Below are 57,446 nucleotides of genomic sequence, written 5' to 3' on the forward strand. Positions count from 1 at the left end.
GGGGCCACTCGCTCCTCGTTTCTCCGGACGAGTACGCGGCGGTCCACTACCTGCCCAACTACCATCCCGAGATCGAGGATCTCACCATGCCCGCGCGCTGGACGTTCGGGACGGACCTCGACGAGGCCTGGGAGGCGGCGCGAGAGCTGGGGCAGGGACCGTGGTTGCTCAAGGACCACGTGAAGTCGGTGAAGGAGCGGTGGCACACCTGCTGCTTCGTGCCACAGGGTGCGTCCCGGGAGCGGTTCTTCGAGACCTGCGAGAACCTCATCGAGGCTCGTGGCGAGCGCTTCGAGCGGGGGCTCGTCATTCGCCCCTACGTGCCCCTTCGGCGCGTCGCTCAGTCCGAAGAGCGCCCGCTCCACTACGAGTTCCGCCTGTTCTTCGCCAGCGGGCGTCTCATCGCCTCCGAGGTCTACGATGATGTGGAGGTGCTGAAGCCAGACCTCTCGCGCTTCGCCTCCCTGGCCCGGCGAGTGGACTCACCGTTCTTCACCGCTGATGTCGCGATGCTCGAGTCCGGCGAATGGGTCGTCGTGGAGCTTGGGGACGGCGGTGTCTCCACGCTGCCTCCACTCATGGACCCACGTGACTTCTATCGCGCTCTCCAACGCTCGGAGCTGTGGGACGAGGGGTGAGCATTCGCTGGAGCAGTCAGAGCCTGGCTGGATCGGGAGTTTCCGAAGCATTGGACTTGGTAAGAGGTCGTGCACCCGCTGGTTCCACCCAGCGTTTCTCTCTGGCCGGGGACCCAGCTTGATCCTATCGAGGGCACGTGTCGATGCTCACGGGAGCGATGATCAGAACGGGCTCAGAATAGATGCCATTCCGAGGAGAGCGGCCGCAACCGCAGCCGCGATGGCCTCCGCGACCCAGGCCACCAGTGTCACGGCGAGCGCTGCGTAGATGACGACAATCAAGGCCTTCCAACTCAGCTGATCGCAGGCATTCCTGCAGAAGCCGTTCGCGCTTTCGTAGATGGCGAAGCACGGGCGCCACTGCTCCCACCAAAACGCGACATGAAGATCGAAAAGCAAGGTATTGCTCACCAGATCGCGAAGAAGCACACCCGCGTGCCACGAGTCGCGTTTGACGCATCCCCCAACGTAGTGCTTTTCAAAGCTGAGACGGATGAAGTAGCCGGGGATTTTGAATTTTGCATCCGAAGCCAACTCGAGTCGCCGCTCCTGTGGCGCTGAGCGCAGTCCGAGACGTGGATGAGTGTGGGGCGTGACAATCAGATCCAAAGCGTAGGGATCATCCAGGGATTGAGCGTGATGCAGGGGATGGCGGGCGATGGGCTGTAATGGGGGAGGAACGTCAGAGAGGAGGGATGCTGGATTGAAAGACTGACTGTCAGAGTCGGATTTGAACTCGCCGAGGCCTTGCCCTTGGCGTGTCGCCACGTGGATCAAGCCCGAGGAATCCACGGAAAGAATGAACGCAGCAGGAACTGGCGCATCTGATTCGTCGCGGCCGTGCATGAATCGAGCAGGTGCTATGCCCGGGGTCTTGGCAGGATAACACCCCGTGCCCAGCAGGTTCGTGGTGCTCAGCCCGGCCCACGCCAAGAGTTCCCGACGTGAGATCATGGCGTCAATGCTCCAGCCCCAAGCCTCCAGGAAATGAGGCGTCCATCCCATCCACCAGTGATGAGCATTCCCTCAGGTAGCGAGACAAAGACGCTCAAGTTGCCGCGCCTGTTCTCATTGAATACCAGGGTCCGCTTGTAGGCTCCTTCGGACTTGCGCCATAGGCTGAGTGCGGATGCTCCATCGTCTTCCAAGAGCAAAGCGCCATCGATGCACCCGCGGAGACGGCCGTTTTGCCGCTGAAGAAGGACTGACTTGTCCGTCGCCATGATCCACACGAGCACCTCTGGATGGCGTCGCCATCCAAGCACTGACCGATCTCCCCGATCAGCCGACAGTAGCTCCTCGGGGCCACCATTCATGACCTCGACGATCTGACTGTGATGCTCGTTGAGAACCTGAACAAGCTCCCACTTCTCTGCGAAGGGATGCGCTCTCCAGACCTTGAGCTGTGGTTCATGTCCGCCTGCTGAGAGCAGGTCTCCGTTCTGGAGGTTGGCGAGAGCATAGAGCGGGCCCTCATGCGCCTGCAGGGTTCCTGTCTTTTCCCAGCCTTCGGAAGACGTGTCTGGGCGCCAGCTGCAAATCTGACCCGTGGAGTCGCCCGACAGGAGCGAGCCGTCCGGCAGCTCCAAGAAAGTGGATGCACGCTCGATGGGCAGTTGCTGGAGGAAGAAGAAGCCTCGCTCCGTTTCGGACCATCGGGAGAGAGCAGGGCGTCCCGCCGTTCCGCTCGCCCATGCAAGGAGGTACCCCGAATGGGTCTCGAGCATGCGATCATTGTAGTGGTTGCGATCATCGGGGAGCTCGAGCTGCTGACGCTGCTCCAGCTTGCCGGAGACTGGCTCTATCTCCCAGACAGCGATTCCTCCCTCGTGGCCTGCGGAGAGCAGGACGCCACGGGGGCTTGGACGGACCAGCAATACCTCTGAGTGCGGAGTGGTGACCTCGGCGAGCAAGAGGAACCTGCCGGTACGTGCCTCAACCTTCCACGATTTGAGCATCCCATCACCGCCCGCGGTCACAAGAAGGCCCGAGGGAAATGCGCAGATGGACCAGATAGCGCCCTTGTGCGCCTGAATGGACTGAAGCGGAGGGAGCACTTGCATGACGGGGGCAGCCCAGCGAGAGGCGCAAAGCGTACCGCATGGGGAGCCGGCATTGTTGGGATACGCGTCACTCGCGAAGGCTCATGAGCAGGTGGCTCGAGGCGACCAGGAGAGCGGCTGAGGGTGCGTCGGGTCTTTTCGCTGGGTATGCTCCGCCACCATGCCGGCTTGGTGGGACAAGGTGAAGCGCAGGTTCAGTCGCGAGAAAGCCGTGCCGCAGAGCGGAATGCCCGAACCCGCGAAGTGGCTCGCCGCGGACGATCCCGGCAACCCCTTCGGTGTGCCGTTGCTCAACCTCATGCTGACGCAGGAGTATGTGGCGACGACGCAAGACCCGGCGAACGCCCAGCGTGCGGTGTCGTGGATGCAGTCGGTGGGCGACGAACTCGATGTCCGCAAGGCGATGGCAGCGCCAGCGATCGACTGCGCGCTGACCTTCCCGGCCGCTGCGATTCTGCCCGATGGCATCGTGTATGCGCCGCCGTCGATGGACCAGAAGTGGGTGCTTGCGTGGAGGCACGGCCAGCTCATCGCCGCGCGGAGCTGGACAGGCGAAGTCGAGGCGGTCGCGGAGGCCAGACACGAGGGAGCGTCGCTGCGAGTCGAGCGGCTGCACCTGGTCGAGTCCTCGATGTTGCGGCTGGGGGAGCCGTCGCAGACATTCGAGTGGCTCATTCGCTGCCACGCGCTCGGTGAGAAGTTGCCGTTCCCAGTCGACGAGCAGGGTGCTTCGGTCCTCCAGGACATGCCCTTGCAGGCGTTCAGCGGGTTCGGGAAGGTCATCTTCTGCGCCGCGCGCACGTGGGCTCCGCCCGCAGCGACACGCCCGCTTCGGTCGGACGGCCGGCTCATCCGCGCGGCGCAGCGAGGCGACCTCGCGGCGCTATCGAGCGCGGTGGAGGCGGGTGAATCGGTAGATGCTCAGGGCACTCACGACGGGTACACCGCACTGCATTGGGCGGTGGCGCGGGGAGATCGCGCGATGCTCGAACGCCTGCTCTCGCTCGGGGCGAAGGCGACATCCATCGACGATCGAGGCGGCACCTCGCTCATGATCGCGGTGGTCTACCGGGCGCCGCTCGAGGTGCTCGAGGTGGTGCGAGCAGCAGCCCCGGCGCTTGCTGCCGCAGCGAACTCCGATGGATTCACCGCGCTACATGCCGCCGCCGAAGTGAACAACGCGCAGGCCGTGCCGTGGCTGCTGAGCAGCGGCTTGCCGCTCGAGGTGAGGACGAAGCACGGGCACACGGCGCTGCACATCGCCTGTGCACTCGGGCACGTCGAGGCAGCCCGCGCGCTCCTGGATGCCGGCGCCGACCGCAACGCGAGCTCACCGGGAGGAACCCCGCGTGAGGTTGCGCTCGCCGAGGGGAAGCCGCAGACCGCTGCCCTCTTCGAGTAGGCACTCGTTGCCAGCGTAGGGGAAGACTCCCAGGCTCGCTTCCCTGAGAGTCAGGCCCTGAGCGGTGCCGGCCCGCTGGCTCACAGCGAGCAGGTGCCGAGGGGCAGGTAGATGGCGACGGACTCGCTGTCGCTCGAGAACTGCACCATCCCGAAGCCATCCGTGGTGTTCGAGTACCCGCTCAGGGTGAACGTGTGCGAGCAACTCGTGCAGCTCAGCGTGTAGTTCACGGAGGTGGGGTTCACGCCCGCCCAGGTGGTCGACGAGTCGTGGACGTTGAGGTACTGGTCCGAGGTGATCAGCGCCGACTTGCCGTGGCCCCAGCGATCGACGAGCGCGTAGTTGAAGAGCCGGCCTTGGGGATCGAACGCGACGAAGGTGAAGCCCAGGTTCGCCGAGCCGCTGGTGACCAGGCCGCACTCATCCAGGGGCAGGCCATCGTGGGTGATCTGGTTGATCTCCATCGTCGGGCCGGTGTTGTCGATGAGCAGGCTCACCTGTCTCTGGGTCGCCAGGAGCGCGTACGCCGAGGTGTACGTCTTCACGGTGACCGTGTGCTTCGCGTTCGAGAGCAGCGGCTGGGTGTTCAAGATGAAGCCCAGGTCCGGGACCGCCCAGATCTCGGAAGCGGTCGGCACGGCGAAGTAGCCATTGGCGTCCGGGGCCACCTGGGTGAGGACGAAGGTGGAGCCGTTCCACTTGTAGTTGTTCCAGATTGCTTTCGAGGGCGTGGCGCTGCCGTCGACGAAGACGCGGTAGTAGGCCCCGCCCACGCCGCGGATGCCGGGGAAGTTCAGCATGATGTGCGGCGAGCCGCCGAACGAGGCGTTCTTCACGTAGAAGTAGTACGCCGGATCCGTTGTCGCCAGGCCCGTCGCCGCGTCGATCGTCGTCGAGGGAATGTGGCCCACCCGGGTGATGACAGGGCCGAGCGGCAGCCCTCCCGAGAGGCGGATCTGGTTCACCGAGCCGTCACTCACCTCGTACAGGATGTCGGGATCGAGAGCGCGGACCACGGACGAGGCAGGGGACGGGACGTCGGCCACCAGCGTGTTCCCCGCGGGCGTGGTGGCCAGATCGATGCGGCGGACACGGCTGGTCGTCGAGTCGCCCTCGACCACGTAGAGCGCGGTCTTCGCGTCATTGGCCCAGGCGAGGCCCGCCGGACTCCTGAGGCGCGAGACGAGCGTGGTGAGTGTCTGGGTCTTGAGGTCGAACTTCAGCAGGCGGCTCGAGTCGGTGAGGTAGGCGGTCTGGAAGTCCGCGCTCATGGCGAGCCCTATCAAGCTGGTGAGGCCGGTGGGGATGAGCGTCTTCTGGCCGCCGTAGAGGTTCACCTTCCAGATCCCCGTGGTGCCGCTATCGGAGATGTATGCCACGGCGTTGGCGGAATCGATGACCATCTGTCGAGGTGTGGAGAGCCCGTTGGTCACCTCGGTATGGGTCGATGAGTGGGGAGCACACTTGAAAACCCGGCCGTCCCGGGTGGCGACGTAGGGGTAGTAGGTGCCGGAGACATAGAGGATGTCCACGGCCAGCGGCTCTCCGAGGCCGGTGTGGATCGTCGTGACGGTGCCAGTCGCCACATCGAAGCGGGACAGCTTGTCCGACAGGTACTCGGTGAAGAACAGCTCCTGGGTGGCGGGGTTGAACGCGCTGCCGTGGCCTCCGACGAGGCCGGTGGCTACGGTGGTGACGGTGGCACCGCTCGCCGCCGTGGCAACGAGCAGGGCCAGCGCGGATGCCCAAGTCAGGACCTTCATGTCTTCTCCTTGGAGGGGAACTCGAAGGAGGTACGGCGGACCGGAAGGATATTCCCCGGCATTTACGAGGCCGGCATAGACGCTGGCTATCGATCCATCGCCGGGCGCGGCTACAACGAACGCAGCGAGATCTCTATATCTCTGGACCATCACGGTGCCGCGAGCCATCGCCCCGTGATGACACCCCGCTGTCTGGAGATCCCACCATGAGCCTCTTCCTGAATCGGCGAAGCCTTGTCCTGCTGTCCTCGGTCACCCTGCTTGCCAGCTCGGGGTGTGCCTCCACGTCGAGCGGCTCGGGAAAGCCTTCCAGTGAGGCCGCGGAGAATGTGCGCGTGGGGCTCCTGGTCCGGCTCGAGGCGAAGCCAGGCAAGGAGGCCGATGTGCAGAAGTTCCTCGAAGGGGGCCTGCCCATCGTCCAGGGCGAACCGGCCACCACCCAGTGGTTCGCACTGCGCTTCGGTCCGTCCTCCTTCGGCATCTTCGACACCTTTCCGGATGATGCGGGCCGTCAGGCGCACCTGAAGGGCCAGGTGGCCGCGGCATTGATGGCGCAGGCTCCCGAGCTCTTCTCCACGCCCCCCGACATCGAGCCCGTGGATTTGCTCGCCACCAAGGCTCCCGGCACGACGGACACGCAGGTGCACAAGGCGCTCGCCGTCATCCTGGAGGCCAGGCCTGGCAAGGAGGGTGAGGTGCAGCAGTTCCTCGAGGGAGGCCTGCCCATCGTTCGGGGAGAGCCGGCGACCACGCACTGGTACGCGCTGCGCCTGTCTCCCACGCGATTCGGGATCTTCGACACCTTCTCAGGGGAGGAGGGGCGTCAGGCGCACCTCGGTGGCCAGGTGGCCGCTGCGCTGATGGCGAAGAGTCCGGACTTGCTCGCCAGCCCGCCCAGGATCGAGCAGGTGGACGTGCTCGCGTCCAAGCCTTGAGGCGGGCAGCACCGGCTCGCGGCAAAGCGGTGGGGGCTCAGGCTCTCGCCGCACGAGGCCGGCCCGCTCGCGCGAGCAGGGTCTGCCAGAAGAGTCGTGCCGCCGGGGGCGCCGTCCTGTCTCCCGAGCGGACCAGTGAGACGGTGCGCTGGAGTTCGGGCTCGACGAGTGGGCGCGCGGAGTGGATGCCCAGCAAGAGCGAGTCCTCGGGAAGGAAGGCAAATCCCACCCCGGCCGCGACGAGGCTCTGCACCCAGTCCTCGCGCTCCGTGCGATAGCTCGCGTAGAGGGAGACTTCGCGCACCGCGCAGAGCGCCGAGACCTGTTCCCTCATCTCGCACGAGAGCCGATCGACGTAGGGCTGGCTGGAGAGGTCCGCCAGCCGGACGGTGTCCTTCGCCTCGAGGCGGTGCCCCGGGGGAAGGAGGACGACGTAGCGCTCCTCATAGAGGGGGGAGACGACACACCAGTCTGGGACGGAAGGCGCGGCGTTCGTGATGGCGAGATCGATCTCTGCCTCCTCGAGCCGCTGGAGCACGGCGTCCCGAGAGCCGGCATGGAGTTCAATCTCCACGCCAGGCGCCTCGGCGCGAAATGCGGCCAGGTGTCCCGAGAGCCGAGCCGGGCCAATGGTGTTCAGCACGCCCACGCGCAGCGGGACCTGCTTGAGCCGGCGGTGGTTCTCCGCCGCCAGGGAGATGCACCGGCTCTCCTCCTCGATGCGCTGCAGGCGCGGCAGGATCATCCGCCCGAGGGGCGTGAGCTTCGAGCCTCCCCGCTCGCGCAACAGGAGCGGCCCCCCGAGCTCGTTCTCCAGCTTCTTGATGGCGGCGGTCAGCGTGGGTTGGGACACCCGGCAGCGCTCGGCGGCGCGGGTGAAGCTGTGCGTCTCCGCCACGGCGAGGAAGTATCGAACCTGGTGCATCTCCATGGGAGCAGCTTTGCCCCCGGGTCATCCGCGGCACAACGGCTCAGCCGGAACCCCACGGCGCAACGACGCCGCAGCGCGTCGGGGATGAGGTCGTTTGATCCGCAGCCCCGCCCAGGTGGTGACAGCGATCCGGGCCCTGGTGATTGCGGCCACCAGTCCCCAGCCACCAGTCTTCCCCCCTCCACACGTAACCCCCTGGAATCAGGTGGGCGTATGCGGGCAAGGGTGGGATCTGAGGTGTGGCATGTCGGATGCTAAGGGACAAGGCATCACCCTCCGCTCCACCCACGGATGCGGTACCCCGAAGGAGATACTGTCATGGCCCGCATCGGTTTCCGTTCGCTCCGCCCGTCTTCCTTTGCTTCCGCTCCCAAGGCCGCCCCTGGATTGACCTCCCGCAACCCGTCGCTGACGCGGGGCATCCACAACCCGTCTCGCCCCGCGGTGACGTCCGAGGGCACGGCTCGCGGTCTGACCAGCAACCCCCGCAATGGCTTCCAGAAGGCTCCCGCGGCTCCCGAGGGGCACGGCCTGCAGCGCCGCAATGAGGGCCTGACGCCGGCCAAGCCGCACCTGAGCACCCCGCCGCAGGTGATGGCCTCCAACAACTTCCCGGATGTGAAGCCGGGCGGCGAGCTGTTTGGCGGCCCGGGCAACGGGGCGCGCGTGGACGCGACCCACGGGCTGGGTGGCACCGGCCACGTGACTTCGCTGAACGGCTCGGACGTGTCGGCTCCCGCCAGCTACCGCCCCAACATGGGCGACCGCCGCGGCAAGGCGCCGGATCAGTACATCGGCGCCCCCGACACCAAGGCCGAGGTTTCCAAGGAGCACAAGTCCTACCACCGGCCCTTCGTGGGCAACTCGGGCGACCCGGGCCACAACGGCGTGACGCTCAACGAGGCCAAGGCCGGCCGCTCGTGGGTGAAGGAGAACGAGAACGGGCGCCACACGCTCGCGGGCTCCGGCGAGCTGTCCTACTCGACGGGCAATGTGAAGGTGGAGAACACCGTCGACAGCCGCTTCGGCCGTACCGATTACAAGGCCTCCGCCGAGGGCCCCGGGGCCAAGCTGTCCGGCGAGTACGAGGCGCGCCTCAACACGAACCCCGGCGAGCAGGCGCTGGCCGCTCACGGCAAGCTCGAGGGCAAGGCGCAGCTCTATAACGTCAACGGCACGGTGGACCACAAGTTCAACAACCAGTTCGGCGTGGGCGCCCACGGCTTCTCCGAGGCCAGCGCCTTCTCCTCCAACGAGGCCTCGCTGGTGGCCGACCGCAAGAACCACACCTATATGGGCAAGCTGTCCAGCGCCAACATCGCTGGCGTGCAGGCCGGTGGCGGTGTCTCGGGCAAGTTCGGTCCCTTCCGCGGTGACGTGACGGCGGCCAAGCTGGTGGGTGCCGGCTACGTGTTCAACACGGGCGCGGGCGTCAACAACGGCGTCGCCAGCGGCGTGGTGGACCTGGGCGGTGCGATGGGCGCGGGCGGCCGTCTGCGAGTGGGCGCCAGCTTCGACGGAGTGGAGGCGAAGGACTCGCTGCGCAACGCGCACAACAAGATGACCAACCCGAACTACAGCCAGGACGTGCGCAACTACACCAAGGGTGCCACCCCCGAGGAGCGCATGCAGTTCCAGAAGCAGGTGGCCGAGCAGAACGAGCTGTTCCGCCAGCTGTCGACACAGTCGCAGACCACTCGCGAGAACGCGCTGTCCGCGCAGCTGAACAACTACCCGGCCGGCAAGAGCACCCGCGAGGATCGCATCCTCGGCGTGGACATCCCCTCCGGCCAGCTGGACCCGAAGATGTTCGACAGCATCTTCCCGGCGTCCTGAGCCTGAGAGCCGTAGGTTGATTCACGGGCACGCGGGCCACCCCCGCGTGCCCGTTCGCATTTCGGCCCTACTGCACGGCGCGGGCGAACTGGCCCGGAGTGAGCCCGACGATGCGCTTGAAATGGCGGTTGAGCTGGCTCTGGTCGTAGAGCCCCACCCGGAGCGCGACCTCCGAGGGTGTCAGCCCCTGGGACAGCAGCCGCCGGGCCCGGGAGATGCGCAGGTGGGTGAGGTACGCGTAGGGCGGCATCCCCACCTCTTCCCGGAAGACGCGGCACAGGTGGAACTTGTCCATGCCCGCGTGCCGGGCCAGGGCCTCCAGCGTGATGCCCTGCTCCAGGGCGTCGTGCAGTGCCTCGAGCGCCAGGCGAACGGGCCTGTGCGAGCCCTGCTTCGGCTCGTCCGAGTCACCGAAGCACATGGCCAGCGCGGAGAGCGCCTCGGTCAACGCTGTCTGGAGTTCCAGTGGATGGGAAGGCTCCACCCTGTCCTCGTCGAGCAGCGCATGGAGGCGGACGAAGGGCGCCGCCGCCGCCTGCTCCCGATCGAGCTGGAGCCTCCGGAGGTGGGAGGAGGCTGGGGAGCCCAATGCCTCACGGGCCTCGGTGATGAACGCTTCCTCGAAGGTGATCACCTGGAATCGCGAGGGGCCATCACGGCGCAGATCGCGGTGGACTTCTCCCTTCTGCTTGAGGTCGATCGTCCGGGGAGTGGTGGACCGGACCTTGCCACGGCCCCACCACTCCGCGCGGCCTGAGTACGTCATCACCACCGCGAAGTATTCCTTCACGGAGTGCCACAGCCGGGTGTCGGTCCTGTAGCGCACCACCTGCACGCCCGGCAGCTCAGGGAGCAGGAAGGTCCGGATGGAGAGTGGGCCGTCAGAGACGGCGCGAAGGGGAGGGCTCACTCCTGGATTCTAACGCGCGCCTCCGCCGTGGCTTGGGCGATCTTGCGGTGCACGTGCCGCCAAGAGTGCCCAAGCCCGCTGTCCGGCCGCTGGCTATGCCTTGGCTCCACTGGCCCCGTCATGGAGGGGCGCGGAAAGGAAGACGGCATGTCAGGCATTCAGGGCAAGGTGGTTGCCATCACAGGCGCGAGCAGCGGTATCGGCGAGGCAACGGCGCTCCTTCTCGCCGAGCGCGGTGCGAAGGTCGTCCTCGGTGCGCGTGGAGTGGAGCGTCTCGAGGCGCTGGCGGCCCGCATCGCGCGCACCGGAGGAGAAGCCGTCTCCGCGCGGACGGACGTGAGGCGTCGCGACGACGTCTCCGGCCTCATCCGCCTGGCCTGTGAGCGGTACGGCAGGATTGACGTCCTCATCAACAATGCGGGCTCCATGGCCGTCTCTCCCCTGGACGAGCTGCGCGTCGACGACTGGGAGGAGATGGTCGACACCAACCTCAAAGGCGTTCTGTTCGGCATCGCGGCGGCGCTGCCTGTCTTTCGCAAGCAAGGCTCCGGGCACTTCGTCAACATCGCCTCGACCTCGGCCCATCGCATCGTCCCGACCCAGTCGGTCTACGCCGGAACGAAGTTCGCCGTGCGCGCCCTCTCCGAGGGCTTGCGCCAGGAAGCAGGTGACAAGCTGCGTGTGACGATCATCTCTCCTGGAATGATCCGGACGAACTTCCCGGATCATTTCAAGAATCCCGAGATGAGAGCCCAGGCCGAAGAGGCCCGGGAGAAGCTCGCGATCTCACCGGATGCGATTGCTCGCGCGATCGCATTCGCCATCGAACAGCCGGACGAAGTGGATGTGAGCGAGGTGATTGTCCGCCCTACCGCTCAGGGATGACCGCGAGTCAGAGCGCGTCGGCGGCGCAGGCAGGCGATGGCGAGGACAACAGCCACCCAGCTCGCGGCGGAAGTGGGGGCTGCGGTGCAGCCTCCTGCCTTGGCCGGAAGCGGCGGGTCCGGGGGCTGGGTGAGCGTGATCGTGAAGGCAGTCGGGACGGAGGCCGAGCCCTGGTTGCCCACGGCATCCACCGCGCTGACTGTCAGCGTGTGGCTTCCCGACGCAAGGGCTTCCTCGACTTGGAAGCTCCAGGTTCCATCGGTGTTCGCAACGATGCTTCCGACGACCTTGCCATCGAGGGAGAGGATGACCGTGCTGCCGGCTTCGGCGGTCCCAGAGAGGATGGGCGTCGCCGTATTCACCGTGGCGCCATTGGTGGGCGTCAGCACTACCGGGGCCTCGGGCGCCACCGTGTCCACGGTGAAGGAGCGGGCGGTGGAAGCGGAGCTGGTATTACTGGCCGCATCCGTCGCCCGCGCCGTGACGGAGTGAGCTCCCTGCTCAAGCGCGGTGTTCGGAGTGAAGCTCCAGTTTCCCGCGCCATCGGCCACCACCAACCCCGCCTCCATTCCGTCCAAGGAAACCGTGACGGTGCTGCCGGCTTCGGCGGTTCCGGAGATGACGGGCGTCTCGGTAGTCACCACAGCACCACTGGCTGGTGTCACCACCACCGGGGCCTCAGGCGCCACTGTGTCCACGGTGAAGGAGAGAGGACTGGAGGCGGGGCTGGTATTGCCGACGGCATCCGTCGCTTGCGCCGTGATGGAATGAGCTCCCTGCGCCAGCGCGGTGCTTGGGGTGAAGCTCCAGTTCCTGGAGCCATCGGTGACCACTGGCCCCAGCGTTGTCCCATCGAGGGAGATGGACACGCGACTGCCAGCCTCGGCTGTCCCAGAGATGACAGGCGTCGCGGTCTTCACCACAGCGCCATTGGCTGGTGTCAGCACCTCGGGGATGGCAGGTGCCAGCGAATCCACTCTGAAGGAGAGGGAGGAATAGGGGCTCACATTGCCGGCCGCATCCGTTGCCCACGCCGAGAGGGCGTGAGTCCCCTGCGCAAGTGGAGTGCTCGGGGTGAGGTTCCAGTTCCCTGAACCATCGGCGATGGCCGTCCTCGCCGCTGACCCATCCAAGGTCACGGACACCGTACTGCCAGCCTCGGCCTTTCCGGAGATGAGGGGCGTCGCGGTATTCACCACGGCGTCGCGAGCTGGTGTCACCACCGACGGGGCCGCGGGCGCCACCGAGTCCACGGTGAAGGAGCGGGGGTTGGATACAGGGCCGGTGTTGCCAGCCGCATCCGTCGCCCGCGCTGTGACCGAGTGGAGCCCTTGTGCGAGCGAAAAGGTTGGAGTGAGGCTCCAGCTCCCCGACCCATTGGCCGTCGCTATCCCCGCGACTGTCACATCCACAAAGACGGTCACCGTGCTGCCAGCTTCGGCCGTCCCGGAGATGGCGGGGCTCCGGGTGTTCACCACGGCGTCGCTGGCTGGCGTCACCACCACGGGGGGCAGCATGGGCGTCCCTTGCAGGACCACCAGCTTCCCGCCCGGGATGGCATTCGTGGTGACCGTGAGGAGATAGGAGCCTTCCGGAACGGACGGCACTGTGGTCGTCACCACCGTGTCCGAGAAGGTTCCTCCAGGCATTCTCGTCAGCGCTCCTCCTTCCACGGCGCTCAGGCTGAGCAAGGGGACCTGGGTGGCGGAGTTCCGGGTGCCGCCGCTGCTTGCCTCCGAGACTCCGCGGAAGCCGCTCCCGGTCACGTTGGCGGTCGCGCCCGGCCTCAAGATCGAGGTCTGGACCTTGGGGCGCCACGCATCGCTGGCTCCCGTGTCCTCGTACACCTCCGCGCTGGCCAGGGCACTGCCGTTGTTCGAACCCCCGGCGAAGAGCACCTTGCCCTGGGGTAGCAACGTCGCCGTATGGCCTCCGCGAGAGGCTTTCATGGAGCCCGTGGAAACCCAGGTGCCCGTCCCAGACTCATACACCTCCACGCTGGCCAGGGTTCCGGTGCCATCAGTGCCCCCAGCGACGATCACCTTGCCAGTGGGCAGCAGGGTTGCTGTATGCGAGAGGCGGCCTGCGGCCATGGAGCCCGTGGAAGTCCACGTGCCCGTCGTGGAGTCATACACCGCCGCGCTGGACAGGGCGCTGCCGTTCTGGCCACCGGTGACGAGGATCTTGCCATTGGGCAGCAGCGTCGCTGCGTGGCTGCTTCGAGCCGAGGCCATGGAGCCGGTCGCGGCCCAGGTGCCTGTTGCCGGGTCATACACTTCCGCGCTGGCCAGGGAGCCGCTGCCGTTGGCGCCACCGGTGACGAGGACCTTGCCAGTGGGCAGCAGCGTCGCCGTGTGGTTGCTTCGAGCCGAGACCATGGAGCCGGTTGCAGCCCAGGTGCCCGCCGCGGGGTCATACACCTCCGCGCTGGTCAGGGCATTGCCATTGGAGCCACCGGTCACGAGGACCTTGCCATTGGAGAGCAGCGTTGCCGAGTGGCTGCTTCGAGCCGAGGCCAGGGAGCCCGTGGAAGTCCACGTGCCTGTCGAGGAGTCATACACTTCCGCGCTGGCCAGAGCGCTGCTGTTCTGGCCACCGGTGACGAGGACCTTGCCATTGGGCAGCAGCGTCGCCTTGTGATTGCCGCGGGCCGAGACGAGGGAGCCGGTCGCAGCCCAGCTACTCGTTGCCGGGTCATACACTTCCGCGCTGGCCAGGGTGCCGTTGCCGTCGGAGCCGCCGGCGGCGAGGACCTTGCCATTGGGCAGCAACGTCGATGTGTGGCTGTTTCGGGCCGAAGCCAGAGTGCCGGTCGAGGTGCAGGTGCCTGCTCCGGGATCATACAGCTCGGCAGTGGCCAGATAGTTGGGGAAGCCGCTCCCAGCCACCAGGACCTTGCCATTGGGCAGCAGCGTCGCCGAGTGGCCGTCTCGTTCCGAGGTCAGGGTGCCGGCGGCAGCCCAGCTACCTGTTCCCGGGTCATACACCTCCGTGTTGGGGGTGTACGTTCCTCCGATCATGAGCACCTTGCCATCGGGCAGTAGCGTCGCCGAGTGGCCGTCTCGACTCACGGACATGGAGCCCGCGGAGGTCCAGGTGCCCGTTGCAGGGTTGTACACCTCTGCGTTCGACAGGAGGTTGTTGCCGTCGAATCCCCCGGCCACCAGGACCTTGCCATTGGGCAGCAGTGTCGCCGTGTGGCCCTCTCGGGGCGTGGTCATGGAGCCCGTGGAAGTCCAGGTGCCCGTTGCCGGGTTGTACACCTCCGCGGTGGTCAGCGTGTCCAACAGCGGGCCTCCCCGGCCTCCAACAATGAGCACCCTGCCATTGGGGAGCAGTGTCGCCGTGTGGATTTCGCGAAAGATGGCGGGTGCGTTGGTGGGAGCCCAGGTGCCTGTCGCGGGATCGTATAGCTCCGCGGTGGCCTCCCAGTTGGGATTCACGCCGCCCACCACGAGGACCTTGCCATTGGGCAGCAGCGTCGCCGTGTGGCTGTCGCGCGCAACGGTCAGTCGGCCCGTGGAAGCCCAGGTGCCCGTCGCGGGGTCATACAGCTCCGCGCTGGATAGAGAGAAGACGCCGTCGGAGCCCCCGGCGACGAGGACCTTGCCATTGGGCAACAGCGTCGCCGTGTTGCCCCCTCGAGCCGATGCCATGGAGCCGGTGGAAGCCCAGGTGCCCGTCGCGGGGTCATACAACTCCGCGCTGGTCAGGAGGGTGTTGTTGGCATTGCGGCCCCCGGAGGCAAGCACCTTGCCCGAGGGGAGCAGTGTCGCCTTGGGTCCACTCCGGACCGTGGACATGGAGCCGGTGGAGCTCCAGCCTGGATCCACGACGATGGGGCCCTCCAGGTCCTCCAACTCCACCGTCATCTCGACCTGCAGGGTGCGGCCCTTCAGCGCCAGCGGGGCGCGTCCTTCTTGTCCGAGGCTCGGCTCGGCTGCGAGGCCCTGCATCCGCATCTGGCCCTGGCGGCTGAGTCCCGTGGTGTCTCGCGCCACAGCGCGGTGCATCCGCAGCACGGGCACCTCCTGGCCGTCCAGGAACTCCAGGTAGTCCCCCGCGTCCCTCACCGATGCCACGCTCTCGGGCACGGTGATCTCGTAGTTCGCTCGGAAGGGCTGTCCTCCCCCCTCCATCACTACGTACTCCTCTACCCGCTGTGTCACCCACAGCCCTGGCTCCTCCACGGTTCCTGCCCCCACGGGGGTCCAGAAATGCCGGGCTCCATAGAAGGTGGCGCTCGTCCCATCCCGCGAAGAGGGAGTGCTGCCTGCTTCCTGTCGCACTTGGAAGACAACACCGCGGGTGCTGATCTCCAGAGCTCCGTCCTCGGTGGCTGGCAGCTTCACACGCAGGGCCGCCGTGGGGTTGACGGGCAGCTGCGGCGCTTCCTCCTTCATCCGCTCAGCGAATTCCGGGAAGTAGGCGCGTGCCAGCTCCAGCGCGGTGTCGTTTCCAGGCGCCCGACGCCAGGCTTCGGCGGCTCGCGCTCGCTCCTCGTTGGCAGGAACAGAAGGGGTGCAGTGGAGCCACAGGATGCCCATCAACAGCGGGAAGAGCCTGAGCAAGAAGGATGAAGCAGACCGGAGGTATCTCGCGTGAAACATGTGGAGCGCGCTTAGGAGCACCCCTCATGCCAATGGCACGCTGTGCTCGGCCCGCTCTCGTAGCCTCATCGGGGAGCCGCTGCTCCCGGCAAGAAGTTGCTGGGAGGTGTTTGCCCGCTGGCAAGAACTTGCCGCAGCCCCTCCGTCCCTGCTGTCGCTCGGTTCGAGCCGAACTGAATCAGCGCGAGGCGATGTCGGAGCTCTCCAGGTACGGCGACGCTTCGACAATGGCCTCCGCGGTCCAGCCCCAGTTGTCGCCGCCGCCCTTCTCGTCGCAATTGCCGTCGGTGTGGACGCCCAGCAGGTATCCCTGGCGATTGAGCACGCCCGCGCCGGAGCTCCCGACCAGGGTGTCCAGGTCCGTGTAGTAGACAAGCTGATCACACGAATCCAGGTACTCGCCTTCGGCGATGACCTTGGGATGACCTCGGGGATGCTGGATGATGGCCAGCCGCTCGCTGGCCTGGGATGTCAGGAGGACAGGTGTCACCGTGGGAAGCGTGTCGAGCTGGATGAGCGCATAGTCGGGCTCGTCCGCCTGCTCGATGACCGTGCCCTCGGTGATCAGCGTGTCGCCGTCGGCATCGTCCTCGAAGTTGAAGACCACCACATCCCGGTCGCCCAGCGCGACACAGTGCCCCGCGGTCAACACCACCGGCCCCTCGCTCGCTTGGATCAGCGTCCCGGTGCACCGCCCGTCAATCATGACGACGGCGTCTTCCGGGCCCTGCACGACGTCAGCGAACTCACCCTGGTAGCTGTTGATGGGGGTGAAATCCTGCGTCGGACCACACTGCACGAGGCTATGAACCTCCGGCCTCTTCGCGTTCCCACACACCTGGGGAACAGCGGGCACCGACGATCCACAGGCGGTAATGCCCAGGACGACGGTGCCCGCGAAAATCCAACCCCACAGAGTCATGAATGGCCCAGGGGGCTATTGTGCCATTTCTCAGTAGAGGGCGTTCAGCGCGGTCTTGTCCGAGCTGGTCCACTCACCGGTCTCGGTGGACCGGAAGCAGGAGTTCATCACGGAGCCGCCCACCGTGGCGGTGCTCGGCGTGCCGGAGATGAGGATGGCGCCCACCGTCGAGGCACCCTCGTTGGTGGCCGTACCACCGCAGCTGATGGCGCGGTTGTAGTAGTCCGAGTGACGGAAGCCGATCGTGTGGCCGATCTCGTGGGTGATGACGTGCTCGTTCACGTCCACGCTGTAGCTCTGCAGCGGGGTGCCGATGTTGATCGTGCCGTAGGGCTTGCCGCCGGAGGGGAAGCCGGAGGAGCCGCCCGTGGCCGTCGACGTCTGGGCGACGATGGTGGCGCTGCAGCCGCTGGTGGAGTTGCGCACCAGGGTGAAGCTCAGGCCCAGCTGGTTGTAGTTCTCGATGGCCAGATCGAGGCCCTGGCTCAGGCGGCTGTAGCTGTTGAAGGTAGAGGTGGGGTTGATGCAGATCTTCGTCACGGAGCTGCTGACCAGGTTGGTCGTCCGGTACTGCTCCTGGGTCTTGCCGTCCGTCTGGAGCATCTCGCGGGACGCCTCGAGGGTCACGTGAGCGTCGCGGCCCACGTACACGGCGCCATCGATGACCTGGATGTCGTCGGCCGGGAAGCCAGCGTCCTTCAGGTTGGAGACGATCTCCTCGTTCTCGCTCTGGGCATCGGTGCCGCCGCAGCCGGTCAGCAACGCACCACAGCTCACCACGAGGACAGCCGCTTTCTTGAACATTCTTGTTTTCCTCTGAGTCGGGGGATGCGCTGCCGCCTGGCTACCCACCAGCCGCGGACAGCGTGCCCCTTCCCTGAGCAAGTGCCGGGCCACTCATGTTCTCAGAGGGGAATAGCCCGCCTTTTGAGAATTACATGGAGTACCCATACTCCAGGTTCTCTGGGGTCAGTTGTAAAGGGGCGTGACAACCGGGGGCGTAAAGAGCTGTCCTGACAGCGCTTTCGCTTGCCGTGACTGAATGTTCACGTTCTGGACAGAGCTGTCCTTGAATCGGTCACCTGGCAAAGGCCCCAACGGCGCTCGGGTGAATACACTCTCACTGTACCCCGTCCCTCCCGCTATATGCGCCACTCACCCCTTCGCATCACCGCGCTGCTGGGCGCGGCCCTGTCCATCCTCCCGGGCTGCGCGAGCAGCAACGCGAACCTCTCCTCCTCTTCCGACACGCAGGCCCAGGCGCCTGCGCTCACGCAGGCCGCGGATGCCTGGAAGCGCGCTCGCGTGGGTGATCGGGTCACCTACTCCTTCTCCGCGACCCAAGGACCTGATCCCCGCGGCAGTGGCTACGCGCGCACCCTCGGCGGCCAGCTGACGCTGGAGGTGGTGGCCGTGCAGCAGCCCTGGGTCTGGGTGCGCGTTGCCTTTACCGACGAGGCCGGCAAGCCCCCGGCCCAGGCGCGGCTGGCGCAGGACCTCCTCCTCCCCGTTCGCGCGGACACGACGCGCCCGCTCAGTGTGCCTCCCGTGGGTGAGGCCACCGCCGAGCGCCTCTCCAGCGCGGGCCAGGACTGGCAGGCCGTGCGCTACGTCAGCGACCAGCGCCCCGTGGATGGTCCCCTGCGCACGCGCATCTACGCTACCGAGCCGGGCCCGCTCTACCTCACCCGTGGCCTGCTCGAGGCGAGCTCCGAGGCAGCGGGCTTCCACCTCCCGGGCGGCTTCACTCTGAAGCTGCGCGAGTTCCGCGAGGGCTCGGACGGAGCCACCGCTCCCGTGCCCGCGCTGGAGCGGCCCCTGGGCCCGGGCGCGTACTACGAGCGGTACGTGGACGTGGGCGGCCCGCCGAGTGTGCAGCGCGTGTGCTTCGCCGCCGAGCGCGGCTACCTTCTGCGCACCGAGGGGCCCGTCGATCCCAAGGCCGCACCCTGCTCGGACTTCTCCCAGGCCGAGCCCGAGCCCCTCGAGGACCTGGTGATGAACCTGCCCTGGGGTGCTCTGGCCGCGGGGGATTGGCCTCCTGCCGCTGCTGCCTCTGGCACCCGTGGCACCTTGACGGTGGAGGACCGCAGCGTGCCCGTCCTCACCGAGCAGAGCACCGAGACCGTCGAGGGCACTCCGCGCGTCTTCTCGCAGACCTACGCGGCCGAGCCGTGGGCCCCGGTGCTCGCGGGCCTGCCCTATGAGGCACGCTTCGACCCGTTCGCCAGCGGCACCGAGCGCGTGGTGGCCGGTGGCAAGCGTGAGTCCGAGGGCGGCACGCGGCTCGTGCGCTGGGGCTCGTGGCTCACGACTCGGAGTGAATAGAACCGCTACCCGTCCGTCTCGGCCAATGGTGGGTCCATGAGGCGGGCGGGGGCGGGCGTCGTCGAGACGCGGGGAGGACCGACAGCTCTTCACCCTGAAGGCAGGCCTCTCATGCGGATGCAACGGTGGTTGGCACTCGCGCTCGCGGGCACTCTCGCGGGCTGCTACGTGGGTCCCCCCTCGGATTGGGATGACGACTTCCCGGATGGCCCTACGGTGCCGGACGGATCCAACAGCGTCGAGGGGGTGGACTTCTTCATCGACTCGCTGACGGGCCCTTCGGTCCTGGGCGGTGACTCCCTGAAGGAAGTTCATGCGAAGCTCTGCAACCGAGGGAACATCTTCGGTGTCACCGACGTGTCCTTCTTCCTCTCGAAGGACAACACCCTCGATACGCGAGACACGTGGGTGGCCACCAGCTCGCGGATCAGCGTGCCTGCGGGAAGCTGCCGGGATGCGAGCGCGCAGGTGGGGTTCGTGGACCTGCCCGAGACGAGCTACTACCTGCTGGCCGCGGCGGATTTCGACGACTTCACGTTCGAGGCGGATGAGCGCAACAACGAAGGCACGGGAGGGCACATCTCCGTGGACTTCAACCCGCCCCCCAGGCCGTTCCTTTCGTGGGTGAGCTCCACGGACTCCTCGCCATTCCCGCTCCTGCAGGCGCAGGCGGAGGCGAACGACGTCATCCGCGTCTACCGGGGTGACAGTTGTTCCGGCACTCCCGTGGCCGAGGCGAACACCTGCGCGAGGGGCTACGCCCAGGTGCGCATCAACCTCTCCGAGTACTCCGAGACCTACTACTCGGCCCGGGCGTATGAGTCCGCGGGGAACGTCTCGGGGTGCAGCAGCATCCCGGCGCCCGGGGGATATGAGAACCCGGGCGAGGACGACACCACGCCTCCTCCGCCTCCGGTGATCACCGAGGCCACCTGGCAGTATGGGACGAATCAGCAGGCGCTGCGTGTGAGGGGCACCACGGAGGCCGGAGCGGAGGTGGGGATCTTCATCGACGCGCAGTGCACGGGCATCCCGGCCGCCACCGTGTTCGCGAACGCGAGTGGCGCCTTCAGCGCGAATCTCACCGTCCAGGCCGCGGGCGGAGCCACGGTCCGCCGTGTGTTCGTCGCCGCTCGGGACGCCGCGCTCAACGAGTCCGTGTGTGTCGAGGGCCCCAAGTACGACACACCGTGCGCACCGGGCTACGCCAACTGTGACGGCAACCCCGCCAATGGCTGCGAGGTGAACCTCACGGAGGATCCGAATCACTGCGGCACCTGCTCCACGAGCTGCGATACGCCCGGAGACGCGGTGGGCGTGTGCGTGGCGGGGACGTGCGGCAACGCGTGCGCCGTGGGCCGATACGACTGCGATGGGAACGCGGCCAACGGCTGCGAGTCCACCTACGCGTGCAGTCCCTCCACGTGCACCATCAGCCGCTCCGCGGAGCTGGCCATCACGGCGCTCTCGGTGGTGGAGGATCCGGTGCGCACGGTGCCGGGCGGGGCGTGGAGCTTCGGCACGTTGATGAAGGCGATGGCGGGAGACCAGGATCCCTCCGCGCTGGTGCGCCAATGGCTGAAGACGTGGACCACGCCGCAGACGATCAACGGAATCACCCTGCCGGCGCGCTCTCAGATGCTGTCGCGGGTGCTCGGGCCTTGGGAGGCGAAGAGCGGCGGAGCGAACCAGCCGCTGGACTTCAGCAAGGCGCCGTTCCGGCTGCTGGCCATCATGAACCGCATGGACCTGCGCAACCCTGGAGTCCAGTCGGGTGAGGGCCGGTTCGTGTTCGGGGTGCTGGACCCGCAGGGCAACCCGCTCGAGTTCACCGTCATCCTGGAGTTCGCGCTGCCGGGAGGCAGCCCGGAGGCCATCCAGCGCTGGGCGAAGGACTGGCACGAATTGGGCCAGTTGGGCCTGAACCACCCGAACTACAACGCGAAGCTGCAGGCGCTGACGGACCGCTTCGCGAAGACGGGGGTGATGGCGGGGCGGCCATTTGGCAACGCGCTCAACCAGATCCGCACCAACGAGTTCGTCCTGGCCGAGCCCTGGGAGATGCGCGAGTTCAACCTCACGGAGACGGGGCTGCGGCCCACGACGGTGAAGCTGACGCCGGATCTCGGGTTCGAGAACTCGAACATGCTGAGGGATTACATCCGGGCGAACCAGGCGGACATCCTGGCCGAGCAGCACGTGGTGCCGGAGCGCATCGGCGGGGTGCCGTTCCTCGGAGCATCGGCGCAGGTGCCGGAGGGGTTCTTCTGGCGGGCGCCGGCGGTCAACACCGAGGCCCGGCACAAGTTCTCGCTGAACACGTGCAGCGGGTGCCACGCGGGGGAGACAGGCACGGACTTCACGCACATCTCGCCTCGGGCGGCGGGCCGCCAGGCGGTGCTGTCGGTGTTCCTGAGAGGAGGCACGGTGAGGGATCCGTGGACGCTGGCGCCGAGGACCTTCGATGACCTGGGCCGTCGCGCCACGGACCTGGCGGCGCTGGTGTGCGGGACCAGCTCGGCGCAGGGGCTGACGGGTGTGGAGACGTTCGGGGGCTTCCCGGCACCCTCCAACCTGCCTCGGGCGCGCGTGCACTGAGCTCCTTACGCCGGTCCGAACGTTCGGACCGGCGTCAATCCGAACGCGCTCCAGGTGGTGACCGCACTCTCAGCCCTGGTGACCGCCCACATCAGCCTCCAGGCGCCGGGTACCTCCTGTCTGACGTAACCTCCTGAAATCACGCGAGTCGATGCCGCTGGAGGTGAGTCTCAGGTGTGGCATGTCGGATGCTAAGGGACATGGCATCACCTCTTCGTACCCGTCGCGAAGAGGTCCCTCGAAGGAGCTTCCACCATGGCTCGCATCGGCTTCCGCTCGCTCCGCCCTTCTTCGCTGTCCGCCACCCCCAAGGCCACCGCGCTGACCCCCCGCAGCCCGACGCAGGCACGTGGCGTCCACAACCCGAGCAAGCCCGCGGTGAGTTCGCAGGGCACGGCCCGCAGCCTGTTCGCCAAGAGCGAGCCGAAGGCGCCCGAGGGTTATGGGCTGACTCGCCGCAACGAGGGCCTGCTGTCCAACCAGCGCCGGTCGAATGCTCCGCAGTTGATGGCCTCCAACAACCCGACGGATGTGAAGCCGGGCGGCCAGCTCTTCAGCGCGCCGGGAGGCGTCGTGGTGAACTCGACGCACGGCCTGGCCGGCACCGGCGAAATCTCGTCCCTGGGGCGCTCGGACCTCTCGGCGCCGACCAGCTACAAGTCGGACCTGTCGGACCGCGTGGGCAAGCCGGTGAGCTCGTACACGGGAGCGCCGGGCACCAAGGCCGAGCAGAAGACGGAGAGCCGCCTGGAGAGCCGGCGCATCCAGGACATGATGAAGAGCAACACCGGTGGCCCCAGCAGCAACAACGTGGTCGCCAACGAGAAGAAGTACGGCTACTCGTACGCCAACGAGAACAGCAACGGCCGGTTCACCCGAGAGGGCGCGGCCGAGGCGTCGTACACCTCGGCGGCGGCGCGGGTGGAGGACAGCCACCAGGGCCGCTACGGGCGGACCGAGTGGAAGGCGAGCGCCGAGGGCCCCGGGGCGAAGGTGGGCGGTGAGTACGAGCTGCGGGCGAACAAGAACTCCGGCGAACAGGCGCTGGCCGCTCACGGCAAGCTCGAGGGCAAGGCGCAGCTCTACAACGTCAACGGCACCGTGGATCACAAGTTCAACAAGAACTTCGGCGTGGGCGCGCACGGCTTCTCGGATGCGACCGCCTCCACCTCTCACGAGGCCTCGCTGGTGGCGGACCGCAAGCAGCACACGTACATGGCCAAGGTGTCGAGCAGCGCCATCGCCGGAGTGCAGGCCGGTGGCGGCGTCTCAGGCAAGGTGGGCCCGTTCCAGGGCGACGTGACGGCGGGCAAGATGGTGGGTGTCGGGTACGCGTTCAACGCGGGGGCCGGCGTCAACCGCGGCGTCTACAGCGGCGTGGTGGACCTGGGCGGAGCGCTGGGGGCGGGTGGCCGGCTGCGAGTGGGCGCCAGCTTCGACGGAGTGGAGGCGAAGGACTCGCTGCGCAACGCGCACAACAAGATGACCAACCCGAACTACAGCCAGGACGTGCGCAACTACACCAAGGGAGCCACTCCCGAGGAGCGCGCGCAGTTCCAGAAGCAGACCATGGCCGAGAACGAGCTGTTCAACGCGGCGTACAAGCAGCAGTTGGCCGATCAGCGGGCGGCGCAGGTGAAGAACGCGACGGCGGTGGAGATTCCGTCCGGTTCGCTGAGCCCGGCGATGTTTGATCACATCTTCGCGGGTGGGTGAGCCCGAAAGGGCTCTCCCGATTCCGTGAAGGCTCAGACGGAGCATGGACAGGGGAGTGTCCATGCTCCGTCGTCTTTTTCAGGTCAGGCCCGGGTGAGCGACTTGCCGAACACGCCGAGCAGCAGGGCGGCGACCAGGTTGGCGAGCACCACGGCCACCAGGCCACCCGCGGAGGCCGAGCCCACGTCGAACTCGAGCAGGGCCTGGGTGAAGACGAGGTAGGGCAGGTTGGTCGTCGCGTCTCCCGGACCGCCACTGGTGGTGGTGAAGATCTCCGCGAAGATGTTGAGCAGGAAGATGGTCTCCACCATGACCACCACCGCGATGGGCCGCGACAGGTGCGGCAGCGTGAGGAAGCGGAAGATGGCCACCGGCGTGGCGCCGTCCATCTGCGCGGCTTCCTTCTGCTCCTGGTCCATCGACTGCAGGGACGTCACGAAGACGAGGATGGCGAAGGGCAGCCACTCCCACGCCACGATGATGATGACCGAGAGCAGGGGCCAGTCAGCGAACCAGTTGACGGGCGTGGCGCCCACCAACTGGAACATCCACGCGAACAGGCCCGAGACCGGGTTCATCAACAGGTTCTTCCAGACGAGTGCGCTCACCGTGGGCATGATGAAGAACGGTGAGATGAGCAGGATGCGCACCACCCCCTGCCCGGCGAACTTCGCGTCCACCAGCACGCTGATGAGCACCCCCAACACCACGGTGATGGCCAGCACGCTGCCCACCAGCACCAGGGTGATGAGCAGGCTGTGCAGGAAGCTCGGGGACGAGAGGAAATAGGTGAAGTTCTCCAGGCCCGCGAAGTCCCGGTTCTCTGGATTGAGCAGGACGTAGTTCTGCGTCGAGAAGTACACCGTCATGACCAGCGGGACGATCATCCATACGAACAGCAGGAAGATCGCCGGCGAGGCCGTGAGCCGGCCGACACGTCGGGATTCGCGGGTAGCTGCGGTCATCTCAAAGGCTCCTGGAGTATCAACGCGAGGCTACTTCTTCTTGTAGTAGCCCGCGCGGCTCATGGTGCGCTTCACCGCCTCGTTCAGGGTGGGCAGCTCCGCGTCCACCTTGGTGGTGCCCGCCAGGGCGCCCGAGATGCTCTTGCCCACCTGCGTACCGATGGCCTGGAACTCGGGGATGGTGGCGAACTGCACGCCGGTGTACGGCACCGGCTTGAGCGTGGGCGAGTCCGGGTTGGCCGTCTGGATGGCCTCCAGGGTGATGCGCGCGAACGGCGTGGCCTTCATGTACTCGGCGTTGGCGTAGGTGGACTTGCGGGTGCCCGGCGGCATGGCGGAGATGCCGTACTTCTTGGCCACCAGGGTGCCGTACTCCTTGGAGGTGGCCCACTGGATGAAGTCCGAGGCGGCCTGCTGCTGCTTGGAGCTGGTGGGGATGGCCAGCGCCCACGTCCACAGCCAGGAACTCCCCTTCTCGGTGACGTTGCGCGGCGCCTTGGCGAAGCCCACCTTGTCCGTCACCTGGCTCTGCGTCTTGTCGGTGACGAAGGCGCCCGCCACGCTCGCGTCCACCCACATGGCGCACTTGCCCGAGTTGAACAGCGTGAGGTTCTCGTTGAAGCCGTTGCTGCTGGGGCCCGGCGGGCCGAACTTGCTCAGCAGGTCCACGTAGAAGGTCACCGCCTGCTTCCACTCGGGCGAGTTGAGCTGCGGCTCCCAGTTCTCGTCGAACCAGCGGCCACCGTAGGCGTTCACGATGGTGGTGACCAGGGCCATGTTCTCGCCCCAGCCCGCCTTGCCGCGAAGACAGATGCCGTACACGTTCTTGGAGGGATCGTGCAGCTTCTCCGCGAAGCCGCGGATCTGCTCCCACGTGGGCTCCTCCGGCATCTTCAGGCCCTTGGCCGTGAAGAGATCCGTACGGTAGTAGGTGATGGAGCCCTCGGAGTAGAAGGGCAGCGCGTAGAGCTTGTTGTCCACGCTCAGCTGCTTGCGCACGTTGGGCATCAGGTCGTCCACGTCATACGTGGGCGAGAACTTCTCCAGCGGGGTGATCCAGCTCTTGCGGGCCCACATGGGCGCCTCGTAGGCCCCGATGGTGATGACGTCGAACTGGCCGCCTCCGGTGGTGATGTCCGTGGTGAGGCGCTGGCGCAGCGTGTTCTCCTCGAGCACCACCCAGTTCAGCTCCACGTCGGGGTGCTGCTCCTTGTAGGTCTTCGAGAGCGCTTGCATGCGGATCATGTCGCCGTTGTTGACGGTGCCGATGGTCAACGTGGTGGCGGCCAGCGCGCTGTCGGCGCCGAGCAACAATCCAAGTCCGACGAGAGCCGTGGAGACAGGATGCGATCTCTTCATGGTGTGACTCCGGGGAAGGGCGCCGCGGCACGCGCGAGACACGTGCCGGACGCGGGGGAGACGCGCGCACTCCATCAAATCCGCTCGGCGTGAACCAGGAGGTTTTGCTTCCCAGGTGTTTCTGATGCGGGCCCGCTCCGGCTCATCCCGGAGCAGAGAGCTGGGAGTGGACCCGAGCTGTTGGGAGTTCAACACGCCGCGTCAGTTTCGCACCTGAAGACAGCGATAACATGGTGCGTCACGGGCGAACCCCGCGCTTCATTGTCGCATGTCGGCGGGCTTGGGCTCGGGCTTCGTCTCGTGGGAGCGGCGGTTGAACGACTCCGAGTACACCTTCGAACGGAAGTGCAGGATCGGGTCATCGGACAGCTCGATGCCCGGCACCACGCCGGTGGGATCGAAGACGAACAGCTCGGACTCTCGCTGATCCTCGTACAGCGTATCGAGCGTCAACTGCCCCGCCGCTACCTTCTGTCGGTTCTCGGGCCAGGGCCGGGTTGCGTCGTGGGTCGCATCGCCCGGGTTGGCCAACTGGAAGACGAGGTTCCACGAGACACGCTCGCGGGTGACGCGCTCGCGGATCTCGTCGAGCAGATACTGCGCCGGGCGCTGCCGGGCCTCCGCGGGGGGCAACGTGGCCACTCCTGCCGAGGGCTCCCAACGGTAGCGAAAGGCCCTGCGCTGACCCTGTGCATCCACCAGGTGGTAGGCGTGGACACTGTTGTACTGGCAGTGAGCGAAGCTGGGCGTCGGCTTGTTTCCGACAATCCCCTTGATGCCGGTGAGCGTGTGGAGGTGCGTCAGGATGTACCAGGCCATGCGCAGGGGATTCGGTGAGCCGCCGGCCCGCTGTGCTCGGGTGATCTGGAGGAACTCCTTGGGATTTCGGGCGATGAAGGCCGGGATGGTCGCGGCGGCCCAGGTGGCGTGCTTGCCCGAGGCCAGATCGAACCGCACCGCGAGGCCCAGCACCGCTCCCTGGCGACCCTCCTGATGGTCCGGAGCATAAGGGCTCCCGGAGGCATTCGAGAACCGCACGAGCGTATGAACAGGTGGACCCTGGAAGTGCTCCGCGGTCGTCAGCGCCCGGGCTTCAGGCGTTGGAGTGAAGGTCGCGTGGAACACCAGCCCCCTGGGATGGGCTCGGCGGTACCCCTTGACCGTCCCGGTGTGCTCCTCCATGGCGTTGACTGCCTCTTGAACAAGTTCCGCCATCGAGGGGTTCTCCCTTGGATTCGAGAGGCCGAGAGATTGTCAGAAAAGGGTGTGGAGCGGGTAGCTCGCTCACAAGCAATCCTCGCGGGCAGCCCTTCTGTCCTGTCCTGACGATTGCCATCCATCCTGGATCTCGGATCCGGGCCGTGGTGTCCTGGGCCGCACCATGGCACAGACGGAGCCCCAGTCCCTCGGCGCGGAACAGCGAGCCTGGCTGGCTGAAAACCTCACGCGTGGGATTGCCCCGGAGTTGCTGGCGGAGCGCTTGGTGAAGCAGGGCGTGGAGCCCGCCACGGCCCGGGCCGAGGTGGAGGCCGCTCGGAGCCACCCGGCGGTGGTCGCGGCGACACGTGTCACCCGGAGGCAGGAAGAGCTCCGCTCGCTGTTCGAGGCGTACTCCACGCTGCACCGCCAGTCCGGCTGGCACGAGCGCCTGGAGCGTCGAGCCGATGTCTGCGCGAGCGAGTTCTTCGAGCGCTACTACTACGCGCACCGCCCCATCATCCTCCAGGGGCTGATGAAGGACTGGCCCGCGATGGAGAACTGGCGCCCGGAGCGGCTCGCCGAGCGCTTCGGGGATGTCCAGGTGGAGGTGATGGCGGGCCGGGAGAGCGATCCGGTCCATGATCTCGAGCCCGATCGCTTCCGCTCGGTGATGCCCTTGAGGGACTTCATCCAGCGGCTGCTGCGCGGCGGACCCACCAATGATCTCTACCTCACCGCTCGTAACTTCGCTCTGGAGCGGCCGGAACTGCGGAGCCTCTACGACGATGTGCGCCCGCTCGAAGGGTTCCTGCGCCCGGTCCGGGACCGGACCGTGAAGCTCTGGGTAGGCCCCGCCGGAACGCTCACCGGGCTGCACCACGATCTGTCCAACATCCTCTTCGCCCAGGTCCACGGGCGGAAGCACTTCAAGCTCATCCCGTCCTTCGAGCTCCACTGCCTCTACAACCACCACGGCGTCTGGAGCGAGGTGGATGCCACGCGCCCGGACTTCGAACGGTTCCCCGCGTACCGCAAAGTGGATGTGGTGGAGGCGGTGCTCGAGCCGGGAGAGCTGCTCTTCATCCCGGTGGGCTGGTGGCACTGGGTCCACGCCCTGGACGTGAGCGTGTCCGTGTCGTTCCAGACGTTCGAAGTCCCGGGCGGCAACACGCCCTGGCGGCTGCTGTGAGCCGAGGTGCCGCTCCGGGGCTGAGAGGCGCTCAGCGCGCCAGCGGCGGCTTGGACGGGGGAGCCGTCGGCTTGCGCTTGCTCCGCTCGAAGGATTCCTCGCCCGGGTTCGGCGGAGGATCCGGCACGATGAACGGATTGGGGACGATCACCCAGGTGTTGCGGCCCTGCTTCGACGAAGAGTCACTGTTGCCTGACATGGAGTCCTCGCTTTGAATGCCGTGCGTGCTCGTATCATACCTGCATCATGAAGGATGAGCGCCAGGCTTCTTCCACGCCCGCGATACGGGAGTGGATCGCCGAGAACCTCGCCCTGGGCGTCTCCCAGGCGGTGCTGCTCTCCTCGCTGCTCCAGGCGGGCCTTGCCCCCGAGCGGGCGCGCGCGGAACTCGAGGCCGCCGCGGCACATCCCGCCGTGCGCAAGGCCTTACGCCTCTTGCCGCGCCGGGCGCGGCTGAAGTCCCTCCTGGAGGCCTACAGCGCGCTCTACCAGCAGTCGGGTACGGCACAGCAAGCCGAACGCCGGGCGCGGCTCGCTCCCTCCGAGTTCTTCGAGCGCTACTACTTCCAGAACCGGCCCGTGATCATCGAAGGACTGCTCGCGGACTGGCCGGCGCTGCAGCGGTGGTCGCCTGATTTCTTCGCGGACCGTTTCGGAGATGCGCAGGTGGAGGTGATGGCCGGACGGGACGCCGAGGCCCAGCCAGACCTCCACGCCGAGCGCCTGAGGGCCTCGCTCTCGATGCGAGAGTATGTCGCGCGGCTCCAGCGCTCGCAGGAGACGAACGACATCTACATGGTGGCGCGCAACAGCCTGTTGAAGCGCGAGGCCTTTCGTCCGCTGCTGGAGGACATCCGCGCCCCCCAGGGCTTCATCCGTCCCGAGGTCCACGTCCCCGACAGCGTCCACCTGTGGTTCGGTCCCGCGGGTACCTGGGCTGCCCTGCATCACGATCACCTCAACGTCCTGTTCTGCCAGGTGCTCGGGCGCAAGCGTTTCCGGCTCATCCCTTCCTTCGAGCTGCTGCGCGCCTACAACCACCAGGGGCTCTACAGCGCGGTGGATCCCCGGACGCCGGATCCCGCGCGCTTCCCGGAGTTCGAGCACGCCACGGTGCTGGACTTCGTGGTGGGGCCTGGCGATGCCCTGTTGATTCCCGTGGGGTGGTGGCATGCGGTGCAGGCCTTGGACGTGAGCATCTCCGTGACGTTCGTGAGCTTTGACCTCCCCGAGAGGAACACGTACTGGCGCAACTGCTGGATCGGCCCGGACCCGGACGGGGAGGGCGCTGAGATGAGAAAGGTGGAGACCCCATGAGCGCGGACTCGGGCGGTGGCCCTCGCTCGCTCTCGGCCGAGTGGAGGGAGTGGCTCGTCGAGAACCTCCTGCTCGGAGTCGAGGCGGAAGAGCTGGTGCAGGTGTTGGTGAAGTCGGACGTAGACGTGGAGCTGGCGCGCGCGGCCATCGTGGCCGAGACGCAGGACCCTCACTTCCAGGGGGCCGTGCGCGTGGCGCAGATGCAGCGGAAGATGGAGACGCTCCTGGACGTCTATGCCGAGTTCTACCGGCAGTCCGGCGCGCACCAGGGCGTGGACCGTCACGCGGCGCTGTCCCCGGAGGTCTTCTTCGAGCGCTACTACTTTCGCAATCGGCCGGTGGTGGTCCAGGGCGCACTCGCGGCGTGGCCGGCGCTCGGCAGGTGGACGCGGGCTCGGATCTCCCAAGAGGGCGAGGTCCTCCATGCGCCCTTGCTGGGGCGTGAGGAGTGGAAGCCGTTGCTGGAAGAGTTCGAGCCGCCTCGCGGATACGCCTCCGCGGATCTTCAGGTGAGCGCGCCGCAGCTCTGTCTCGAGCGCACGGGAGCGGAGCTGGCTCTTCGCCCGCTGCGGAAGAACCTGCTGCGCTGTCAGGTCTCGGGGCGGTGTGTCCTGGAACTGGTTCCCTCGTTCGAACTCCATCGCGTCACGCAAGACCCGGAGGAGGGCAGCACCCCGCCCGCGCTCCGCCTGACGGTGGAGCTGGGGGCTGGCGAGATGCTGCTGCTCCCGGTGGGCTGGTGGTACCGGCTTCAGGCACGCGAAGACAGTCTCGCGGTGGCCTTCGAGGGGTTCGCGCTCCCTGAGCCGAACACGGTCTGGAGGGAGTCCGTCCCAGAGACGGTTCCCTTGCCCCCTCCTCGGTCGTGAAGGCCTCCACCTGCGGCCAGGTCTGATCTGAAGACTCCGTGACAGCTTTCTCGGTGACGAGAAAAACGAGGGGGGTGAATCCAAGAGCCCGGGTGGGAGAGTCTCAACGTCCGGAAAATCGCTGGAAGGAGCCCCCTGATGAAGAGATACGTGCTCACGGTGTGCCTGCTGGCTACCCTTTCGGGAACGAGCCAGGCCCAATCCGTTGCCTCCCCGGAGGCGCCCGCCTCACCGCCTGCCGCCCCGCAGCCTCCCCAGGTTCGCGCTCAGAGGACGGAGTTCCAGGAGCTGCAGGACGAGATCCGGCAGGCCGATCCCTCGGGCCGGCTCACGTCCGACCAGCTCTACCACCTGCTCCAGGATCGCGCGTCCCACCGGGCCGGGATCCGCTTCGACCCCATCCCCGTCGTCATCTTCTGCTCCCTCAGCGGTTGTCTGCTGACGGGTTTCTTGGCCTGGCTGCTGGTCAGCTTCCTGAAGACGCGCCAGCTCCATGCATCGGTGCGCTTGATGGTGGAGAAGGGCGCGGAGATTCCCCCGGCCCTGCTGGAGCCTCCTGCGCGCAAGCCGTCGGATCTGCGGCGGGGCATCATCCTGGCCACCTCGGGGCTGGGGCTGGCCATCTTCCTGGCCGCTCTCCCTGGCGTCAGAGGCGCGTGGGGCGCCGGGCTGACGCTGTTCTGCATTGGCGTGGGCCACCTGATCGTCTGGCACCTGCAGCGAACCAAGGGGCCTCTGTCGGCCGAACTCGCTCCGGAGCTCTAGCCGTAATCCGCTCGTCCCATGGCCTCTCCTCCTGAAGCCCCTTCGGACGCCGAGCTCATCTCGCGAGTGCTCGTGCGTGACGACCGGCGCGCCTTTGGCGAGCTGGTCGCGCGGCACCAGTCCGCCGTGCGAGGCCTGCTGCGCCGGCTGACCGGAGGAGACCTGGCGCAGGCGGATGATCTGGCCCAGGAGACCTTCCTGCGCGCCTACCGCGGGCTGCACGGTTATCGCGGCGGTGCGAAGTTCTCCTCCTGGCTCTACCGCATCGCCTGCAACGTGTTCTTCAGCAAGGACCGAAGCCGCCGCGATGTCTCGCAGGAACCGCTCGCCCTAGAGGAGGGGAGTGCGGATGTGTCCCTCCCGGACCGGCTCCTGGAGCGGCACGATCTGGAGCGCGCGCTCGCCCTGCTGAGGCCCCGCGAGCGGGCCGCGCTCGTCCTCACCTACGCCAACGAGTTGACCCACGAGGAGGCAGCGCTCGTCCTCGACTGCCCCGTGGGAACGCTCAAGACCCATGTCGCGCGAGCCAAGGAGAAGCTTCGCCGCCAGCTCGAGGAGAGCCCATGAACAATCGCAATGACGAGGCCTGGCTCGACACGCTGCTTCAGCGCCAGTTGCCCACCGGGCTCTCCGACGATGGTTTCCGAGAGCAGCTCCTGCGGCGTCTGCCCCCGCGCAAGCGCCCCGTGCGGCGCGCGCTGATCCTCGGCCTCACGTGGGTGCTGGCTGCCGTGCCCTTGCTGCTGACCACCGGAGACACGGGAACGCTCATGCTGGTGGAGGCGGGCAGCCTCCTCATCCCGTGCAGCCTCGGGACCGCCCTTCTCTGGTATCTGTGGGTGTCCATTGCTCAATAGTTTCCAAAGCAAGGGAGCCTTGGACTTTGGGTGGTCCCAGCGGAGGAGGCGATTAATGATGTAGAGTTTGAGGGCTGGGGGGGGATCCCAATGCCATCGCTCCTGTACGAAAGTGCAAGGCTTCGTGTTTTCTGGCGACGCCCAGGCAGCGCGTTGCTCGCGCTCATGCTCGTGGCTCCCTTGACGACCCTGGGTGCCGAGATACCCGCGAAATTCCGAGCATCCATGCTGGTGCGGGTGCTTGCCTATGATCGGAGGATGGGGCAGCAGCCCCCTCCGCTCACCCTGGCTGTTACACATCGAGAGGGCAATGCGGACTCGGAAGCCCTGGGCCAGGAACTCAGCATCGCCCTGGAGTCGGTTTCGCGAACGTTCTCCATCGCCGGCCGTCCCCTGCGCGTGGTGCGCATTGGCTTTCATGATCCCCAGCAACTCCAGGCAGAACTCTCGCAGATGCACGCAGTGGCCCTTTATGTCTGTGAGGGCCTGGAGGATGAGTCCCGAAACATCGCAGAGGTGACACGACGGCTCTCGGTGTTGTCCATCGCCGGGAGCGAGGTGCAGATCACCCAGGGGCTGTCCATCGGCCTGGATCGCAAGGGCGACAGCCCCGTCATTCTCGTCCACCTCGCGGCGGCTCGGGCCGAGGGAGCGGATCTCGACGCAGGGCTGCTGAGCCTGTCCCGCCTGATCGAGCCCGGTAGAGGAGAGCCCTGAGCATGGCGCTGCGTGATTTCTCCCTGAGAGCGCGCCTGGTCCTCCTTGTCGCGCTCCTGTTCGCGGCATTCGCGCTGTTCTTCCTCGCCTTCTTCCCGGCGCGTATGGATGCCCAGGCACAGCATTGGGTGCTGAGCCGGGCCATGGGCATTGCCCGGCTGCTGGCCAGCGCCACGGAGCCAGCACTGGACTTCGGGGATGCGCTCAACGGGCAGAGCCATCTCCAGGTACTCACCGCCACGCCGGATGCCACCTTCGGTCTGTTGCTGCGAAAAGACGGCACCCCGCTGGCCAGCTGGCACCCGGAGCGCGCCCCGGCCCTTCCCCCGGATCTGCTCGAGGGCGCCCACATTCTCGGGCAGGAGGTGGTGGCTCGGGTCGACATCCAGACTCGTGGGGGGCAACAAGGGGTGCTCCTGCTGGGCTTCAACCTCGCCGACATGCGACAGGAGAGCCAGCGCACCCTGGAGCTGTCGGCCACGGTCGCCGCGCTCATCGTCGGCTTCGGGGTGCTGGCGGCCTTCGGTCTGGGAACCCTGCTCGTTCAGCCGCTGCGGCAGGTCACCCAGGTGGCACTGCGCATCGCCGAGGGAGAGCCCGATGCACAGAAGGAGCTGGATCTCTCGCGGCGCGACGAGATGGGGACTCTGGCCTCCGCCCTCTCGAGGATGCTCCACCGGTTGTATGAGCAGAAGGCGCTCATCGAGTCCCAGAGCGAGGCCTCGTCCGAGGGCATCCTCACCGTCTCCGGAGCTGGAGTGCTGTTGGCTCACAACTCTCGCTTCCTCCAACTGTGGCTCCTGCCCCCCGCGCGGCTGGAAGGGCGCCGCGTGGATGAGCTCTTCCATGTCCTCGCGCCGCTCGTGGTGGATCCCCCGTCCCTGTGGCGCATGGCGGACCTCCAGCAGGAGCCGCCTGCCCGAGGCGCACAGGAGCTGGCTCTGAAGGATGGGCGGACGCTCACCGTGTACCGGGTGCCCATTCAGAGCCGCGAGGGGACCCGCTTCGGCTGGGGGCTCTACTTCCAGGACATCACCGAGCGGCTCGCCCAGGAGCGGGTCCGCGCGCGCAACGCCGAGCTCGAGCAGCGCGTGGCCGAGCGCACCGAGGAGCTCGCTGGCCGTCTGCGCGAGCTGCGCGAGGCCCAGGAGCAGCTCCTCATCTCGGATAGGCGCACCTCCGTGGGCACCCTCGCCGATGGCGTGGCGCATGAGATCAACAACCCGCTCGCCTACGTCACCTCCAACATCCACTATGTCCACAGCGAGCTGTCCGAGCTGCGCGAGACGCTCCTGTCCGGCTGCTCACTCCAGGAGCGCGAGCGCCTGGAGGAGACGTGGAAGGAGATGAAGGACGCGCTGGACGAGGCTGACGAGGGGTGCTCGCGCGTCCAGCACATCGTCCAGAGCCTCAAGTCGTTCTCTCGCGGGGACAATGACTCACGTAAGCCGGTGGAGATCCCCCAGACCCTCGAGACGGCCATCGGCATGGCTTCGAACGAGCTGCGGCACCGGGCCCGGCTGGTGCGCGCCTACCAGGCGATCCCCCACGTCGAGGCCAACCAGGTGCAGCTGGTCCAGGTCTTCCTCAACCTGCTCATGAACGCCGCCCATGCTATCGAGCCCGGCGCGGCGGACCAGAACGAGGTCCGCATCACCAGCTGGCAGGGACCGGATGGACAGGTGCGGGTGAGCATCACGGACACCGGCAGCGGCATGTCCCCCGAAGTGCGCAGCCGCCTGTTCACGCCCTTTTTCACCACCAAGCCGGTGGGGGTGGGGACTGGACTGGGGCTCTCGGTCTGCCAGGGCATCATCGCCCGGCTGGGAGGCCGCATCGAGGTCCACAGCGAGCAGGGCAACGGAAGCACCTTCACCGTCATCCTCCCTCCCTGCTCCAGCCCCGCCTCCCGGCCGCTGTCTCCGGCTCCCTTGCAGGCTCGGCCCACGCCATCCCTCGAGGGTGGCAGGGTGCTGGTGGTGGATGACGACCCACTGGTGGGGATCTCGCTGCGCCGGGTGCTCGAGCGCGAGTACGACATCACCGTCGTCGACAGCGCACGCATGGCGCTGGAGCAACTGCTCCAGGGCTCCACGTTCGATCTCATCCTGTGTGACTTGATGATGCCGGAGATGACCGGCATGGACTTCTTCGGTGAGCTGCAGAGGCGGTTCCCCTCCCAGGCCGAGGCGGTCATCTTCTTCACGGGCGGCGCCTTCACGGAGGCGACCCGCGACTTCATTGCGCGGCGGGCGGATCGGGTGCTGGCCAAGCCCATCGACGCCCAGGTCCTGCTCGATCAGCTTCGGAGCCGCATGGGGCAGGGCAGGGCCTCGTCTCGTTCTCTCGCCTCCTCGCTGGTGTAAGCCCGCATGCGTTCCACTCCCGCCGTTGTCTTCGTGATGGTGGGAGGGGCGCTGTTCGCCCGCTCCGCCGCAGCTCATCCCGAGCCTGCCCCCCAGGAGGAGCCGCACTGGTCCCAGGCGCTGTCGCTCGAGGAGTTGCTGCAGATCGAGTTGGCCACGCCCTCCAAGCAGTTGCAGAAGGCTCGCGAGGCTCCAGGCGTGGCCACCGTGGTGACGCGCGAGCAGATCCGGCAGTTCGGCTGGCTGAGCTTGAACGACATCCTCTTCGGCCAGCCGGGCTTCTTCCCCGCCAGGGACTACGAGCGCACCGTGGTGGGCTCGCGAGGCATCAACGAGGGCTGGAACAACAACCACCTGTTGGTGCTGGTGGACGGCGTCCCGGTGAACGACAACGACACGGCTGGCGCCTACACCTGGGACATCACCCCGCTCTTCATGGTCCAGAGCGTGGAGATCGTCCGAGGCCCCGGCTCCGCGCTGTACGGCTCCAGCGCGATGCAGGGCATCGTGGCCATCAACACCATTTCCTCGCCGAAGACGCTGGACGAGGCGGAGCGCCTGCAGATCAACAGCGAGGCGCACCTGCGGCTCGGGAACCGGGGGACAGCCAACGTGGAGGCGGTGGCGGCCACGCGCTCGGCGCACGTGTCCACCGTGATCGGCTTCCGTTTCGCGCACACGGATGGAGATTCGTGGTTCTCCTATGACGGCTCGGGGCGGACGGACGAGACGGGCGCGCTACAGCGGTTCCTCATCCGGGAGCCGCTCGGCAGCCAGTACGTCTTCGTCAAGCTCGAGCCCTTGAAGGTCCTGGAGGGGCTTTCGCTGTCCTACCATCTGCAGTCCTGGGAGCAGGGGACCAGTCAGGGGTGGGCCTCCTGGGCTCCGGATGTCGACGAGCCGCTACGGGAGAGGCGCCATCTGGCGATACTGCGCTACCACTCCAGTCCCGGGAGCGAGCTCCAACAGGAGTACACGCTGCAGTTCCAGCGGCACGACTACGATCTGCACATCCGTTTCTATCCGAGCGGCGCTTTAGACGGGTACTACCCCGCCGGAGTGACGGAGAGCCTTGATACCCACATGGACGAGATCTTCGGGCGAGCTCAACTCTCCGGGCCGTTGAGCGAGCACATCTCCCTGCTTGGAGGGGTCGAGTACGCGCGTTTCCTCTACTTTGGAGATGACGCGCACTACAGCAACGCGGATCTGCTCAACGCGGCGGAGGGCGCTCCACCGTCGGACACGCTGGTCCAGTTGGGCTCCGTCTATGAGGGCATCCTTGATGAGCCGGTGAACAACGCGGCGGCGTATGTGCAGCTTGCCTGGAGCCAGTTGCTGGACATGCCCCTGTCGCTGACGGCGGGTCTGCGTTACGACCTGAAGTTCTTCCGCTACCACGACCCGGATGCCCCGCAGTCCCGCCCGAGTGCCCGTTCCTATGAGCAGCTCAGCCCGCGGCTCGCGTTGGTCTACGCCCCGCGCTCCTTCCTGAGCCTCAAGTTGCAGGCCAGCCGCGCATTCCGGGCCCCTGCGCCCACGGAGCTCTTCACCACCAACAGTTGGATGGCGGACACCGACATCGACACGCTGCGCCCCGAGCGGGTGAACACCTTCGAGTTCAGCGTGGACTGGACACCCGATCGCCACCTGAATTCGCGGAGCACCGTGTTCCTCTCCCGCTACGAGAACCTCATCGGCTACGAGCTTGGCGAGCTGGGCAACCTGTTCTCCCGCGACACTGCGGGCCTGGAGCTGGAGTTGATGGCGGATGCGGATCTGGGCGCGCGAGGCCGGCTGATGGCCTTCGGCAGCTACAGCTACGTGCACCTGCTGGCCGAGACGGACAGCGACACCCGGCGAAGGGTCTCCGGTGGCTCGCTCACCTGGGCACCGGCCCACATGGTGAAGGCGGGGGTGAGCTACTCCTGGGTGCGCTTCACGCTCGCGCTCCAGGGCCGTTACCAGAGCACCGTCCTGCGCCGGGAGACAGACCGGGTGACGCCCGCCTTCGCGGACGTCCGTCCCGAATCCGTCCCGGCCTGGGTGAGCTTCGACGTGAATGCGCGCCTGCAGCTCAGCGATTGGTCCACCGTCGGGCTGACGGTGACCAACCTCTTGGGGGCCGAGAGCTACCTGGCGAGGACCGGAGACTTTCCCTTCGACTACCGGATGGAGGGACGGCGCATCCTCGGCAACCTGGAGATCAGTCTCTGAGCCAGAGTGCTACTGCTTGGGGGGCGCATTCTGGGCGAAGGGTGCCATCTGCGCGGCCAGGGCCTTCTGGAAGGCGGGCCGCGCCTCACACCGCTGGCGGTAGGTCTCGAGCACCGGCATCTGCGCGACCAGATCCGTGTGGCGTAGGATGCGCAGCACCGTCGTCATGAGCAGATCTCCCGCGGTGAAGCGCTCCTCCAGATACTCGCGTCCGTCCAGCCAGTTGGACAGCACCGCCAGCCGTGCCTTCGCTGCATCGACGGCGCCCGGACGGCGCAGCTTCGCCCACTCCTCCTGGGCGTAGAACAGGTCGATGGCGGCGAGGTTCTGGAAATGCGGCTCCACCGAGTTGAGTGCCGCGAACATCCACGTCGTCGTGCGCGCCCGGCCCTCGGGTTCGGAGGGCATCAACGCCTCGGAGCGCTCGGCGATGTGCAGCACGATGGCGCCCGACTCGAACATCTCCAGCCCGTTCTCCTGATAGGCGGGCACCTGCCCGAAGGGCTGCAGGCGGCGATAGGTCTCGGTCCGCTGATCCTCCGGCCCGATGAGCATCTCCTCGTAGGCAAGCCCTGCCTCCTCAAGCGCCCAGCGCACGCGGAGATCCCTCACCACTCCCTGGGCAAATGGCGGCACCCAACGAAACGCACTCACCTTGATCATGGTCGTCCTGTTCTCCCCTGTGTTCACCCCGAAGGGGGGACGCGACTCTAGTGGGTGGGAGGTGGCGACGTGTCACGAGTTCACACGTGTGACAGATGGGAGGCAGAGCGCGCGGAATGCCACGGTGACGCAATGAGTCACCCCCTGCCCGAGCCTCCTACTGGCCGTCGTTGAGGCTGATGCGCACCACCACCTTGCGGCGAGTCGGGACCACGACGCGAACCTTCTTCTGCACGCCGAGGCCTCGGTCCACCAGGGTGAGCGTCTGGACTCCGCTCGGCAGTTGGAAGGGAGCCAGGGGCGTCACACCGAGCTTCCTGCCCTTGTAGAGCACCTCCGCTCCCGACGCCGCTCGCAGCACGACGGTCCCCGTGGAGGTGCCACGGCGGGCCTTGGTCCCAGCTGCGGAGCCGCCGGTCTTCTCTGTGTCAGGGCCGCGAGTCGTGGACTCTGGCGGCGCTGTGTCGGGTGTCTCCGTGTCAGTGTCCTCTTCCTCCTCCTCATGGGAAGGGGCGGTGGCGGGTGGCACCAGCGCGGAGGCCAGTACTTCCGTGGGGCGCTGCTGCGGCCGAGGCAATGCCTGCGAGAAAGCCTGGGCTTTGGGGTGAGGGGAGAGGTGCAGCTTCGGTAGCAGCAGGCCCATGGCCGCAACGGTGAGGGCTGCGCCGACTCCCATCCAGAGCCAGGGCCTCGCCGCCAGCCGCCTGCGCACGGAGGACTGCCACCGGATGGGAGAGGAGAGCGAGGGGGTTCGCGCACTTCCTGAAGGACTCGAGGAGGGGCGGAGGGCCATGGTCGGGGTGACGATCTCCGGCTCGTCGCCGAACAGGCCCCGCAGCAGCTCTCGGACGCCTTCCTGCGATACGCCCCCCGAGGCCAGCGCGAAGTTCTCCAGCGCCACGGACATGGTCTCGGCGCTTCGGAAGCGCTCCTGGGGATTCTTCGAGAGCGCTCGGGAGATGATCTCCTCCAGCGCCGCGGGCAGCCCCGGCCGCAAGTCACTCAGGGGGCGGGGCTCGTCCTCGAGGATGGAATGGATGAGCGCGCCTTCCGAGGCCCCCTGATAGGGCCGCCCTCCGGAGAGGAACTCATAGAGCACCACGCCCATGGAGTAGGTGTCCGTGCGGGGCGTGGCGGGGTGGCCGGTCAGCAGCTCCGGCGCCATATAGGAGAACTTCCCTTTGACCGTTCCCGAGCCCGTGGTCGCGATGGAGTTGGAGGCCTTGGCGATACCAAAGTCCACCACCTTCACGGTGCCGTTGAAGTCGACGAGCACGTTGTCCGGGCTCACATCGCGGTGGACGATGTGCAGGGGCACGCCCTGCTCGTCCGTGAGCGTATGCGCATGGTGGAGCCCCTTGAGGGCCTGGGCGCAGATCCACGCCGCCAGGTTCGCGGGCACCTCCACGCGCCGCTCCGCCATGTGCCGCCGGATGGCGCGCAGGTCCACCCCGTGGACGAACTCCATGGCCAGGAAGTAGGTGCCGTCCTGCTCTCCCAACTCGAAGATCTGCGCGACGTTCGGGTGCGAGAGCCGCGCCGCCAGCCGCGCCTCGTTGAGGAACATCTCGACGAAGTTCGGATCCCTCCCGAGGTGCGCCAGCATGCGTTTGACGACCATCGTCTTCGCGAAGCCGGCGGGGCCTTCGTGCCGGGCGAGAAAGACTTCGCCCATGCCCCCCGTGGCCAGCAATTTGAGAAGGCGGTACCTGCCGAGCTGGACGTCCAGCATGTTGAGCTCCCACCGCGAGGAGACCAGGATGTTTCACGACGCTGATGAGATGATGCTACAGCCCAGCGAATCCCGAAAATGTGGGAAGCGTGTCTGGATCCGCGCACACGCTGCGGTGCACGCGAATCACCGTCATCTTCTGTCTGGGGTGTACGGCGGAGGCTCCTGGCGGGTCGGATTGAAGGAGGACAACCCGATTGGCATGTCACTGAACAGCTCGCGCGGGGCGCGGGTTGGTATGGTGAGGCCGTTCCATGCCTGAGGCCTCGACACTCGCCCTCTTCTTCGCCGCCGCGTTGGTGCTGTTGATCACCCCGGGCCCCTCCGTCCTGTACATCGTCGCGAGGAGTGTGGACCAGGGACGCGTGGCGGGGATTGTTTCCGCGCTGGGCATCGGGACGGCCACGCTCTTCCACATCGCCGCGGCGGCGCTGGGTGTCTCGGCACTGCTCATGTCCTCCGCCACGGTGTTTCAGGCGGTGAAGTATCTGGGCGCGGCGTATCTGATCTATCTGGGCGTGCGTGCGCTCCTCGCGCGCGGGACGCCACAGCAGGTCGCGGTGCCCGAGCGCCTCGAGCTGCGGCGCATCTTCTCCCAGGGCGTGCTGGTGAACCTGCTCAACCCGAAGACGGCGCTGTTCGTCTTCGCCTTCCTCCCCCAGTTCGTGGAGCCCTCGCGGGGGCCGGTGGCCGTGCAGATCGTCCTGCTCGGGTTGATGTTCGTGACGATGGGCTTCGTCAGCGATGGCGCCTATGCCCTGCTCGCGGGGGCGCTGGCCGGTTGGCTCAAGGGGAATCCTCGCTTCCTACGAGCCCAGCGTTACTTCGCGGGCTGTGCCTACGTCGCGCTCGGTGTCGTCGCCGCGCTGTCCGGATCCTTTCGGAGCCCGTAGTTGCCTCACGGGATCGGCGGACCGTAGGCAACTGAGGTACGTTGCCGGCATGAGCTCAACCGTCGTGCCTTCGTTCATCGTTCATGCGCTCGATGTTCCTGAACAGGAGGGGGCCTACCGGGCTCCCTTTGATGGAGAGAAGCTCTCGTTCGATCGGAACCTGGGACAGGCAGCGGGGACGGAGCGGTTCGGGCTGAGGCACGAGCGCCTGCCGCCGGGCCGCCGCACCAGCTTCACACATGCGCACTCGCACGAGGAGGAACTCGTCTACGTTCTCGAGGGCGAGTGCCACGTGCGCTTGATTGAACCGGGCGCGCTCGAGCCCAGGGAGATCCCCCTGCGGGCCGGTCACGTCGTCAGCTTTCGATCCGGGACGGGCATCGCGCACTGTTTCGTGAACCACGGTGCGAGTGATTGCCTGCTGCTGACCGTCGGCGAGCGCCGTCGCGGTGTCGACCGCTGCGTCTATCCCGAGGACACCGCGTACAACGATTTCATTCGCAGCACGCGGCCCGAGCGCTTCTGGGATCGTTGACCCTGGGGAATCCGCCATGACTCGAGATGCATCCACGCCCGCGAGGGTTCCGCTTCCGTCGCGCGAGGCCGAGGCCCGGCGCGCGCTTCAGGCCATGCTCGCGCTCACCGCCTCGGGCTCCGAGCAGGACCGGGCGCTGCGGGCCCTCATCCTCCACATGTTGGAGGGCTATACCCCGCGCGCCTTCGCCCGGTGGCAGCTCGCGCCCCTGTTGGAGGAGGCTGTCCAGGAGCTGGAATCCATCTCCCGGGAGTTTCCTCGGGAGCTGACCGCGGATGACGCGCTCGCGCGGGTGGATGCGGTGTACCTGCTCCACGTCCGCAAGCGGCCCTGTGTGCTCCCGGAGTGCGCGCCCTTCACGGACTACCTGCTGCACCTGGACGAAACGGGGGACTCCCTCTACGCGTGGCTGCTGTGCAGGTTGATGCAGGCGTGCGGGCTCCCCGTGCCCCTCGTCTTCCCCGAGCGGCCCTTCAAGGAGCACTCGCGCCTGTTGGATCTCTATTGGGTCACCCACCTCTACCTGCTCGACACGCGCTACCTGCATGGCCCGCTGCGGAGCCCCGAGGCGCCCACGTGGACCGCCGAGTTGCTGGAGTCGGGTTCCTGGCTCCTCGAGCAGGGACACCTGGATCTCGCCGGGGAGGTGGCCCTCTGCCTCCAGGTCGCGGGGCAGGGTGACAGCGACACCTGTCGGATGATCCTCGACGCTCTGGCCCGAGAACAGCAGCCCGATGGCCGCGTGCTGGACTCAACGCTGGGAGAAACTCCAGGCGAAGCGGTGGCTCACACCACGGCCGTGGCCCTCATCGCCTTCGCGGTTGCGGAAGAGCAATCCGGCGCTGAATCCTGAGGTGGCCTGCCCGATTCTCCTCGGAAGTCAGCACGAGGACGCGCATGCGTGGCACGATGGCGCCATGCGTCAGGTCGCGGACAGTCCTCGTCGGAATCCTTTCCCCTCACCGGTACCTGGAGCCCACGCTCGGGCCGAGACCCATTCAACATGACCACACCTCCTCGCGCGGTTCTTCGCATCACCTGCCAGGACAGACCTGGACTCGTCTCCGAGGTCTCCGGGCTGTTGTTCAAGCTGGGGCTGAACATCCACCACGCCGATCAGCACCTGGATGCGGAGGCCAACCTCTTCTTCCAGCGTATCGAGTTCCCCGTTCCGGATGGCTGGGACCGCGTGCGTGAGGATCTGACGCAGGCGTTGGGGCGGCTGGGCATGCAGTACTCCCTGCGCATCCTGACCGAGCGGCTGCGCGTGGCCGTGCTCATCTCCAAGCATCCGCACTGCGGGCTGGACATCCTGGATCGCCACCGCACCGGAGAGCTTCAGTGCGAGGTGCCGGTGGTCATCTCCAACCATGCGGACCTGGGGCCGGAGATCTCCCGGCGGGGCTACACGTTCGTCCACGAGGCCATCGCAGGGAACAAGGTGGATCAGGAGCGGCGCATCCTGGCGCGGCTGGCCGAGGAGCGCATCGATCTGGTGGTCCTCGCCCGGTACATGCAGATCCTCACGGGGGCGTTCGTCGCCGCGCATCCGAACCGGATCATCAACATCCATCACAGCTTCCTGCCGGCGTTTGCGGGTGCCGAGCCCTACCGCCAGGCGTTCCGCAAGGGCGTGAAGCTGGTGGGGGCCACCAGCCACTACGTCACCGAGCAGCTGGACGAGGGGCCGATCATCGCCCAGGGCGTCACGCGGGTGTCGCACCGGGACACGGTGCAGGACATGGAGCGCAAGGGGCGCGACCTGGAGCGCGTGGTGTTGGCGGAGGCGGTCCGGTGCCACCTGGAGGACCGCATCATCGCCTACGGCCACAAGACCGTAGTCTTCGAGTAGGCACCTCTTTCGGGAGGTGGGGTTCCCGTTACCGAGAGAGTCGACGGGAGCGCTGTCCCAGCCACGCGGTTCCTGCGAGGAGCAGGAGCCACACGCTGTTTCCTGCACTGCCTTGGCTCGGGCTTCCTGAGGTGCAGGCGCAGCCTCCAGGATCTGTGGGAGCGGGAGTGGGGTCGATGGCGATGGGGCGCACCGTGACAGGGAAGGCGCACTCGGTGGTCAGGCCCGCCTCATCCCGAGCGGTGACCCTGACGGAGGTGGTGCCGAGCGGGAAGCGGCTGCCGGAGGGCTCGCTGTAGGCCAGCTGCGGGGAGGCCGTCACCAGGTCGTGCGCGGATGCGGCTGGGTAGGTGATGGTGGCGCCCGCGGAGTCCTGTGCGTCAACTGTCACCTCTGAAGGACAGACGAGGGTGGGCGGAGTCGTGTCCTGCACCGTGACGGTGAAGGTGCAGGAGGAGGCATTGGCCGCTTCGTCTTGGGCCATCAGGGTGACGGAGGTGGTGCCGAGCAGGAAGATCGTGCCTGACGGGTGGCTGATGGAGGGCTCGGGAGCTGGAGTGACATCGTCTACGGGAGTGGCGAGTGAGAAGGTGACGGCTGCGCCCTGAGCGGTCTGCGCTTCGGCCGTGATCGATGGCGGACAGGTGACTGCAGGCGGCGTGGTGTCCTGCACTGCGAGGGTGAAGTGGCACGTGGTGGAATTACCTGCACCATCCTTGGCCGTCACGGTGATGTCCGTTGTCCCGAGCGGGAACAGGGTCCCCGAAGCCTGGCTATAGGCCAACTGAAGCGAACCACTCACGGCATCGGAGGCGGTGGCCAGCGGGTAGGTGACGAGTGCCCCCGACGCACTGGTGGCCTCCGCGACGCTCACGTCCGGACAGATGATCGTCGGCTTTGTGGTGTCCCGCACGCTCACGGAGAATGAGCACGAAGCCGTGTTGCCAGCCGCGTCCTGGGCCGTGACGGTGACGGTCGTGCTCCCCAGCGGAAACCATGTCCCCGAAGCCTGGCTGTAGGAAACGATCGGGGGCTCAGAGGCGTCATCCGTCACCGTCGCGGGTGGATAGTCGACGAGCGCGCCCGAGGCACTCGACGCCTCCACCTCAAGAGAGGCCGGGCAGGACACCGCCGGCGGTGTGGTGTCCACCCAGGTGTCGATCGATATCCGCCACAGCTCGAAGCCCGCCGTGCCATCGTTGGCAACGAAGAAGAGGGAGTCCCCCATCCGGGTGAACTGGCGGGGGTTCGAGGAGTAGGGCCCCGGGGCAATATCCGCCAGACGCCGGGTCCCTGCCTCCGTTCCATCTGACACCCAGGGCTCCATGCCGGACGTTCCATCCGACGCGGCGAACACCACCAGCCCCTCCGGATCCAACACCAGCATCCGCTGATTGGCCATGCTGTCACCAGGCCCGGGATGGATGTCCTTCACGCGCCAGGTGCCCTCGGTCGTCCCGTCGCTGCGCCACAGCTCGGTGCCCCCTACCGCATCCGTGGCCTGGAACAAGAGCACCCCGTTGACCTCGGTGAGGTACCTCGGGTTGAAGTTCCCCGTTCCCGCCGGAAGCGCCTTCACCTGCTGCGTGCCAGCGGCGGTGCCGTCGCTCCGCCAGAGGTTGCGAACGGTGTTGCCCTCGGCGGCGCTGAAGTACAGCACCCCATCGTGCAACGCGAGATCGCCCGGCCAGCTGCTACCCGTCGGCCAGATGTTCTTGATGAGCTGGGTGCCGGCAGCAGTGCCATCACTCCTCCACAGCTCGATGTCATTCGTCGAGGAGGGGCCATACCCGGCGAAGTAGAAGAAGCTGGGGGTGACGGCCGAATAGGAGAGCTGGGGAGTGGCGGTGCTCATGGAGGACGTGCCCGCGGTGGTACCGTCGGTCTGCCAGAGCGTCGTGCCGGAGCCCGCTGTGGCGCCGAAGTAGACCTTCCCGTTGAACTCCACATAGCCGTTGTTCATGGAGTTGCTGGTGCTGCCCTGCCAGATGTCCTTGAGCAGCCGGGTCCCCGTGGTCGTTCCATCGCTCACATACGGTTCCAGGCCCGTCACGCCGTCATCCGCGATGAAGTGGAGCCTGCCACCCACGACCTGCGCATACTGGGGATAGCTGTACCGTGTGCCTGAGGCGATGTCCTTGACGAGCTGGGTGCCCGCAACCGTGCCGTCGGTCTTCCACAACTCCTGGCCATGGGTGGAGTCCGTGGGGTTGAACAAGAGGGCCCCATTCAGCTCGACCATGAATGAGGGGCGGGAGCCCGGCCAACTCGAGAGGAGATCCACGAAGAGCTGCGTGCCGGAGGCAGTGCCGTCACTCACCCAGATCTCGCGATCGAAGCCCTCCACATCCGCGGTGAACCAGAGCTTGTTCTGGAACACGGTGAGGGTTTCGGGATTGGAGTCCGCCGAGCCTTGGAGGATGTCCTTCACCAGACTCGTGCCCGGAGTCGTGCCGTCGCTCCGCCAGAGTTCGAGCTTCGAGACGCCGTCATCCGCGGAGAGGAAGAGCTGGGTGCCCGTAGCGGTCAGCAACGTGGGCGTGGAGCCGGTGCTCCCCGACCAGATGTCCTTGACCCGCACCGTGCCCGCGGTGGTCCCATCGGTCTTCCACAGCTCCCGGCCCGTCGAGCCATCCTCGGCGGTGAAGTAGAGCACTCCGCCCAACACCGTCAGCTCCTGGGGGACGGAGCTGGAGGTGCCCACCCAGATGTCGCTCACCCGCTGCGTGCCCGCCGTCGTCCCGTCGCTCTTCCAGAGTTCGGTGCCGACCGCGTCGCTCGCGCGGAAGTAGAGCACATTGCCCGCGACCACCAGCTCCTCGGGCCAGCTGTTGGCCCCTCCGGCGTTGATGTCCTTGACCAGCCAGGTCGAGCTCCCATCCGTGGCCCACAGCTCGTAGCCGGTGAAGCTCCCCGCCACCTTGCTCGTGGTCACGAAGAAGAGCGTTCCCCCCATGGCCGTCAGCGACTTGAGCGCGACGCCATCGGATGGATCTCCGGGGGTGGGATCAAAGACGAGCCGCGTCCCAGCGTCGGTGCCATCGCTGGTCCACAGGGAGCTGCGGGCCGTCGGATCGAAGCCGACGAAGAAGACACGGTTGCCCATGCTCGTGAGACTGCCGGTGACGTATCCGCTCGTGGTGCTGGGGGCGATCTCCTTGACGAGCACGGTGCCCGAGTTGGTGCCATCGCTCTTCCACAGCTCCGAGCCCGTGGTTGCCGTGGAGGCGGAGAAGAAGAGCAGGGAGCCCGCGGCGACGAAGTCCTTGAGCGAGGAACCGGTGGTGCCCGGGGAGATGTCCTTGACGAGGACGGTGCCCTCCGCGGTTCCGTCGCTGCGCCACAGCTCGGGCCCCTCACCGGGGGTCGTCGCGGAGAAGTAGAGCACTCCGTTGACGTTCGTCAGGTTCGCGGGACTCGAGCTGAGAGGGCCGGGATAGATTTCCTTGACGAGGACGGTGCCCTCGGCGGTGCCATCACTGCGCCACAGCTCGTATCCACCGCTGCCGCTATTGGCGGAGAAGAAGACGAGTCCTCCCACGGCGGTGAGGCCGGTCGGCGAGGAGCCCTGGGTGCCGGGAAAGATGTCACGGACGAGCTGGGTGCCGGCGGCGGTGCCATCGCTCTTCCACAGCTCGCGCCCGCTGCTGGCTTCCTGCGCGACGAAGAAGAGGGTGTCGCCGACCGCCACGAGTTCAGAGGGCGCGCTCCCGGTGTTGGCGCTCGCCGCCTGGCGCAAGTCTCGGACGAGGGTGGGTTCCTGGAACTTCAGCGCGGAGGACTTCGCGCCGCGCAGGTCAGGGGCGAGATCCGCGACGGTCTGCTCCGAGCACCCTCCCACCCAGAAGAAGATGGCTGTGAGCCAGAGCAAGCACCTTCGGGCATGACCGATGTTTCGCATTTCCCCCTCTGGGACCGACGAGCCCATGGAGCCCGTGACGTGTCACGCACTCTACATGGGTTCGGGACGAGGGAAGAGCCTGAGCGGGCAGGGAGCCGTGCTGGCGCACCCTGGCCGTCACACCCGCGTTTTGCGCAGTCGGACCTGAACGAGGACACGGGGCCATTCACGGAGCCCGTGCCTCGGACAGCCGCCTGGTGGGCAGGCGGCAAGGAGACACGTGATGAAAAAGAACGCAGCGGATCAAACGCAGCAGGGCACGAAGCCGTTCTTCGCGCGGCTACTGGAGGCGCAGGAGCTCGAGAAGGCCGCGGGTGGCCGTCCCCTCGTCTACGCGACCAAGAAGTTCCCCTCGGACTGCGATGAGGCCGTCACCCTCAAGTACCCGTCGGATGGTGACGACGACATCCTCTTCGACAAGTAACCCCGTGTCCTGAGGCTCCTTCCCATGTTCCCCGCTCGCGATATCGTCCTGCTCTTCACCCACAGCGGTGACCACTACACGGTCGACCGGGTCGCGCAGGAGGTGTCGCGGCGGGGAGCTCTTCCCCTGCGCATCGACACGGATGGTTTTCCCTCCGAGGTGTCGCTGACGACGGCGGTGGAGCCAGGGCGGAACGCGGTGACGCTGCGCACGTCCTCCGGAGAGGTTCCGGGGGACGCAGTCCGCGCGGTGTGGCTGCGCCGCCTGGCTCCTCCTCGGATCGACGAGGCGTTGGATCCCGTCTGGCGCCAGGGCTGCATGGCCGAGTCGGTGGCGGCGCTCGAGGGCTTTCTGGAGGGGTTGGAAGCGGCGGGGTGCCGCTTCATCAATCCGCTCGGAGCCGGACAGGCGGCCACCCACAAGCTGAAACAACTCCGGCTGGCGCGCTCGCTGGGGCTGGAGGTGCCTCGCACGCTGGTGAGCAATGACCCGGCTCGGGTGCGCTCCTTCTTCGAGCGCGTCGAGCACCGCATGGTGGCCAAGATGCTGACGCCCCTGAGCCAGTCCATGGAGGCAGGGCCATCCTTCGTTTACACGAGCGTCATTGGACCCGAGCACCTGGAGGAACTCGAAGGGCTTCGCTACAGCCCCATGGTGTTCCAGGAGCGCATCGACAAGGCCCGCGAGCTGCGTGTGGTCATCGTCGGCCGGCGGTGCTTCGTGGGAGCCATCAACGCCTCGGGTTCAGAGGCAGGGCAGGTGGACTGGAGGCGGGCCGCTCCCGGGGAGTGCGGCTGGGAGCCAGGTGAACTGCCTCAGGCGGTGGCTGTTCGCCTGCAACGCATGGTGGCGGCGCTGGGGCTGGTGTACGGCGCCGCGGATCTCATCGTCACACCGGATGGAAGGCATGTCTTCCTCGAGGTGAACCCCGGGGGAGAGTGGGGGATGCTCGAGCACGAACTCGGTCTGCCCATCGCCGCGGCCCTGGCCGAGGCGCTCGTTGCCGAAGAGAGGCTCCCCCGACAGCCGCAGCCTGCTCAGGAGAGCCCATGACCATCCTCATCGTGACCCGCTCCGACGACCTCGGGGCCTCTGGCGCCGTGACGCGTGCCCTTCAGGCTCGCGGCGAACAGGTCTACCGGTTCGACACCGATCTGTTCCCCACCCAGCTCCAGCTCGTGCTCGATGAGCGGGCGGGAGGCCGCATCTCCGGCCCCGAGGGCGTGCTCGAGCTGGGAGACATCTCCTCGGTCTGGTACCGCCGCAGCGCCATGGGAGGACGGCTCCCTCGGGAGATGGATCCGCAGTTGCGCCGCCCCTCGGTGGAGGAGAGCCGGCGCCTGGTGTTCGGGATGCTCGCGGCGCTCGGGGTCTTCCAGCTCGATACGCTGGAGCGCGTCCGGCGCGCGGAGCACAAGCCGCTGCAGCTCGAGCTGGCACGCTCGCTGGGCATGGAGGTCCCTCGCACGCTGATGACCAATGATCCGGAGGCTGTGCGAGCCTTCGCCGCGAGCTGCCCGGAGGGCGTGGTGGCGAAGATGATGTCCTCGTTCGCCGTCTACGACGAGCAGGGGCAGGAGCAGGTGGTGTTCACCACGCCGCTGGAGGCCAAGGACCTGGAGGATCTGTCGGGGCTGGAGCTGTGCCCGATGACCTTCCAGGAGCGGCTGGAAAAGAGACTGGAGCTTCGCGTCACCGTGGTGGGGGACCGGGTGATGGCGGCGGCGATCGACTCGCAGCGGCTGCCGGGAGCCCGCGAGGACTGGCGCCGCGAGGGTCTGGCGCTGATCGGTGCGTGGCAACCCTACACCCTGCCCGAGCCGATGGAACAGCAGATCCTTGGGCTGATGGAGGCGCTGGGGCTCAACTACGGAGCCTTCGACTTCATTGTCACGCCCGAGGGGCGGCATGTGTTCCTCGAGGTGAACCCGGCGGGGGAGTTCGCGTGGCTGACGCGGCACCCGGGCCTGCCCATCGCCGAGGCACTGGCGGACGTCCTGGCAGGGTGCGCGGCGCGTCGTTGAATATTTCCGCCCGGGTTCCGTTCAAGGGGCGCCTACTCCACTTCTTCCTTCTCGTGGCGGCGTCCCCATGATCGCTCGAATCCTCTCCGTGTTTCTCCTGTTGTCCGTGTCGTTTGTGGCTGCTCCTGCTCAGGCCGATTGGAATCGGAATGACGGCACCAAGAAGAGACCGAAGGCGGATTCCGGCTACGATGACGAGTACGACAAGGATTCGAAGAAAGAATCGAAGAAAGAATCGAAGAAGGAAGAGGCCGCGGAGGCCGCGGAGGACTCCAGTCGTGAGGACGAGGCTTCCGAGTCTGAGTCCGAGTCCTCGAGCTCCAAAGAGGGCCGCGGCTTCGCCTTCGGAGCCCGCCTCGGGTTCGAGTTGCCGTTTGGCAGCACGGCGGGGTCAGACAGCGGTGATCAAACCTCCAAGCTGGGTGACTTCGTCAACAGCGGTATCCCGGCGCAGATCGACGTGGGGTACTTCCTCGACTCCCATCTTTATCTCGGTGGCTCCTTCCAGTACGCCCTGCTGCAGATCGACCAGGGGTGCCCCAGCGGTTGCAGCGCCAGCCAGTTGCGCATCGGCGTCAACGCCAACTACTTCTTCAAGCCGGGAGGCAAGGTGAACCCCTGGCTGGGTCTGGGCATCGGCTACGAGTCGCTGACGATCAGCGAGGAGGAGACCCTCTTCGGCGAGACCTTCAGCGCCAGCATCACGATTCGCGGGATCGAGTTCGCCAATCTGAACGGAGGGGTGGATTTCCAACTGAGCAAGGACGTGTCGGTGGGCCCCTTCGCGACCTTCACGGTGGGGCAGTACATTGGAGGTAGCACCACCATCTTGGGCGAGTCGGAATCCAACAGCATCGAGAACAAGGTGTTTCACTTCTGGCTCATCGGTGGGGCGCGGGTCCTCGTCCGGTTCTGATCGATTACCACTTGGGAATCCGCTCCAGTAGGCTCGCATCCCCTTCGAGCCCGTGAGCCAGGATTCATCCATGTGGAAGTCGTTCCTCGTCGCCTCGCTCTGGTTGGCGGTTGTCCCCGTGGCAGCCGCCCAACCGTTCGACCTCTCTCCCTCCGTCATCGATGACGAGGTCGCCCTCGGTCAGGCCATGCCTGGGCTCGCGACCCAGGTGCTCTCCAGCTACAAGGAGAGCGATCGCCAGAAGTATCTCGACCAGTTGTTCCGGGTGCAGTGGGTCGCGGGTCGCCACGCGGACGCGAGCAAGACGCTGGCTACCCTGAAAGCGCTGCGGGCGGGCAGTGCCTCCCCACAGACCCGAGCGCTCAATGTCCAGTATGAGGTCCTCGCCAAGGCCCGGCTCCTGGCCACGCAGGGCGAGGAGCCCGTGCCCTTCGACGAGGCCCTGGCTCAGGCGTTCCGAGAGACCTTTGCCCGCCTGGACGACCGGACCTCTGCGCTGGTGATTCGCGCCCTCGGCGTCGATCCGGCCGCCTTCCGGCCCGCCTTGCGCGAGGCGCTGGAGAAGCAGAAGGGCAAGAGCTCCATCTCGCTCGCCGACGCGCTGGCGTTGATCCGCGCCTATCAGGTCGAAGCGGCCTTCCGCGAGCTCGCCCCGCGGGTGGCACCCCTCATCGCCGAGGATGATGCCCGCCGCTATGTCATCGAGAAGGACATCCCCGTTCGCACCCCCGAGGGCGCGACGTCTTGCGTCCTGGTGGTGCGCCCGCGCTCGGCTTCGGGCCGGCTGCCCGCGCTGCTCAACTTCACCATCTATGCGGACCCCAGCACGCTCTTCGCCGAAGCCCGGCGGACCGCCTCCAACGGCTATGCCGGCGTCGAGGGCCTCACGCGCGGCAAGGGATGCAGCCCCGACCAGCCCGTGCCCTATGAGCATGATGGCGTGGATGCGGCCGCCGTCATCGATTGGATCAGCACGCAGCCCTGGAGCGATGGCCGCGTGGGCATGTTCGGAGGCAGCTACGAGGGTTTCACCCAGTGGGCCGCCGCCAAGCACCTGCCCAAGGCGCTCAAGGCGTTGATGCCCTCGGTGACGGCGGCTCCCGGAATCGACGTGCCGATGGAAGGCAACGTGTTCCAGAGCTTCGTCTACTACTGGCCCTTCTACACCACGAACAACAAGGCCCTGGACAATGCGCCCTCCGACGACCGCGCCCGCTGGTCCCGGATGAACCGAGAGTGGTACGTCAGCGGCCGCTCCTACCGCTCATTGGATCAGATCGACGGGACGCCCAATCCCTTCTTCGATCGGTGGCTCGAGCATCCGGCCTATGACGCCTTCTGGCAGTCCATGATCCCCTACGGAGACGAGTTCTCCCGGATCCGCATCCCTGTGCTGACCACCACCGGCTTCTACGACGATGCCCAGATCGGCGCGCTCTACTACTTCATCCAGCACCACGCGCGCGCCCCGGGCGCCGAGCACTACCTGCTCATCGGTCCCTATGACCACATCCGAGGCCAGCGGGGGACGATCACCCGCTTGGGAGACCCGCTCAAGGTCCTCCGGGGATACGAGACAGACCCGGTGGCGCACGTCGATCTCGGAGAGATCCGCTACCAGTGGTTCGACTTCGTCTTCAAGGGCCGGCCGAAGCCCGCACTCCTCAAGAACAAGGTGAACTACGAGGTGATGGGCGCCAATACGTGGAAGCACGTTCCGTCACTCGCGGCCATGAGCAACCAGACCGTGCGGTACTACCTCTCCGCGGCGCGCTCCGGAGACACTTACCGCCTCAGCTCTCGCAAGCCCGAGGACGATGCCTTCATCCCCCAGACGGTCGACCTCGCGGATCGCACCGATGTCGATCGCATCTCTCCCGGCGGGAGCATTGTCGACAAGGAGATCGACACCTGGGACAGCCTCGCGTTCGTCAGCGATCCGCTCTCGAAGCCCGCCGAGCTGAGCGGCCTGTTCTCCGCGCGGCTCGACTTCGTCGCCAATCGCAAGGACCTGGACTTCTCTATCTCCCTCTATGAGCTGACACCCAAGGGAGAGTACGTCTCGCTCTCGTACTACATGGCTCGCGCCAGCCACGTGAAGGATCGCACCCGGCGTCAGCTGCTGGAGCCCGGTCAGCGCGTGCAGTTGGACTTCCAGAGCGGACGGTTGACCAGCCGCAAGTTCCAGAAGGGCAGCCGGCTCGTCGCCGTGCTCGGCGTCATCAAGCACCGCGGTGCCCAGATCAACTACGGCTCTGGCAAGGACGTCAGCGATGAGACCCTCGCGGACGGCAAGGAGCCCCTGAAGCTCCAGTGGTACGGGGACAGCTTCATCGATGTCCCGTTCTGGAAGTAGCCGGGCCCTGGCTCAGACGAAGAACAGCTCGAAGACCTGGAGCCGCAGCAGCTGGTAGGCGGACTCCAGCACCCGCTGGATCTCCCCCTGGCCGAACAGCTTCCGCGCCGACTCCTTGCGATCGCTCGAGGCGCGCAGCAGCAGCGTGCACACCTGGCGGTTCGTCAGCCGCGGGTTCACGCGGCGCAGCTGCGCCACCAGCGTGCCGAGCTGCTGCACCGTCAGCCCCGCGATCATCACCTGCTGCTCCGTGCCCTCCTCGGGGTGGATCCCCACCGCCAGCACCAGCGGGTGCACCAGCAGCGAGCGGGAGACGTTCGGGTTGTACGGAATGCCCAGCCGCTCCATCTCGGCCAGCAGCGGGCCCGTGTCGTGGCCCGGCACCACCGGCTGCACCTTCGCCGCCTCGTAGGCCTTCAGCACGTTCTCGTAGCGCTGCATGGCCTCGCGGCCCGCGGGGCTCGCGTGGAAGGCGACGAAGGCGTTGTGCACCTCGCCCATCAGCGTGTACAGCAGCGAGGCATCGTCCACGTCCGGCGAGTGGCCCAGCGCCACCGCCATGCGAGCGCGGCGCTCGGGGACCTTGCTCGGCTCCTGCCACACCTCGAAGGTGAGGGAGGTCTCGCTCATCACCAGCGACAGGTTGACCACGCCCAGGCGGGCCGCCGGCGTCTTCAGGAAGCCGCTCAGCCGGTTCTCCACATCCGCCATGCCGTGCACGAGCCGGTCGACCAGCGCGCCGCGCAGACGCGTGCGGCCATCAACGGCCTCCTGAGAGGAGCGGCCCGAGGCCTCGCGCTCGGCCACCTGGCGCTGCCGCTGGAGCTCCGGAGCGGACGCCGGCGTCAACTGCGGAGCCGCGCGAACCGGGGCCTGCTGCGGCTGCGCCTGCTGCGCCATGCCGGGCCGGGCAGCGCCCTCGCCCTGGAGCACGGTGAGCCGGCTGCGCATGCGCGGCTCGCTGGTATCCGGGGCGCGCTCGAAGCCACCGTCGCTCGCGCCGAGGGCACCGCCCTCGTTCCTCTCGAGGCCGTCCGAACCCTCGGCCCCTTCCTGGCGCTTGGCGCCCTGGGCCCCTCCGGCCTTGCCGCCACCGGAGGCCTTCGCCGTGGCTCCACCCGAGGACGTCTTGCTGGCGCCGGGCTTGTTCTCCTCCCGCTTGGCCTGCTCCTGCCGGGGCGCCTGAGCCGGGACGTTGCTTCCCGGGACGCCAGGGCGCTGGATGCCCGGCTGTGCCATCGGAATCGCCGCCTGTCCCATTCGAACGCTGCTCATGGTGGATGCCTTTTCGGTAGGAGGTACGCGCTTCTATTGAGCAAGAGGCGTACCAGGGGCTTACCTGGGAGCAGCGGACGGGAAATCAAGGGGTTGGGAGGAGCCCCCTGGTGACGGGAAGCAGGGCCCTGGTGACTGGGGACAGGGCCCTGGTGACTGGGAACTACTCCAGGTCCTTCAGGTGGACGGTCAGGTTGCTGCTGCTGGTGCCCAGGGTGCTCGCGTCATCCCAGGGGATCACGTAGCCCTGGTCCGCGCCCACCTTCTGGCGGTAGTAGTCCACCACTCCCTGGTCCACCACGTTGGAGGTGGTGGTCTTCTTGATGCCGTACACGTTGCCGGCGTCATCCTTGGCCTTGATGGAGTCCGGAGCCGAGGCCAGCAGGTTGTCCATGGTGCCGGAGACCTTGCCGCCGCTGTCCGGCGCGATGGTCATCGCGGCGTTGGCGCCCTCGATGTAGCTCACGTCGTAGAAGGTCTGGTTTCCGCCGCCATTGAACTTCACCTCGCCCAGGGTGGCGTTCTTGCCGTCGCCGTTGGCGCTGCGGAAGTTGCCGCACCAGCCCTCGGGGAAGTCCACGGTGGTCGTCTCACCCGGCTTCAGGGTGAGGGGAGGGATCTCCTTCTCCCCGGCGTTCGGGGTGAAGTTGATGGTCATGTCCGACTTGCCATCGTTGGTGAAGGTCATCGTCCGCTCGCCCTTGGGAGCGCCGTTCGAGCCGGAGACGGCCTTGGCCTCGCTCGGGGCCTCGGGAGCAGAGGTCGGGGCCGCCGCCGCGGGGGCCTGAGCCGCCTGGGCCGCCTGAGCCGCCGCCGGAGCAGCGCCCGCCTCGGCCGCCAGCGCCGGATCGCCGCCCTCAGCACCGGCCAGGTCCGGCACGCCGCCCAGGTCGCCACCGAGGTCCGGTACGCCGCCCAGGTCCGCACCCGCATCGCCGCCCAGGTCCGGCACGCCGCACTGCGCCGCCCCGCCCGCGCCCGAGAGCCCCTGAGCGCCCCCGCTCAGCTCGCTGCCCAGCATCTTCACGGACTGGGCGAGCAGCTCGGCCACCTGCGTCAGCATCTTCACCGTGGCCTCGAGCTGGCCGCCCTTCAGACCACCCGGGGCGTCAAAGCCATCGCTCGACAGCATCTTCTTCAGGGCCATGCCCTGGTCCGGCTGCCGGGCCTCGGCGCGCTGCAGGCGGGGCGTGGCGGCCTCGCTCGGAGCGGACACGCCCGTGGTAGCGAAGGTGGGCCGGGAAGAGACAGGAGAGATGGAGGACATGGCGTTGCTCCTGGAGGACGGAAGGGGGTGGATGACGGGAAGAGGGACGGGGGCTCTTCGACGGGGGGGAGGTACGGGGCTTCTTGACGGGGAGCCACCCTCGGTGGCTTGCGGTTCAGGGATAGAGCATGAGGTGTGCCAAGGTGCCCAGAGGGCCTTCCCGAGGGAGAACCGGGGGGTTGGAGGCCCGGAGGGGGCCTCGATCTGGTGACTCCCGTGCTCGGAGGGGTGACAGCTGTCACCACCCGGCCGGGATCAGGGCTCCTCGAAGCGAAGCTGGGCCCGGCTCATGACGTACTCGACGGCCATCAGGTGCCAGGCCACCTGATCGATGTAGGCCAGGTGCTCGGGCTCGGTGCGCAGGGACTCGGCCACCTGCTCCAGCGTCAGCCCGGCGGCGGCGGCGCGCTCTCGGAGCAGCCGCTCCACCCGCTCCTGGGTGAGGGTGAGCCCCTCCTGCCGGCAGATGGCGCCCAGGGCCAGGGCCAGCCGGAGCCGCTGCTCTACCTGGGTCCGGGTCGTCTCGTCCCGCAGCCAGGAGTCCAGGGACTCGCGCTGCTCCTGCTCGGAGAACTCCAACTCGCGGACGGCATGGCCCTCGCTGGCATTCCAGCAGCGGCGGATCTCCTCGTCGATGAGTTCGGCGGGGATGCGCACCCGGGTGCGTGAGGCCAGCTCCTCGAGGATGCGCTGTTGGCCCTCGAGCAGCAGGAAGTCCGCGGCCTCGGCCACCATCTGCTCGACGATGGTGCGCGTGGCCTCCGCCACCGTCTGGCCCCGGCCGAAGGCGTGGAGGAACTCGGGGCTCTCCAGCGAGGGGTACGTCACCTCGCGTGCGGCCTGGATGTGGATCAGGAAGCGCGCCGGGCGGCGGCGCAGCGCCGGCAGTGGGTAGTCCGGCGGCAGGGGGATGTCCACCACCAGCCCCTCGTTGGGCTTGTGGCCGATGAGCGCTGCGTACAGGCCGGGCAGCGTCGGCTCGTTGTCGTGGGTGAGCCACACGCCCTTGCGGACGCTGAAGGGGATGAGCCGGCCGTTGGAGTAGGCCGCCAGGTCCAGCAGCACCTCGTCCCCGTGGACGATGGCCTCCGTGGGGGTGCGGTAGCGCTCGGTTGCGTGGGCGCGGGCCAGCTCGAGGAAGCGCTGCCGGACATCGTCCGCCGTGAAGCCTCGGGGGGAGGGGAGGGTGACGGAGAGCCCCTCCAGGGAGGGCGCCCGCACCTCGGGCAGACGGCTCTTTTCACTCAGCTCGGTCACGTTGAGGGGATCCATGGTGTTGTTCTCGCGAGCGGGTGGGGAGATCGGGCTAGAAGACGCTCTGGAGGGGCTCGCCCACGGCTCCGGGGGCGGCGGTGCCCGTCGGGACGACCGTGCCGATCCGGGGAGCGATGGGGAGAGAGGCCCAGGGACCCTGGGGCTTCGCGATGGGCGCCAGGGACTCCACGCCGCGCAACTGGGGGCCGTTGCGCATGGCGTCAGCCACGGCCTGGGTGATGGCCTTGCTCAGCTCGGCCGGAGTGCCGAGGGAGGCGATGCCGGACTGAGTCACCTTGCCCAGCCCCTGGCCGGCGGCGGTGGAGACGCGACCTGCATCCACGGGTCCCCTCGCGGTGTTCCGGAGTCCCTCCAGCAGGGCCTGATCAGGAGCCGCGATGCCGGGAGCGCCGCCGCTCAGCCCGGCGAGCGCCTTGAGCCGGTTCAGCATGCTGCCGCTCGAGGCCTGCGCATCGAGGCCCGGTGTCAACGAGCCCACCTTCGAGAAGGAGTCCGTTGCGTGGGCGAGGCCAGGAGTGGACGGGGAAGTGGCCAGGGTGCGCTGGAGTTCGGGCTGGGCGCCGGTGCCTCCGGCAGGCTCCGTGTTCACGCGAGCGAAACGAGTGGCGCTGGGGTTGGAAATCACGGTCATGACGGACTCCTGGCGCTTTCCCGTGCAGTGCGGACACGGGTGGGGGAAGGCAATACCCAGGAGCATGAAGTGTGCCAGCGCCTTCCCCTCTGGGACTGGAGTCACCGAGGTGATGGCAGCAGTCATCCCCCCCGAGGCCTGCGGACTCCAGGGTTCGGAAGTGGCACAGGGCGCGTGCGGCTCGAGTTGAGACCGTGCCCACAGTGTGACATCCCGCGCCTGCTTGAAAGGACGTGGCCATGCGCCTTCGAACGTGCAGTGCCCCGCTGCTTCTACTTCTACTCTCCGCCTGCGCCACGATGGACCCGCGCGCGGGAGAGTTGACGGCTCCGCATCCGAGACTC

46 protein-coding genes (2 of these 46 cut by a window edge) are annotated in these 57,446 nt (G+C 67.1%); 27 read left to right on the top strand and 19 right to left on the bottom strand.

Features of this window, described 5'->3' with window-relative positions:
* On the top strand, positions 1–638 hold the 3' portion of the coding sequence (locus tag KY501_RS41715; RefSeq protein WP_224369580.1) for an ATP-grasp domain-containing protein. 250 nt of this gene lie to the left of the window's left edge; the window shows 638 of its 888 coding nt (coding positions 251–888); its start codon lies off the left edge, out of view; it ends in the stop codon at positions 636–638.
* A 162-nt stretch (positions 639–800) separates the two neighbouring features.
* Here the strand turns inward: KY501_RS41715 and KY501_RS41720 are convergent, their stop codons facing one another.
* Entirely contained in the window at positions 801–1,592 is a 792-nt protein-coding gene (locus KY501_RS41720; protein ID WP_224369582.1) for a hypothetical protein, read from the bottom strand.
* On the bottom strand, positions 1,589–2,701 hold the full coding sequence (locus tag KY501_RS41725) for a WD40 repeat domain-containing protein (protein ID WP_224369584.1): 1,113 nt from the start codon (positions 2,699–2,701) through the stop codon (positions 1,589–1,591). Before KY501_RS41725 ends, KY501_RS41720 begins: the two co-directional genes overlap by 4 nt.
* Positions 2,702–2,927: 226 nt before the next feature.
* Between KY501_RS41725 and KY501_RS41730 the strand changes: the two genes are divergently transcribed.
* Positions 2,928–4,103 (top strand): ankyrin repeat domain-containing protein, encoded by a 1,176-nt coding sequence (locus KY501_RS41730; protein ID WP_224369585.1) that lies wholly within the window; start codon positions 2,928–2,930, stop codon positions 4,101–4,103.
* 80 nt (positions 4,104–4,183) lie between these two features.
* Here the strand turns inward: KY501_RS41730 and KY501_RS41735 are convergent, their stop codons facing one another.
* On the bottom strand, positions 4,184–5,866 hold the full coding sequence (locus KY501_RS41735) for an NHL repeat-containing protein (protein WP_224369587.1): 1,683 nt from the start codon (positions 5,864–5,866) through the stop codon (positions 4,184–4,186).
* Positions 5,867–6,072: 206 nt separating this feature from the next.
* Between KY501_RS41735 and KY501_RS54585 the strand changes: the two genes are divergently transcribed.
* Positions 6,073–6,801, top strand: a complete 729-nt coding sequence (locus tag KY501_RS54585; protein WP_224369589.1) for a putative quinol monooxygenase — start codon at positions 6,073–6,075, stop codon at positions 6,799–6,801.
* A gap of 37 nt (positions 6,802–6,838) precedes the next feature.
* Here KY501_RS54585 and KY501_RS41745 read toward each other — a convergent pair whose 3' ends face one another.
* The gene (locus KY501_RS41745; RefSeq protein ID WP_224369591.1) at positions 6,839–7,726 is read right to left on the bottom strand and encodes a LysR family transcriptional regulator; all 888 of its coding nucleotides are present in this window, start codon (positions 7,724–7,726) and stop codon (positions 6,839–6,841) included.
* Between the two features lie 324 nt (positions 7,727–8,050).
* On the opposite strand from KY501_RS41745, the gene KY501_RS41750 reads away from it, so the two are divergent.
* Positions 8,051–9,568 carry a hypothetical protein gene (locus KY501_RS41750; RefSeq protein WP_224369593.1) on the top strand — a complete coding sequence of 506 codons (1,518 nt, stop codon included), beginning with the start codon at positions 8,051–8,053 and terminating at the stop codon, positions 9,566–9,568.
* 67 nt (positions 9,569–9,635) lie between these two features.
* On the opposite strand, the gene KY501_RS41755 is transcribed toward KY501_RS41750, so the two are convergent.
* Positions 9,636–10,478, bottom strand: coding sequence for a helix-turn-helix transcriptional regulator (locus tag KY501_RS41755; RefSeq protein ID WP_224369595.1), 843 nt, complete (start codon positions 10,476–10,478; stop codon positions 9,636–9,638).
* 147 nt (positions 10,479–10,625) lie between these two features.
* On the opposite strand from KY501_RS41755, the gene KY501_RS41760 reads away from it, so the two are divergent.
* Positions 10,626–11,363 carry an SDR family oxidoreductase gene (locus KY501_RS41760; protein ID WP_224369597.1) on the top strand — a complete coding sequence of 246 codons (738 nt, stop codon included), beginning with the start codon at positions 10,626–10,628 and terminating at the stop codon, positions 11,361–11,363.
* Here the strand turns inward: KY501_RS41760 and KY501_RS41765 are convergent.
* From KY501_RS41765 to KY501_RS41775, 3 genes are all read right to left on the bottom strand, one after another.
* On the bottom strand, positions 11,354–15,934 hold the full coding sequence (locus KY501_RS41765) for an Ig-like domain-containing protein (RefSeq protein ID WP_224369599.1): 4,581 nt from the start codon (positions 15,932–15,934) through the stop codon (positions 11,354–11,356). The two genes, KY501_RS41760 and KY501_RS41765, sit on opposite strands and share 10 nt — an antisense overlap.
* Positions 15,935–16,151: 217 nt before the next feature.
* The gene (locus KY501_RS41770; protein ID WP_224369601.1) at positions 16,152–16,772 is read right to left on the bottom strand and encodes a trypsin-like serine peptidase; all 621 of its coding nucleotides are present in this window, start codon (positions 16,770–16,772) and stop codon (positions 16,152–16,154) included.
* A gap of 153 nt (positions 16,773–16,925) precedes the next feature.
* Complete coding sequence (locus tag KY501_RS41775) at positions 16,926–17,699, bottom strand: zinc-dependent metalloprotease (protein WP_224369603.1); 774 nt, start codon at positions 17,697–17,699, stop codon at positions 16,926–16,928.
* Positions 17,700–18,041: 342 nt separating this feature from the next.
* Here KY501_RS41775 and KY501_RS41780 point away from each other — a divergent pair, with 342 nt between their 5' ends.
* The 3 genes from KY501_RS41780 (at position 18,042) to KY501_RS41790 (ending at position 23,537) form a co-directional block, all read left to right on the top strand.
* Positions 18,042–19,223, top strand: a complete 1,182-nt coding sequence (locus KY501_RS41780) for a DUF6068 family protein (RefSeq protein WP_224369606.1) — start codon at positions 18,042–18,044, stop codon at positions 19,221–19,223.
* Between the two features lie 111 nt (positions 19,224–19,334).
* Positions 19,335–21,821 (top strand): hypothetical protein, encoded by a 2,487-nt coding sequence (locus tag KY501_RS41785; protein WP_224369607.1) that lies wholly within the window; start codon positions 19,335–19,337, stop codon positions 21,819–21,821.
* Between the two features lie 255 nt (positions 21,822–22,076).
* Entirely contained in the window at positions 22,077–23,537 is a 1,461-nt protein-coding gene (locus KY501_RS41790) for a hypothetical protein (protein WP_224369609.1), read from the top strand.
* Between the two features lie 83 nt (positions 23,538–23,620).
* Here KY501_RS41790 and KY501_RS41795 read toward each other — a convergent pair whose 3' ends face one another.
* The 3 genes from KY501_RS41795 to KY501_RS41805 all read right to left on the bottom strand — a co-directional run bounded on the left by KY501_RS41795 (position 23,621) and on the right by KY501_RS41805 (position 27,076).
* A complete protein-coding gene (locus tag KY501_RS41795) occupies positions 23,621–24,502 on the bottom strand; it encodes a carbohydrate ABC transporter permease (RefSeq protein ID WP_224369611.1) in 882 nt (293 codons plus the stop codon).
* A gap of 30 nt (positions 24,503–24,532) precedes the next feature.
* Positions 24,533–25,861 carry an ABC transporter substrate-binding protein gene (locus KY501_RS41800; protein WP_224369613.1) on the bottom strand — a complete coding sequence of 443 codons (1,329 nt, stop codon included), beginning with the start codon at positions 25,859–25,861 and terminating at the stop codon, positions 24,533–24,535.
* A gap of 258 nt (positions 25,862–26,119) precedes the next feature.
* Complete coding sequence (locus tag KY501_RS41805) at positions 26,120–27,076, bottom strand: catalase family peroxidase (protein WP_224369615.1); 957 nt, start codon at positions 27,074–27,076, stop codon at positions 26,120–26,122.
* A 166-nt stretch (positions 27,077–27,242) separates the two neighbouring features.
* On the opposite strand from KY501_RS41805, the gene KY501_RS41810 reads away from it, so the two are divergent.
* A complete protein-coding gene (locus KY501_RS41810) occupies positions 27,243–28,250 on the top strand; it encodes a cupin-like domain-containing protein (RefSeq protein WP_224369617.1) in 1,008 nt (335 codons plus the stop codon).
* A 31-nt stretch (positions 28,251–28,281) separates the two neighbouring features.
* Here the strand turns inward: KY501_RS41810 and KY501_RS41815 are convergent, their stop codons facing one another.
* Positions 28,282–28,449, bottom strand: a complete 168-nt coding sequence (locus KY501_RS41815; protein WP_224369619.1) for a hypothetical protein — start codon at positions 28,447–28,449, stop codon at positions 28,282–28,284.
* 47 nt (positions 28,450–28,496) lie between these two features.
* Here KY501_RS41815 and KY501_RS41820 point away from each other — a divergent pair, with 47 nt between their 5' ends.
* From KY501_RS41820 to KY501_RS41855, 8 genes are all read left to right on the top strand, one after another.
* Complete coding sequence (locus KY501_RS41820; protein ID WP_224369621.1) at positions 28,497–29,567, top strand: cupin-like domain-containing protein; 1,071 nt, start codon at positions 28,497–28,499, stop codon at positions 29,565–29,567.
* Complete coding sequence (locus KY501_RS41825; protein WP_224369623.1) at positions 29,564–30,436, top strand: cupin domain-containing protein; 873 nt, start codon at positions 29,564–29,566, stop codon at positions 30,434–30,436. The genes KY501_RS41820 and KY501_RS41825 overlap by 4 nt, the downstream gene beginning before the upstream one ends.
* A 138-nt stretch (positions 30,437–30,574) precedes the next feature.
* Positions 30,575–31,201 carry a DUF6249 domain-containing protein gene (locus tag KY501_RS41830; RefSeq protein WP_224369624.1) on the top strand — a complete coding sequence of 209 codons (627 nt, stop codon included), beginning with the start codon at positions 30,575–30,577 and terminating at the stop codon, positions 31,199–31,201.
* A gap of 18 nt (positions 31,202–31,219) precedes the next feature.
* The gene (locus tag KY501_RS41835) at positions 31,220–31,768 is read left to right on the top strand and encodes an RNA polymerase sigma factor (protein WP_224369625.1); all 549 of its coding nucleotides are present in this window, start codon (positions 31,220–31,222) and stop codon (positions 31,766–31,768) included.
* A complete protein-coding gene (locus tag KY501_RS41840; RefSeq protein WP_224369626.1) occupies positions 31,765–32,058 on the top strand; it encodes a hypothetical protein in 294 nt (97 codons plus the stop codon). Before KY501_RS41835 ends, KY501_RS41840 begins: the two co-directional genes overlap by 4 nt.
* Before the next feature lie 180 nt (positions 32,059–32,238).
* Entirely contained in the window at positions 32,239–32,775 is a 537-nt protein-coding gene (locus tag KY501_RS41845) for a YfiR family protein (RefSeq protein WP_224369627.1), read from the top strand.
* A 2-nt stretch (positions 32,776–32,777) separates the two neighbouring features.
* Positions 32,778–35,141: an ATP-binding protein gene (locus KY501_RS41850; protein ID WP_224369628.1), complete on the top strand. Its 2,364-nt coding sequence runs from the start codon at positions 32,778–32,780 to the stop codon at positions 35,139–35,141.
* A 6-nt stretch (positions 35,142–35,147) separates the two neighbouring features.
* Complete coding sequence (locus KY501_RS41855) at positions 35,148–37,358, top strand: TonB-dependent receptor plug domain-containing protein (protein WP_224369629.1); 2,211 nt, start codon at positions 35,148–35,150, stop codon at positions 37,356–37,358.
* Between the two features lie 9 nt (positions 37,359–37,367).
* Here KY501_RS41855 and KY501_RS41860 read toward each other — a convergent pair whose 3' ends face one another.
* On the bottom strand, positions 37,368–38,021 hold the full coding sequence (locus tag KY501_RS41860) for a glutathione S-transferase family protein (protein WP_224369631.1): 654 nt from the start codon (positions 38,019–38,021) through the stop codon (positions 37,368–37,370).
* A gap of 157 nt (positions 38,022–38,178) precedes the next feature.
* Entirely contained in the window at positions 38,179–39,753 is a 1,575-nt protein-coding gene (locus KY501_RS41865) for a serine/threonine protein kinase (RefSeq protein ID WP_224369633.1), read from the bottom strand.
* 254 nt (positions 39,754–40,007) lie between these two features.
* On the opposite strand from KY501_RS41865, the gene KY501_RS41870 reads away from it, so the two are divergent.
* The 4 genes from KY501_RS41870 to purU all read left to right on the top strand — a co-directional run bounded on the left by KY501_RS41870 (position 40,008) and on the right by purU (position 43,033).
* Complete coding sequence (locus tag KY501_RS41870) at positions 40,008–40,646, top strand: LysE family translocator (RefSeq protein ID WP_224369635.1); 639 nt, start codon at positions 40,008–40,010, stop codon at positions 40,644–40,646.
* Positions 40,647–40,695: 49 nt separating this feature from the next.
* Positions 40,696–41,181 (top strand): cupin domain-containing protein, encoded by a 486-nt coding sequence (locus tag KY501_RS41875; RefSeq protein ID WP_224369637.1) that lies wholly within the window; start codon positions 40,696–40,698, stop codon positions 41,179–41,181.
* Between the two features lie 16 nt (positions 41,182–41,197).
* Positions 41,198–42,034, top strand: coding sequence for a DUF6895 family protein (locus KY501_RS41880; protein ID WP_224369639.1), 837 nt, complete (start codon positions 41,198–41,200; stop codon positions 42,032–42,034).
* Positions 42,035–42,184: 150 nt separating this feature from the next.
* Positions 42,185–43,033, top strand: coding sequence for a formyltetrahydrofolate deformylase (purU, locus tag KY501_RS41885; RefSeq protein WP_224369641.1), 849 nt, complete (start codon positions 42,185–42,187; stop codon positions 43,031–43,033).
* A gap of 28 nt (positions 43,034–43,061) precedes the next feature.
* On the opposite strand, the gene KY501_RS41890 is transcribed toward purU, so the two are convergent.
* Entirely contained in the window at positions 43,062–46,934 is a 3,873-nt protein-coding gene (locus KY501_RS41890) for an ELWxxDGT repeat protein (RefSeq protein ID WP_224369643.1), read from the bottom strand.
* Between the two features lie 223 nt (positions 46,935–47,157).
* Between KY501_RS41890 and KY501_RS41895 the strand changes: the two genes are divergently transcribed.
* The 5 genes from KY501_RS41895 to KY501_RS41915 all read left to right on the top strand — a co-directional run bounded on the left by KY501_RS41895 (position 47,158) and on the right by KY501_RS41915 (position 52,654).
* Positions 47,158–47,358: a microviridin/marinostatin family tricyclic proteinase inhibitor gene (locus tag KY501_RS41895; RefSeq protein ID WP_224369644.1), complete on the top strand. Its 201-nt coding sequence runs from the start codon at positions 47,158–47,160 to the stop codon at positions 47,356–47,358.
* 24 nt (positions 47,359–47,382) lie between these two features.
* Positions 47,383–48,411: an MvdC/MvdD family ATP grasp protein gene (locus tag KY501_RS41900; RefSeq protein WP_224369646.1), complete on the top strand. Its 1,029-nt coding sequence runs from the start codon at positions 47,383–47,385 to the stop codon at positions 48,409–48,411.
* Positions 48,408–49,382, top strand: coding sequence for an MvdC/MvdD family ATP grasp protein (locus KY501_RS41905; protein WP_224369648.1), 975 nt, complete (start codon positions 48,408–48,410; stop codon positions 49,380–49,382). Before KY501_RS41900 ends, KY501_RS41905 begins: the two co-directional genes overlap by 4 nt.
* A 67-nt stretch (positions 49,383–49,449) precedes the next feature.
* Complete coding sequence (locus KY501_RS41910) at positions 49,450–50,298, top strand: hypothetical protein (RefSeq protein WP_224369650.1); 849 nt, start codon at positions 49,450–49,452, stop codon at positions 50,296–50,298.
* A 70-nt stretch (positions 50,299–50,368) separates the two neighbouring features.
* Entirely contained in the window at positions 50,369–52,654 is a 2,286-nt protein-coding gene (locus KY501_RS41915; protein WP_224369652.1) for a CocE/NonD family hydrolase, read from the top strand.
* Positions 52,655–52,666: 12 nt separating this feature from the next.
* Here KY501_RS41915 and KY501_RS41920 read toward each other — a convergent pair whose 3' ends face one another.
* The 4 genes from KY501_RS41920 to KY501_RS41935 all read right to left on the bottom strand — a co-directional run bounded on the left by KY501_RS41920 (position 52,667) and on the right by KY501_RS41935 (position 57,102).
* On the bottom strand, positions 52,667–53,929 hold the full coding sequence (locus KY501_RS41920; RefSeq protein WP_224369654.1) for a hypothetical protein: 1,263 nt from the start codon (positions 53,927–53,929) through the stop codon (positions 52,667–52,669).
* A 163-nt stretch (positions 53,930–54,092) separates the two neighbouring features.
* Positions 54,093–55,196 (bottom strand): glycoside hydrolase 64/thaumatin family protein, encoded by a 1,104-nt coding sequence (locus tag KY501_RS53780; RefSeq protein ID WP_304608702.1) that lies wholly within the window; start codon positions 55,194–55,196, stop codon positions 54,093–54,095.
* Positions 55,197–55,451: 255 nt separating this feature from the next.
* Complete coding sequence (locus tag KY501_RS41930; protein WP_224369656.1) at positions 55,452–56,468, bottom strand: trigger factor; 1,017 nt, start codon at positions 56,466–56,468, stop codon at positions 55,452–55,454.
* 34 nt (positions 56,469–56,502) lie between these two features.
* Positions 56,503–57,102 (bottom strand): hypothetical protein, encoded by a 600-nt coding sequence (locus KY501_RS41935; RefSeq protein ID WP_224369658.1) that lies wholly within the window; start codon positions 57,100–57,102, stop codon positions 56,503–56,505.
* Positions 57,103–57,341: 239 nt separating this feature from the next.
* On the opposite strand from KY501_RS41935, the gene KY501_RS41940 reads away from it, so the two are divergent.
* Positions 57,342–57,446, top strand: partial view of a DUF6310 domain-containing protein gene (locus tag KY501_RS41940; protein ID WP_224369659.1) — the beginning only. The gene runs 801 nt beyond the window's last position; 105 of the gene's 906 nt are visible here — the first part of the coding sequence; it begins with the start codon at positions 57,342–57,344; its stop codon lies beyond the right edge, outside the window.

It is taken from the genome of Hyalangium versicolor (assembly GCF_020103695.1).
Lineage (GTDB): Bacteria > Myxococcota > Myxococcia > Myxococcales > Myxococcaceae > Hyalangium > Hyalangium versicolor.

Bases quoted from the DNA above. Each gene is read 5' to 3' on its own strand.
- KY501_RS41720 (WP_224369582.1), bottom strand. From the start codon at position 1,592: ATGATCTCACGTCGGGAACTCTTGGCGTGGGCCGGGCTGAGCACCACG.
- KY501_RS41725 (WP_224369584.1), bottom strand. From the start codon at position 2,701: ATGCAAGTGCTCCCTCCGCTTCAGTCCATTCAGGCGCACAAGGGCGCT.
- KY501_RS41730 (WP_224369585.1), top strand. From the start codon at position 2,928: ATGCCCGAACCCGCGAAGTGGCTCGCCGCGGACGATCCCGGCAACCCC.
- KY501_RS41735 (WP_224369587.1), bottom strand. From the start codon at position 5,866: ATGAAGGTCCTGACTTGGGCATCCGCGCTGGCCCTGCTCGTTGCCACG.
- KY501_RS54585 (WP_224369589.1), top strand. From the start codon at position 6,073: ATGAGCCTCTTCCTGAATCGGCGAAGCCTTGTCCTGCTGTCCTCGGTC.
- KY501_RS41745 (WP_224369591.1), bottom strand. From the start codon at position 7,726: ATGCACCAGGTTCGATACTTCCTCGCCGTGGCGGAGACGCACAGCTTC.
- KY501_RS41750 (WP_224369593.1), top strand. From the start codon at position 8,051: ATGGCCCGCATCGGTTTCCGTTCGCTCCGCCCGTCTTCCTTTGCTTCC.
- KY501_RS41760 (WP_224369597.1), top strand. From the start codon at position 10,626: ATGTCAGGCATTCAGGGCAAGGTGGTTGCCATCACAGGCGCGAGCAGC.
- KY501_RS41775 (WP_224369603.1), bottom strand. From the start codon at position 17,699: ATGTTCAAGAAAGCGGCTGTCCTCGTGGTGAGCTGTGGTGCGTTGCTG.
- KY501_RS41780 (WP_224369606.1), top strand. From the start codon at position 18,042: ATGCGCCACTCACCCCTTCGCATCACCGCGCTGCTGGGCGCGGCCCTG.
- KY501_RS41785 (WP_224369607.1), top strand. From the start codon at position 19,335: ATGCGGATGCAACGGTGGTTGGCACTCGCGCTCGCGGGCACTCTCGCG.
- KY501_RS41790 (WP_224369609.1), top strand. From the start codon at position 22,077: ATGGCTCGCATCGGCTTCCGCTCGCTCCGCCCTTCTTCGCTGTCCGCC.
- KY501_RS41795 (WP_224369611.1), bottom strand. From the start codon at position 24,502: ATGACCGCAGCTACCCGCGAATCCCGACGTGTCGGCCGGCTCACGGCC.
- KY501_RS41800 (WP_224369613.1), bottom strand. From the start codon at position 25,861: ATGAAGAGATCGCATCCTGTCTCCACGGCTCTCGTCGGACTTGGATTG.
- KY501_RS41805 (WP_224369615.1), bottom strand. From the start codon at position 27,076: ATGGCGGAACTTGTTCAAGAGGCAGTCAACGCCATGGAGGAGCACACC.
- KY501_RS41810 (WP_224369617.1), top strand. From the start codon at position 27,243: ATGGCACAGACGGAGCCCCAGTCCCTCGGCGCGGAACAGCGAGCCTGG.
- KY501_RS41815 (WP_224369619.1), bottom strand. From the start codon at position 28,449: ATGTCAGGCAACAGTGACTCTTCGTCGAAGCAGGGCCGCAACACCTGG.
- KY501_RS41820 (WP_224369621.1), top strand. From the start codon at position 28,497: ATGAAGGATGAGCGCCAGGCTTCTTCCACGCCCGCGATACGGGAGTGG.
- KY501_RS41825 (WP_224369623.1), top strand. From the start codon at position 29,564: ATGAGCGCGGACTCGGGCGGTGGCCCTCGCTCGCTCTCGGCCGAGTGG.
- KY501_RS41830 (WP_224369624.1), top strand. From the start codon at position 30,575: ATGAAGAGATACGTGCTCACGGTGTGCCTGCTGGCTACCCTTTCGGGA.
- KY501_RS41835 (WP_224369625.1), top strand. From the start codon at position 31,220: ATGGCCTCTCCTCCTGAAGCCCCTTCGGACGCCGAGCTCATCTCGCGA.
- KY501_RS41840 (WP_224369626.1), top strand. From the start codon at position 31,765: ATGAACAATCGCAATGACGAGGCCTGGCTCGACACGCTGCTTCAGCGC.
- KY501_RS41850 (WP_224369628.1), top strand. From the start codon at position 32,778: ATGGCGCTGCGTGATTTCTCCCTGAGAGCGCGCCTGGTCCTCCTTGTC.
- KY501_RS41855 (WP_224369629.1), top strand. From the start codon at position 35,148: ATGCGTTCCACTCCCGCCGTTGTCTTCGTGATGGTGGGAGGGGCGCTG.
- KY501_RS41860 (WP_224369631.1), bottom strand. From the start codon at position 38,021: ATGATCAAGGTGAGTGCGTTTCGTTGGGTGCCGCCATTTGCCCAGGGA.
- KY501_RS41865 (WP_224369633.1), bottom strand. From the start codon at position 39,753: ATGCTGGACGTCCAGCTCGGCAGGTACCGCCTTCTCAAATTGCTGGCC.
- KY501_RS41870 (WP_224369635.1), top strand. From the start codon at position 40,008: ATGCCTGAGGCCTCGACACTCGCCCTCTTCTTCGCCGCCGCGTTGGTG.
- KY501_RS41875 (WP_224369637.1), top strand. From the start codon at position 40,696: ATGAGCTCAACCGTCGTGCCTTCGTTCATCGTTCATGCGCTCGATGTT.
- KY501_RS41880 (WP_224369639.1), top strand. From the start codon at position 41,198: ATGACTCGAGATGCATCCACGCCCGCGAGGGTTCCGCTTCCGTCGCGC.
- purU (WP_224369641.1), top strand. From the start codon at position 42,185: ATGACCACACCTCCTCGCGCGGTTCTTCGCATCACCTGCCAGGACAGA.
- KY501_RS41890 (WP_224369643.1), bottom strand. From the start codon at position 46,934: ATGCGAAACATCGGTCATGCCCGAAGGTGCTTGCTCTGGCTCACAGCC.
- KY501_RS41895 (WP_224369644.1), top strand. From the start codon at position 47,158: ATGAAAAAGAACGCAGCGGATCAAACGCAGCAGGGCACGAAGCCGTTC.
- KY501_RS41900 (WP_224369646.1), top strand. From the start codon at position 47,383: ATGTTCCCCGCTCGCGATATCGTCCTGCTCTTCACCCACAGCGGTGAC.
- KY501_RS41905 (WP_224369648.1), top strand. From the start codon at position 48,408: ATGACCATCCTCATCGTGACCCGCTCCGACGACCTCGGGGCCTCTGGC.
- KY501_RS41910 (WP_224369650.1), top strand. From the start codon at position 49,450: ATGATCGCTCGAATCCTCTCCGTGTTTCTCCTGTTGTCCGTGTCGTTT.
- KY501_RS41915 (WP_224369652.1), top strand. From the start codon at position 50,369: ATGTGGAAGTCGTTCCTCGTCGCCTCGCTCTGGTTGGCGGTTGTCCCC.
- KY501_RS41920 (WP_224369654.1), bottom strand. From the start codon at position 53,929: ATGAGCAGCGTTCGAATGGGACAGGCGGCGATTCCGATGGCACAGCCG.
- KY501_RS53780 (WP_304608702.1), bottom strand. From the start codon at position 55,196: ATGTCCTCCATCTCTCCTGTCTCTTCCCGGCCCACCTTCGCTACCACG.
- KY501_RS41930 (WP_224369656.1), bottom strand. From the start codon at position 56,468: ATGGATCCCCTCAACGTGACCGAGCTGAGTGAAAAGAGCCGTCTGCCC.
- KY501_RS41935 (WP_224369658.1), bottom strand. From the start codon at position 57,102: ATGACCGTGATTTCCAACCCCAGCGCCACTCGTTTCGCTCGCGTGAAC.